The organism is Micromonospora sp. Mcm103 (assembly GCF_024519755.1).
Classification (GTDB): Bacteria; Actinomycetota; Actinomycetes; order Mycobacteriales; family Micromonosporaceae; genus Micromonospora; species Micromonospora aurantiaca.
This window is the reverse complement of the sequence record NZ_JALJRJ010000010.1, coordinates 57,672-115,342: the sequence shown is the minus strand read 5'-3', so window position 1 is coordinate 115,342 and position 57,671 is coordinate 57,672. Positions and strand designations below refer to the sequence as shown.

At 73.4% G+C, this 57,671-nt stretch carries 47 protein-coding genes (1 of these 47 only partly in view); 25 read left to right on the top strand and 22 right to left on the bottom strand.

Features of this window, described 5'->3' with window-relative positions; all coding sequences use genetic code 11:
* Positions 1–40 precede the first annotated feature (40 nt).
* On the top strand, positions 41–214 hold the full coding sequence (locus tag OC439_RS14885) for a hypothetical protein (RefSeq protein WP_262013929.1): 174 nt from the start codon (positions 41–43) through the stop codon (positions 212–214).
* An 89-nt stretch (positions 215–303) separates the two neighbouring features.
* On the opposite strand, the gene OC439_RS14880 is transcribed toward OC439_RS14885, so the two are convergent.
* Entirely contained in the window at positions 304–1,416 is a 1,113-nt protein-coding gene (locus OC439_RS14880) for an acetate/propionate family kinase (protein WP_262013928.1), read from the bottom strand.
* Entirely contained in the window at positions 1,413–3,488 is a 2,076-nt protein-coding gene (gene pta, locus OC439_RS14875; protein WP_262013927.1) for a phosphate acetyltransferase, read from the bottom strand. Before pta ends, OC439_RS14880 begins: the two co-directional genes overlap by 4 nt.
* Positions 3,489–3,582: 94 nt before the next feature.
* Between pta and OC439_RS14870 the strand changes: the two genes are divergently transcribed.
* The gene (locus OC439_RS14870; RefSeq protein ID WP_262013926.1) at positions 3,583–4,107 is read left to right on the top strand and encodes a hypothetical protein; all 525 of its coding nucleotides are present in this window, start codon (positions 3,583–3,585) and stop codon (positions 4,105–4,107) included.
* Positions 4,100–6,409, top strand: coding sequence for a bifunctional polysaccharide deacetylase/glycosyltransferase family 2 protein (locus tag OC439_RS14865; protein ID WP_262013925.1), 2,310 nt, complete (start codon positions 4,100–4,102; stop codon positions 6,407–6,409). Before OC439_RS14870 ends, OC439_RS14865 begins: the two co-directional genes overlap by 8 nt.
* Before the next feature lie 4 nt (positions 6,410–6,413).
* Here the strand turns inward: OC439_RS14865 and OC439_RS14860 are convergent, their stop codons facing one another.
* The 5 genes from OC439_RS14860 to OC439_RS14840 all read right to left on the bottom strand — a co-directional run bounded on the left by OC439_RS14860 (position 6,414) and on the right by OC439_RS14840 (position 13,219).
* A complete protein-coding gene (locus OC439_RS14860) occupies positions 6,414–6,593 on the bottom strand; it encodes a DUF6104 family protein (RefSeq protein WP_030503218.1) in 180 nt (59 codons plus the stop codon).
* A 63-nt stretch (positions 6,594–6,656) separates the two neighbouring features.
* Positions 6,657–10,400, bottom strand: coding sequence for a multifunctional oxoglutarate decarboxylase/oxoglutarate dehydrogenase thiamine pyrophosphate-binding subunit/dihydrolipoyllysine-residue succinyltransferase subunit (locus OC439_RS14855; protein ID WP_262013924.1), 3,744 nt, complete (start codon positions 10,398–10,400; stop codon positions 6,657–6,659).
* A 258-nt stretch (positions 10,401–10,658) separates the two neighbouring features.
* Positions 10,659–11,486, bottom strand: a complete 828-nt coding sequence (locus tag OC439_RS14850) for an ABC transporter permease (protein WP_262013923.1) — start codon at positions 11,484–11,486, stop codon at positions 10,659–10,661.
* Positions 11,483–12,424: an ABC transporter ATP-binding protein gene (locus OC439_RS14845; RefSeq protein WP_402807394.1), complete on the bottom strand. Its 942-nt coding sequence runs from the start codon at positions 12,422–12,424 to the stop codon at positions 11,483–11,485. The genes OC439_RS14850 and OC439_RS14845 overlap by 4 nt, the downstream gene beginning before the upstream one ends.
* A gap of 138 nt (positions 12,425–12,562) precedes the next feature.
* On the bottom strand, positions 12,563–13,219 hold the full coding sequence (locus OC439_RS14840) for a hypothetical protein (RefSeq protein WP_262014003.1): 657 nt from the start codon (positions 13,217–13,219) through the stop codon (positions 12,563–12,565).
* 173 nt (positions 13,220–13,392) lie between these two features.
* Between OC439_RS14840 and OC439_RS14835 the strand changes: the two genes are divergently transcribed.
* The 9 genes from OC439_RS14835 (at position 13,393) to OC439_RS14795 (ending at position 22,535) form a co-directional block, all read left to right on the top strand.
* Positions 13,393–14,169 (top strand): GNAT family N-acetyltransferase, encoded by a 777-nt coding sequence (locus tag OC439_RS14835; protein ID WP_262013921.1) that lies wholly within the window; start codon positions 13,393–13,395, stop codon positions 14,167–14,169.
* Positions 14,166–15,053, top strand: coding sequence for a lysophospholipid acyltransferase family protein (locus OC439_RS14830; protein ID WP_262013920.1), 888 nt, complete (start codon positions 14,166–14,168; stop codon positions 15,051–15,053). Before OC439_RS14835 ends, OC439_RS14830 begins: the two co-directional genes overlap by 4 nt.
* 125 nt (positions 15,054–15,178) lie before the next feature.
* Entirely contained in the window at positions 15,179–16,009 is an 831-nt protein-coding gene (locus OC439_RS14825; RefSeq protein WP_135241867.1) for a DUF4097 family beta strand repeat-containing protein, read from the top strand.
* A complete protein-coding gene (locus OC439_RS14820) occupies positions 16,006–16,626 on the top strand; it encodes a PadR family transcriptional regulator (protein ID WP_262013919.1) in 621 nt (206 codons plus the stop codon). Before OC439_RS14825 ends, OC439_RS14820 begins: the two co-directional genes overlap by 4 nt.
* Before the next feature lie 63 nt (positions 16,627–16,689).
* On the top strand, positions 16,690–17,391 hold the full coding sequence (locus OC439_RS14815) for a response regulator transcription factor (protein ID WP_030271847.1): 702 nt from the start codon (positions 16,690–16,692) through the stop codon (positions 17,389–17,391).
* Complete coding sequence (locus OC439_RS14810) at positions 17,388–18,941, top strand: sensor histidine kinase (protein ID WP_262013918.1); 1,554 nt, start codon at positions 17,388–17,390, stop codon at positions 18,939–18,941. The genes OC439_RS14815 and OC439_RS14810 overlap by 4 nt, the downstream gene beginning before the upstream one ends.
* A 74-nt stretch (positions 18,942–19,015) precedes the next feature.
* Entirely contained in the window at positions 19,016–20,533 is a 1,518-nt protein-coding gene (locus OC439_RS14805; RefSeq protein WP_262013917.1) for a S1C family serine protease, read from the top strand.
* A gap of 135 nt (positions 20,534–20,668) precedes the next feature.
* A complete protein-coding gene (locus OC439_RS14800; protein WP_262013916.1) occupies positions 20,669–21,340 on the top strand; it encodes a BON domain-containing protein in 672 nt (223 codons plus the stop codon).
* Positions 21,341–21,422: 82 nt separating this feature from the next.
* Positions 21,423–22,535: a glycosyltransferase family 4 protein gene (locus OC439_RS14795; RefSeq protein ID WP_410054929.1), complete on the top strand. Its 1,113-nt coding sequence runs from the start codon at positions 21,423–21,425 to the stop codon at positions 22,533–22,535.
* A 4-nt stretch (positions 22,536–22,539) separates the two neighbouring features.
* On the opposite strand, the gene OC439_RS14790 is transcribed toward OC439_RS14795, so the two are convergent.
* A complete protein-coding gene (locus tag OC439_RS14790; protein WP_262013915.1) occupies positions 22,540–24,033 on the bottom strand; it encodes a serine/threonine protein kinase in 1,494 nt (497 codons plus the stop codon).
* Between the two features lie 179 nt (positions 24,034–24,212).
* Here OC439_RS14790 and OC439_RS14785 point away from each other — a divergent pair, with 179 nt between their 5' ends.
* From OC439_RS14785 to OC439_RS14770, 4 genes are read left to right on the top strand one after another with little or no spacing between them, the layout of a single operon-like run.
* A complete protein-coding gene (locus tag OC439_RS14785; protein ID WP_135241860.1) occupies positions 24,213–25,046 on the top strand; it encodes a patatin-like phospholipase family protein in 834 nt (277 codons plus the stop codon).
* Positions 25,047–26,069 carry a 1-acyl-sn-glycerol-3-phosphate acyltransferase gene (locus tag OC439_RS14780; protein ID WP_262013914.1) on the top strand — a complete coding sequence of 341 codons (1,023 nt, stop codon included), beginning with the start codon at positions 25,047–25,049 and terminating at the stop codon, positions 26,067–26,069.
* Between the two features lie 55 nt (positions 26,070–26,124).
* Positions 26,125–26,445 (top strand): divalent-cation tolerance protein CutA, encoded by a 321-nt coding sequence (gene cutA / locus OC439_RS14775; protein WP_030503202.1) that lies wholly within the window; start codon positions 26,125–26,127, stop codon positions 26,443–26,445.
* 47 nt (positions 26,446–26,492) lie between these two features.
* A complete protein-coding gene (locus OC439_RS14770) occupies positions 26,493–29,879 on the top strand; it encodes an SCO7613 C-terminal domain-containing membrane protein (RefSeq protein ID WP_262013913.1) in 3,387 nt (1,128 codons plus the stop codon).
* 58 nt (positions 29,880–29,937) lie between these two features.
* On the opposite strand, the gene OC439_RS14765 is transcribed toward OC439_RS14770, so the two are convergent.
* Positions 29,938–30,717 carry an SDR family NAD(P)-dependent oxidoreductase gene (locus OC439_RS14765; RefSeq protein WP_262013912.1) on the bottom strand — a complete coding sequence of 260 codons (780 nt, stop codon included), beginning with the start codon at positions 30,715–30,717 and terminating at the stop codon, positions 29,938–29,940.
* 285 nt (positions 30,718–31,002) lie between these two features.
* Here OC439_RS14765 and OC439_RS14760 point away from each other — a divergent pair, with 285 nt between their 5' ends.
* On the top strand, positions 31,003–32,055 hold the full coding sequence (locus tag OC439_RS14760; protein WP_262013911.1) for a fatty acid desaturase family protein: 1,053 nt from the start codon (positions 31,003–31,005) through the stop codon (positions 32,053–32,055).
* Between the two features lie 50 nt (positions 32,056–32,105).
* Here the strand turns inward: OC439_RS14760 and OC439_RS14755 are convergent, their stop codons facing one another.
* On the bottom strand, positions 32,106–32,867 hold the full coding sequence (locus tag OC439_RS14755; protein ID WP_262013910.1) for a hypothetical protein: 762 nt from the start codon (positions 32,865–32,867) through the stop codon (positions 32,106–32,108).
* Between the two features lie 228 nt (positions 32,868–33,095).
* On the opposite strand from OC439_RS14755, the gene OC439_RS14750 reads away from it, so the two are divergent.
* Positions 33,096–34,244, top strand: coding sequence for an FHA domain-containing protein (locus OC439_RS14750; RefSeq protein WP_135241854.1), 1,149 nt, complete (start codon positions 33,096–33,098; stop codon positions 34,242–34,244).
* An 80-nt stretch (positions 34,245–34,324) separates the two neighbouring features.
* Here the strand turns inward: OC439_RS14750 and rocD are convergent, their stop codons facing one another.
* From rocD to OC439_RS14725, 5 genes are all read right to left on the bottom strand, one after another.
* A complete protein-coding gene (gene rocD / locus OC439_RS14745) occupies positions 34,325–35,539 on the bottom strand; it encodes an ornithine--oxo-acid transaminase (protein ID WP_262014001.1) in 1,215 nt (404 codons plus the stop codon).
* The gene (gene ddaH / locus OC439_RS14740; RefSeq protein ID WP_262014000.1) at positions 35,539–36,354 is read right to left on the bottom strand and encodes a dimethylargininase; all 816 of its coding nucleotides are present in this window, start codon (positions 36,352–36,354) and stop codon (positions 35,539–35,541) included. The genes rocD and ddaH overlap by 1 nt, the downstream gene beginning before the upstream one ends.
* A 286-nt stretch (positions 36,355–36,640) precedes the next feature.
* On the bottom strand, positions 36,641–37,546 hold the full coding sequence (locus tag OC439_RS14735) for a DUF4190 domain-containing protein (protein ID WP_262013909.1): 906 nt from the start codon (positions 37,544–37,546) through the stop codon (positions 36,641–36,643).
* 113 nt (positions 37,547–37,659) lie between these two features.
* Positions 37,660–39,117 (bottom strand): RICIN domain-containing protein, encoded by a 1,458-nt coding sequence (locus OC439_RS14730; protein ID WP_262013908.1) that lies wholly within the window; start codon positions 39,115–39,117, stop codon positions 37,660–37,662.
* Between the two features lie 5 nt (positions 39,118–39,122).
* Positions 39,123–39,872, bottom strand: a complete 750-nt coding sequence (locus tag OC439_RS14725) for a cellulose-binding domain-containing protein (RefSeq protein WP_262013907.1) — start codon at positions 39,870–39,872, stop codon at positions 39,123–39,125.
* 277 nt (positions 39,873–40,149) lie between these two features.
* On the opposite strand from OC439_RS14725, the gene OC439_RS14720 reads away from it, so the two are divergent.
* Positions 40,150–40,959 (top strand): Fpg/Nei family DNA glycosylase, encoded by an 810-nt coding sequence (locus OC439_RS14720; RefSeq protein ID WP_262013906.1) that lies wholly within the window; start codon positions 40,150–40,152, stop codon positions 40,957–40,959.
* A gap of 48 nt (positions 40,960–41,007) precedes the next feature.
* Here OC439_RS14720 and OC439_RS14715 read toward each other — a convergent pair whose 3' ends face one another.
* From OC439_RS14715 to OC439_RS14700, 4 genes are all read right to left on the bottom strand, one after another.
* Positions 41,008–41,880, bottom strand: a complete 873-nt coding sequence (locus tag OC439_RS14715) for an aminoglycoside phosphotransferase family protein (RefSeq protein ID WP_262013905.1) — start codon at positions 41,878–41,880, stop codon at positions 41,008–41,010.
* Between the two features lie 93 nt (positions 41,881–41,973).
* Complete coding sequence (locus OC439_RS14710; protein WP_262013904.1) at positions 41,974–43,395, bottom strand: WGR domain-containing protein; 1,422 nt, start codon at positions 43,393–43,395, stop codon at positions 41,974–41,976.
* 78 nt (positions 43,396–43,473) lie between these two features.
* On the bottom strand, positions 43,474–44,856 hold the full coding sequence (locus OC439_RS14705) for an FAD-dependent oxidoreductase (RefSeq protein ID WP_262013903.1): 1,383 nt from the start codon (positions 44,854–44,856) through the stop codon (positions 43,474–43,476).
* A gap of 41 nt (positions 44,857–44,897) precedes the next feature.
* Positions 44,898–46,046 (bottom strand): glutamate--cysteine ligase, encoded by a 1,149-nt coding sequence (locus OC439_RS14700; RefSeq protein ID WP_262013902.1) that lies wholly within the window; start codon positions 46,044–46,046, stop codon positions 44,898–44,900.
* A gap of 205 nt (positions 46,047–46,251) precedes the next feature.
* On the opposite strand from OC439_RS14700, the gene OC439_RS14695 reads away from it, so the two are divergent.
* The 4 genes from OC439_RS14695 (at position 46,252) to OC439_RS14680 (ending at position 50,609) form a co-directional block, all read left to right on the top strand.
* Positions 46,252–46,527 (top strand): DUF6412 domain-containing protein, encoded by a 276-nt coding sequence (locus OC439_RS14695; RefSeq protein WP_030503186.1) that lies wholly within the window; start codon positions 46,252–46,254, stop codon positions 46,525–46,527.
* 126 nt (positions 46,528–46,653) lie between these two features.
* Positions 46,654–47,400 (top strand): YidC/Oxa1 family membrane protein insertase, encoded by a 747-nt coding sequence (locus tag OC439_RS14690; protein ID WP_262013901.1) that lies wholly within the window; start codon positions 46,654–46,656, stop codon positions 47,398–47,400.
* A gap of 78 nt (positions 47,401–47,478) precedes the next feature.
* Positions 47,479–48,903 (top strand): carbohydrate-binding protein, encoded by a 1,425-nt coding sequence (locus tag OC439_RS14685; protein ID WP_262013900.1) that lies wholly within the window; start codon positions 47,479–47,481, stop codon positions 48,901–48,903.
* A 143-nt stretch (positions 48,904–49,046) separates the two neighbouring features.
* Entirely contained in the window at positions 49,047–50,609 is a 1,563-nt protein-coding gene (locus tag OC439_RS14680) for a cellulose binding domain-containing protein (protein ID WP_262013899.1), read from the top strand.
* Between the two features lie 13 nt (positions 50,610–50,622).
* On the opposite strand, the gene OC439_RS14675 is transcribed toward OC439_RS14680, so the two are convergent.
* Together OC439_RS14675 and OC439_RS14670 are read right to left on the bottom strand one after the other, a co-directional pair.
* On the bottom strand, positions 50,623–51,285 hold the full coding sequence (locus tag OC439_RS14675; RefSeq protein WP_262013898.1) for a DedA family protein: 663 nt from the start codon (positions 51,283–51,285) through the stop codon (positions 50,623–50,625).
* Positions 51,286–51,355: 70 nt separating this feature from the next.
* A complete protein-coding gene (locus OC439_RS14670; protein ID WP_262013897.1) occupies positions 51,356–51,949 on the bottom strand; it encodes a DUF1349 domain-containing protein in 594 nt (197 codons plus the stop codon).
* Positions 51,950–52,002: 53 nt separating this feature from the next.
* On the opposite strand from OC439_RS14670, the gene OC439_RS14665 reads away from it, so the two are divergent.
* Positions 52,003–53,655 (top strand): alpha-amylase family protein, encoded by a 1,653-nt coding sequence (locus tag OC439_RS14665; RefSeq protein ID WP_262013896.1) that lies wholly within the window; start codon positions 52,003–52,005, stop codon positions 53,653–53,655.
* A 12-nt stretch (positions 53,656–53,667) separates the two neighbouring features.
* Here the strand turns inward: OC439_RS14665 and OC439_RS14660 are convergent, their stop codons facing one another.
* On the bottom strand, positions 53,668–54,660 hold the full coding sequence (locus tag OC439_RS14660) for a LuxR C-terminal-related transcriptional regulator (protein WP_262013895.1): 993 nt from the start codon (positions 54,658–54,660) through the stop codon (positions 53,668–53,670).
* A gap of 177 nt (positions 54,661–54,837) precedes the next feature.
* On the opposite strand from OC439_RS14660, the gene OC439_RS14655 reads away from it, so the two are divergent.
* On the top strand, positions 54,838–57,671 hold the 5' portion of the coding sequence (locus OC439_RS14655) for a S8 family serine peptidase (RefSeq protein ID WP_315985934.1). It continues 148 nt past the right edge of the window; only the first 2,834 of its 2,982 coding nucleotides appear in the window; the start codon lies at positions 54,838–54,840; its stop codon lies off the right edge, out of view.

The window sequence follows — 57,671 nt, the reverse complement described above, 5'->3', positions numbered from 1 at the left end:
GGGGCGGACCGGTCGGGTGGGCTTCGCTAGGGTCAGCCGCATGGCTGAGAACTACACCGACCCGAGTGGCAACACCGCGCAGTTCCGCGCATTCGTCGATTCTCCCGAGCCGGCCGCGTCGGCGTCGGCGCCGTCCCGCCTGCCGCTGATCGCCGGTGTGGCCGTCGCCGCCGTCGTGGTGGTCGCCCTGATCGCCTGGATCGCCTTGGGCTGACCGGGCTGACCGGGCTGACCGGGTTGACCCCGGCCCGCCCGGCGCGTCCGACCCGCCCGGTCCGCGCGGGGAGGCCGGGGCGCACGCGGTCAGACGCCCAGCACCTCGCGGGTCTCGCGGGCGATCTCCCGCTCCTCGTCGGTGCCGACCACCAGCACCGCCACCTCCGCGCCGTCGGGGGAGACGACCCGGTCGCCGTGGCCTTCGTTGCGCGCCGGGTCGACCGTGACGCCCAGCCGCTCCAACCCGGCTAGCGACGCCGCCCGCACCGGAGCGGCGTGCTCGCCGACCCCGGCGGTGAACGCGATCGCGTCGACCCGGCCGAGCAGCGCGTAGTACGCGCCGACGTAGCCGGTGATCCGCCGGCAGTAGACGTCGAACGCCAGCGTCGCGTCCGGGTCACCGGCGTCGCGGCGGGCCAGCACCTCGCGCATGTCGTTGACGCCGGTCAGCCCGAGCAGGCCGCTGCGGTGGTTGAGCAGGTCGTCGATGTCGTCCACGACCATGCCGCCCTCGCGGCGCAGGTGGAAGATGACTGTCGGGTCGAGGTCGCCGCTGCGGGTGCCCATCACCAGGCCCTCCAGCGGGGACATGCCCATCGAGGTGGCCACGCTGCGCCCACCCTGGACGGCACACGCGCTCGCGCCGTTGCCCAGATGCAGGGTGATGGTGTTGAGCTGGTCGTACGGACGGTCGAGCAGGTCGGCGACGCGCCGCGAGACGTACGCGTGCGAGGTGCCGTGGAAGCCGTACCGGCGGACGCCGTACCGCTCGGCGGTGGCCTTGTCGATCGCGTACGTGGCGGCGGCCTCGGGCAGCGTGTGGTGGAACGCGGTGTCGAAGACGGCCACCTGCGGGACGTCCGGCAGCGCCTCCCGGGCCACCCGGATGCCGGCCAGGTTGGCCGGGTTGTGCAGCGGCGCCAGCGGCACCAGGTCCTCGATCGCGGTGACGACAGCGTCGTCGATGCGTACCGGCGCGCTGAACTTCCGCCCGCCGTGCACCACCCGGTGGCCGACGCCGGACAGCCCCGTCAGGTCGAGCCGGCCGATGATCTCCCGGACGGCGCTCTCGTGGTCGGCCGGCCCGCCGCCGGGTTCGCCGATCCGCTCGACGGTGCCCTTGTCCAGGACTACGTCGCCGTCGTACAGCCGGTACTTGACCGACGAGGACCCGCTGTTGAGGACCAGGATGCGGCTCATTCCGACGCCTCCGCGGCGGCCTGGATGGCGGTGATCGCCACCGTGTTGACGATGTCCGGCACGGTTGCGCCGCGGGACAGGTCGTTTACCGGCCGCCGCATGCCCTGCATGACCGGCCCGACCGCCACCGCTCCGGCGGACCGCTGCACCGCCTTGTACGTGTTGTTGCCGGTGTTGAGGTCCGGGAAGATGAACACCGTGGCCCGCCCGGCGACCGGGCTGTCCGGCAGCTTGGTGGCCGCCACCTGCGGGTCGATCGCCGCGTCGTACTGGATCGGGCCCTCGACGAGCAGGTCGGGCCGCCGTTCCCGGACCAGCTTGGTGGCCGCCGCGACCTTCTCCACGTCGGCGCCGGCGCCGGAGCTGCCGGTGGAGTACGACAGCATCGCCACCCGCGGCTCGATGCCGAACCGGGCCGCCGTGTCGGCCGACGAGATGGCGATGTCGGCGAGCTGGTCGGCGTCCGGGTCGGGGTTGACGGCGCAGTCGCCGTACACCAGCACCCGGTCGGCGAGCAGCATGAAGAAGACGCTGGACGCGACGGAGACGCCCGGCACGGTCCGGATGATCTCGAAGGCCGGGCGGATGGTGGCGGCTGTGGTGTGGGTGGCGCCGGAGACCATGCCGTCGGCGTGGCCGGTCTGCACCATCATCGTGCCGAAGTAGTTGGGCTGCGCCACGATGTCGTGCGCCAGTTCCACGGTGACGCCGCGGTGGGCGCGCAACTGCGCGTACGCCTGCGCGAACTCGTCCCGCCACGGGCTGGTCGCCGGGTCGACCACCTGGGCGTCACCGACGTCCACGCCCAGCTCCCGGGTGCGGCGGGCGATCTCGTCCGGGCGGCCGAGCAGGGTGATCTCGGCGACGCCCCGGCGCAGCAGCACCTCGGTCGCGCGCAGGATCCGCTCGTCGGCACCCTCGGGCAGCACCAGCCGGCGGCGCCGGGCGCGGGCCCTGTCGATCAGGTCGTTCTCGAACATCAGCGGGGTCACCCGCGCGGACCGGCTGACCCGCAGCCGGCGGGCCAGGTCGTCGGTGTCCACGCAGCGTTCGAACGCGCCGAGCGCTGCTTCGACCTTGCGCGGGTTGGCGGTGCTGGGGCGTCCCTCGATCCGGCTGGACGCGGAGACCGTGTCGTAGCTGTCGCTCGGCACCGACAGCACCGGGAGCCCGGTGTTCATCCGCTCGACCAGGCGCATGGCCCGCGGGTCGGGCTGCTCGCCGAGCGTGAGCACCAGCCCGGCCAGCGACACCTGCCCGGCCACGTGCGCGGCGCCGGCGGCGACCAGCAAATCCGCCCGGTCGCCCGGGGTGATCACCAGCGCCCCGTCGGTGAGGTGGTCCAGCAGCGTCGGCACGTGCGCCGCGCCGACCACGTAGTCGAGCACGTCGCGGTCGAGCGCGGTCTCGTCGCCGGTGAGCACGGTGCCGCGCAGCGCCGCGGCCACCTCGGCCACCGTCGGCGCCGACACGGTCGGCACCTCCGGGATCGCGTACGCGGGCACCGGCAGCTCGGGCAGCGTCATCGGCTCCGGTACGCGGTTGGCCAGCGCCGCGATCACCGTCGCGCCGAGGTCGACCAGATCGTGGTACGCGCCACGCAGCGCCGCCGCGATCGTGTCGGACGTCTGCCCGAACCCGTCCACGACGGGCACCACGACGCTGCCGAACTCGGTCGCCAGCCGGGCGTTGAAGGCCAGCTCACGGGGGCCGGTGCCGTCGCCGTAGGCGAAGTCGCTGCCGACCACCACTATCGCCGGGCAGCGCCGTTCCACCTCGCGGTAGCGGGTGACGATCCGGGAGATCAGCTCCTCCCGGCGGCCGTCCGCGACGAGCGCGCTCGCCTCGGCGTACGTGGCGCCGTACAGCTCGTCGACCGGCAGTTCCATCCGGTAGCGCTCGGTGAGCAGGGCGAGGATCGGGTCGGCGCCGTCACCGGCGACGAGCGGCCGGAACGCGCCTATCCGTTCCACCTGGCGGGACAACAGCTCGGCCAGCCCGAGCGCCACTGTCGATTTTCCCCCGCCCGAACCAACGCCGGTCAGGTACACGCTGCGCGCCACGGCACCCAACCTACAAGATCGAGGTCAGTGTTGCCTGTTCTGCCTGGTCACACGAGCTGCCCGGCGGAGAAGGTGGGGATTTTTCGCATCTACACTTGGCCGCGTGGATGGCCCGACCGCACTGATTCCTGTCGTACCGGAATCGCCCCCCGTCTTCGTCGACCCGAGCGGGCGGCGACGTCGGCGGCTGCGCCGTCTCGCCTACTGCGCCGGCGCGGCGGGTGTGGTCTACACGGTCATGGTCGGAGTCAGCTTCGCCGGCGGGCCGATCACTCCGGACAGCGTCATCCCGTTCGTCGAGCCGAGCACCGAGCAGCGGCTGCCGTCGCCGGGCCAGCCGGCGTCGCCCGCGCCCGCGGTGACCCGGCCCACGCCGGACGCGCCCACCGACGTCCGAACCGCTCCGGTGCGGGTGCCGGCCACCTCCGTCGCCCCCGCCGCCACGGCCTCGCCGAGCCCTCGGTACCCCCGGCCGACCCGGACCGCCCCGACCGCGCCCCGGCCCGTCCAGACGCCGGCCACCACCGCGCCGCCCACCGCCCCCACCGCTGAGGTGCCGCCGCCCGTTGTCGACCCGCCGCCCGTCGTCGACCCGCCCGCCGCGCCGGCCGCGCCCGCCGATGAGTGACGAGGCACCCGCCCGCCCGTCGAACCGCGATCAGCCCACCGTCCCGCTGGACCCCCGCCGCGTGCACGCCCTCCGGCGGCACCGGGCCGGGCGGCAGCCGGACGACGCCACCGTCGTCCTGGACGTCCGGCAGATCCCCGGCGCGCCCCGGTCCCGTGGGCGGCGTCTGCTGCCCCGGCCGAGCTGGGCCCTGGTCGCCATGGTCGTGGTCGTCCTGGGCGGCCTGCTGGTCGTCGAGGCGTACACGAACGCCGCGTTCGTACCCGACAACCGGGTGACGCCCGGCAGCCAGCGGGAGGTGCCCAGCTCGGTGATCGGGGGCGGCCCGATCGTCAACGTCGGCGCGGAGGGCCGCACCCAGTCGCACCGCCTGCCGCCGCGCACCGTCGCGCTCACCTTCGACGACGGGCCGGACCCGCGGTGGACGCCGGAGGTGCTGCGCGTCCTGGACAAGCACCAGGTCAAGGCCACCTTCTTCGTCATCGGCTCGCAGGTCGTCCGCAACCCGGAGGTGACCCGCCGGCTGGTGGCCGAGGGGCACGAGCTGGGCGTGCACACGTTCACCCATCCAGACCTCGCCTCGCTGCCGCAGTGGCGGCGCGAACTGGAGTACGCACAGACGCAGCTCGCCATCGCCAGCACCACAGGCGTCCGGCCGTCGCTGCTGCGCTTCCCGTACTCGTCCCGCGCCGACGCCTACAGCGACCGGGACTGGCCGATGCTGCGGCAGGCCGGTGAGCTGGGCTACCTCACAGTGGTGAACGACGTCGACAGCCGGGACTGGGAGCTTCCGTCGGTAGAGGAGATGGTCGCCAGCGCCACGCCGGACGGGACGGCCGGCACGATCGCGCTCTGGCACGACGCGGGCGGCGACCGGTCCGGCACCGTGGCCGCGCTGGACCGGTACATCCCGATGATGCTGGAGCGCGGGTACCGCTTCACCACGGTCAGCGAGGGGCTCAACCAGACGTTCGCCGCCGCAGGCGTGTCCGGCCCGGTGGGCGGGCAGACGGCGGCCCCGCTCGACGAGCGGTGGCGGGGACACGTGCTGGTCGGCGCGGTACGCGTGGCCGACGGCATGTTCGGGGTGCTCGGCGTCTTCTTCGTGCTCGTCGGGGTGCTCACGATCGGCCGGACCCTGCTGCTGTTCGTTCTGGCCCCACGGCACGCGCGCCGCCGCCGTCGCCGCGACTGGTCGTGGGGTCCGCCGGTCACCGAACCGGTCTCGGTGATCGTGCCCGCGTACAACGAGCGGGAGGGCATCGCCGCGGCGGTCCGCTCGCTCGCGCTCGGTGACCACCCCGGCGGCATCGAGGTGGTGGTGGTCGACGACGGCTCGACGGACGGCACCGCCGACATCGTGGCGGCGCTTCGGCTGCCGAACGTCCGGGTCGTCCGCAAGCCCAACGGCGGCAAGCCGAGCGCGCTCAACACGGGCCTCGCGCTGGCCCGGCACGACCTGATCGTCATGGTCGACGGCGACACGATCTTCGAGCCGGACTCGGTCCGCCGGCTGGTCCAGCCGTTCGCCGACCCCCGCGTCGGCGTGGTCGCCGGGAACGTCAAGGTCGGCAACCGCCGCAGCCTGATCGCCAAGTGGCAGCACATCGAGTACGTCATCGGCTTCAACCTCGACCGCCGCCTCTACGAGACGCTGCGCTGCATGCCCACCGTCCCCGGCGCGATCGGCGCGTTCCGGCGCCAGGCGCTGGAGCAGGTGGGCGGCATGACCGACGACACGCTGGCCGAGGACACCGACGTCACCGTCGCCATCGGCCGGGCCGGCTGGCACATCGTGTACGAGGAGAGCGCCCGCGCCTGGACCGAGGCGCCGGCCACCATCGGCCAGTTGTGGAAGCAGCGGTACCGGTGGAGCTACGGCACCCTGCAGGCGATGTGGAAGCACCGGCGCTCGGTGATCGAGAGCGGCCCGTCGGGCCGGTTCGGCCGCCGGTCCCTGTCGTTCCTGACGCTGTTCGGCGTGCTGCTGCCGCTGGCCGCCCCGGTGATCGACCTGCTCGCGATATACGGGCTGATCTTCCTGGACCGCAGCGACACGGTGGTGGCCTGGCTGGCGATGCTCGCGCTCCAGTTCCTCACCGCGGTGCTGGCCTTCCGGCTGGACCGGGAGAAGCTCGGCGTGCTCTGGGTGCTGCCGTTGCAGCAGTTCGTCTACCGGCAGGTGATGTACCTGGTGCTGCTGCAGGCGGTCGGCACCGCGCTGACCGGCGGCCGGCTGGGCTGGCAGAAGCTGCGGCGTACCGGAGACCTCCGGGTCGCCGGGCGGGGCGCGACCGGCTGACCCGTCAGTCGTCGTCCGGGTCGTCGAGGCGGGCCAGCCAGGTGGCGAACCGCTCGATCGGGGTCTCGAACTCCGGGTTCAGGTCGACGAAGTCACGCAGCCGCTCGCCCAGCCACTCCAGGCTGACCTGCTCGTCGCCACGGCGCTCGACCAGCTCCTCGATGCCACGGTCGGTGAAGTACACGGTTTTCCTCTCGTCGTACGGCAGCGGCCCGCCCCGGGTCGGGACGGGCCGCTGCCGGTGGTGTCACGGGCGGGGGAGAGCCGCCTCGATCAGCGCGTTCTGCTCGACCTCGTGCATCTTCGCCGAGCCCACCGCCGGCGCGGCGGCGGCCGGCCGGGAGATGCGGCGCAGCCGGACCTCGGGCAGGTGCTCCAGCAGGTTGAGCGCGACGAACGACCAGGCGCCCTGGTTGGCCGGCTCCTCCTGGACCCAGGCGAAGTCCTCGGCGTTCGGGTACTGCGCGAGCGCGGCCCGGACCTCCTCGACGGGCAGCGGGTAGAGCTGCTCCATCCGGATGATCGCGGTGTCGGTCACGCCCCGCTCCTGCCGGGCCTGGAACAGGTCGTAGTAGACCTTGCCCGAGCAGAGCAGCACCCGCTTCACCTGCTCCGGTGCCGGGGCCGCGGTGTCGGCCAGCACGGGCTGGAACGTCCCGGTGGTGAAGTCCTCCACCGGCGACACGCACAGCTTGTGCCGCAGCAGCGACTTCGGCGTGAACACCACAAGCGGCTTGCGCTTGGGCGACAGGGCCTGGCGGCGCAGCAGGTGGAAGTAGTTCGCCGGCGTGGTCGGGATGGCCACCCGCATGTTGTCCTCGGCGCAGAGCTGCAGGAACCGCTCCGGGCGGCCGGACGTGTGGTCCGGGCCCTGGCCCTCGTGGCCGTGCGGCAGCAGCAGCGTCACCGCGGAGCGCTGGCCCCACTTCACCTCGCCGGACGAGATGAACTCGTCGATCACCGACTGGGCGCCGTTGACGAAGTCACCGAACTGGGCCTCCCAGGCCACCAGCGCGTTGATGTTCTCCACCGAGTAGCCGTACTCGAAGCCCATGGCCGCGTACTCGGAGAGCAGCGAGTCGTGGACGAAGAAGCGCGACCGCTCGCCGTCGGCGGTGAGCGACATCAGCGGCAGGTAGTCCTCGCCGGTCTTGGCGTCGACCACCGAGGCGTGCCGCTGGACGAACGTGCCGCGGCGCGAGTCCTGCCCGGCGAGCCGGACGGTGACGCCGTCGTGCAGCAGCGTGCCGAACGCGATGATCTCGGCGAAGCCCCAGTCGATGCCGCCCTCGACGGACATCTTGCGGCGCCGCTCCAGCAGCTGCTGGATCCGCTTGTGCGGGGTGAAGCCCTCCGGCAGGTTGACGTGCGCCTCGCCGATCGCCTTGACCACTGCGGCGTCGGTGGCGGTGTCGACCTGCGGTTCCGGCTCCTCCTCCCGGGCCGGGCGGCTGAGCTGACGCGGGGTGGTGGCGGCGTCCCGGGTGGCCTTGAAGACCCGCTCCAGCTGCCCCTGGTAGTCGCGCAGCAGCTCCTCCGCGTCCTCCACGGTGATGTCGCCGCGCCCGATCAGCTCCTCGGTGTAGAGCTTCCGGACCGACCGCTTCGAGTCGATGATCTTGTACATCTCCGGGTTGGACATCGACGGGTCGTCACCCTCGTTGTGCCCGCGCCGGCGGTAGCAGACCATGTCGATCACGACGTCCTTGTTGAACGCCTGCCGGTACTCGAACGCGAGCCGGGCCACCCGGACCACTGCCTCCGGGTCGTCACCGTTCACGTGGAAGATCGGCGCCTGGATCATCCGGGCCACGTCGGTGCTGTAGAGGCTGGACCGGCTGTACTCCGGGGCGGTGGTGAAGCCGACCTGGTTGTTGACGACCACGTGCACGGTGCCGCCGGTGCGGTAGCCGCGCAGCTGGGAGAGGTTGAGCGTCTCGGCGACCACACCCTGGCCGGCGAAGGCGGCGTCACCGTGCACCGCCAGCGGCAGCACGGTGTAGCCCTCCAGCTTGAGGTCGATCCGGTCCTGCTTGGCCCGGACTATGCCCTCCAGCACCGGGTCGACGGCCTCCAGGTGCGACGGGTTCGCCACCACCGACACCTTGACCGCGTGCTCGCCGTCCGGGGTGGTGAACTTGCCGTTCTGGCCGAGGTGGTACTTCACGTCGCCCGAGCCCTGCGTGGACCGCGGGTCGAGGTGTCCCTCGAACTCGGAGAAGATCTTCTCGTACGGCTTGCCGACGATGTTCGCCAGCACGTTGAGCCGGCCGCGGTGGGCCATGCCGATGACGACCTCGTCCAGCCCGGCCTCGGCGGAGCACTCCAGCACCTCGCCGAGCAGCGGGATCAGCGACTCGCCGCCCTCCAGCGAGAAGCGCTTCTGGCCGACGTACTTGGTCTGCAGGAACGTCTCGAACGCCTCGGCGGCGTTGAGCCGGTTCAGCACGTGCTTCTGCTCGTCGGAGCTGGGCTTCTCGTACTTGCGCTCGACCCGCTCCTGGATCCAGCGCCGCTCCTCCGGGTCCTGGATGTGCATGTACTCGATGCCGACGCGGCGGCAGTACGAGTCGCGCAGCACGCCGAGGATCGAGCGCAGCTTCATCCGCTGCTGGCCGGCGAAGCCGTTGACCGGGAAGACGCGGTCGAGGTCCCACAGCGTGAGCCCGTGCTGGAGGACGTCCAGGTCCGGGTGCTTCCGGATCTTGAACTCCAGCGGGTCGGTGTCGGCCATCAGGTGGCCGCGGACCCGGTACGCGTGGATCAGCTCGTGCACCCGCGCGGTCTTGTTGATCTGGCCTTCGCTGTCGACTGCGACGTCGCGCATCCAGCGCACCGGCTCGTACGGGATCCGCAGCGAGGTGAAGATGTCGTCGTAGAAGCCGCGCTCGCCGAGCAGCAGCTCGTGCATGACCTTGAGGAACTCGCCGGACTGCGCGCCCTGGATGATCCGGTGGTCGTACGTGCTGGTCAGCGTGATGACCTTGCTGACCGCGTTCTCGGCCAGGGTGGCCTCGCTCATGCCCTGGTAGGGGGCCGGGTATTCCATCGCGCCGACGCCGATGATGGCGCTCTGCCCCTGCATCAGGCGCGGGATCGAGTGCACCGTGCCGATGCCGCCCGGGTTGGTGAGCGAGATCGTGGTGCCGGAGTAGTCCTCCATGGTCAGCTCGTTGCGGCGGGCGCGCCGGACCACGTCCTCGTACGCCTGCCAGAACTGCCGGAAGTCCATCTGCTCGCAGCCCTTGATGGACGGCACCACCAGGTTGCGCGAGCCGTCCGGCTTGACCAGGTCGATCGCGATGCCCAGGTTGACGTGCTCCGGGCGGACCATCGCCGGCTTGCCGTCGACCTCGGCGAAGGAGTTGTTCATCTCCGGGTGCTCGACGACCGCGCGGACGAGCGCGTACCCGATCAGGTGGGTGAAGCTGACCTTGCCACCGCGACCGCGGGTCAGGTGGTTGTTGATCACGATGCGGTTGTCGACGAGCAGCTTGGCCGGGACGGCGCGCACGCTGGTGGCGGTCGGGACCGACAGCGACGCGTCCATGTTCTGCACGATCTTGGCGGCGACGCCGCGCAGCGGCGTGGTGCCCGCGGCGCTCGCGGTCGGCGCCTTGGCGGCCGGCTTGGCCGGGGCGGACTTCTTGGCCGGCTCAGGGGCCTTCGCCGCCGGCTTGGCGGCGGGCTTGGCCGGAGCGGGCGTGGCCTTGGGTGCGGCCTTCGGCTCCGCCTTGGCGGGCTGCTCCTTGACGGTTGCCACTGCTTCCTGCTGCTCGGCCGGCTCCGGCTTCGCGGCCGGCTTGGCCTGCCCGTCCGGGCGCGGCGTGGCGGCGCCCGGGGCCGGCCGGTAGTCGGCGAAGAAGTCGTGCCAGGCCGAATCGACGCTCGAGGGGTCGGCGAGGTAACGCTGGTACATCTCCTCGACGATCCACTCGTTCGGGCCGAAACCCGCCAGTGGGTTCTCCTGCGAAGTCTGCTGGGTCGACACGGCCGCTAATCGCCTCTTTCACGCGGTTGTGAATGTCACGGTGGCCCCCGGTGACCCCCGGTTGCCGACGCTGGGTAAACCGATGCCAAGGCTACGCCGTGCGCTGCGCGCAGGCATTCTCGCCTCCGGCTGGTGGTCCGTTTCACAGAAGATGCCAGAAGTTCGGCAAACGCTGCGTGATCCACCGACTCCTGCTAGACGAAACGAACCCCGGCCGGTGACGTCCGTCACCGGCCGGGGTCCGTTCCGACCGCGAGGTCAGGAGATGTCGCGCTTGCGGATCGTGGCCACGCCGATCGCGCCGGCCACCACCGCGTATCCGATCAGCACGAGGGCGCCGGCCCACTGCGGCGGGTTGCCCGGGATGTCGGTGTCACCGCCCACCATGAGCCCGGAGGCCAGCGACGGCACCAGCAACTGGAGCTTGTTGATCCAGTCGCCGTACCGCGAGGCGAGCAGGCTCAGCACGATGACCGCGCCGATCGCGCCGCCCAGGTAGAACAGGATGCCGGTCACCGTGGCGCCGATCTGGCTGCGGATCAGCACGCCGAGCCCGACGCCGAGCACCGACCAGAGCAGGTAGGCCAGGCCGTTGAGCGCGATCGCCCGCCAGACGGCGCCGCTGCCGAGCTGCGAGCCGACGTCCACCGAGTTGAGGATCAGCGGCGAGATGATCAGGTTCAGCACTGTGGTGACGAGCCAGAACAGCAGCGCCAGCACGCCGGCCGCGACCAGCTTGGCCAGCATCACCGCGGTGCGGTGCGGTGCGGTGAGGAACGTGGTGGTCACCGTCTGGTGGAAGAACTCGCTGGTCACCACCACGATGCCCAGCAGCAGCACGATGAGCAGCCCGAAGAACTGCCCGTTGGTGTAGAGGTTGGCCGCCAGGTTGTCGGCGGCCGAGATGGCCTGCAACTGGTCGGACTGGTCGGCCGGCACCTCGCCGAAGTCTCCGCCGGCCAGCGCCTCGGTCTGCAACCAGTTGAAGAACAGCGTGAGCGCCCACAGCGCCAGGCTGATCAGGCCGAAGATCCACCAGGTGCTGGTGGTACGGATCTTGAGCAGTTCGGATCGGACAAGCGTCATCGGATCTCCGCCTTTCCGGCCGTCAGCTCCAGGAAGACCCCTTCGAGGTCGGGGCGCTCGGTGGTCAGCTCGTGCAGCTCCACCTTGGCGGCCAGCGCGACCCGGCCCACGGTCGGCGCGTCCACGCCGGTCACCAGCAGCGCGCCGTGCGGGTCGGTGTCGACCGTGGCGGACTGCTCGCGCAGCGCCGCGACCAGGTCGTCGGCCTGCGGGGTGCGCACCCGCACCCGCACGTCGTGCGTCATCGAGGCCATCACCTGGTCGACCGGGCCCTGCCGGACCAGCTTGCCGGCCGCGATGATCACCACGTCGTCGGCGAGCAGCTGCATCTCGGAGAGCAGGTGGCTGGAGACCAGCACCGTCCGTCCCTCGGCGGCCAGCCCCTTGAGGAAGCCGCGCATCCAGCGGATGCCCTCCGGGTCCAGGCCGTTGGCCGGCTCGTCGAGGATCAGCACCTGCGGGTTGCCGAGCATCGCGGCGGCGATGCCGAGCCGCTGCTTCATGCCGAGCGAGTAGCCCTTGAACTTGCGCTTGGCCGCGGGCGTGAGCCCGACCAGGGCGAGCGCCTCGTCGGCGCGCTCCTTCGGCAGGCCCGCCGCCGCGCAGATCACCCGCAGGTGGTTGATGCCGGTGCGGCCCTTGTGCGCGCTGGACGCCTCCAGCACCGCGCCGACCGTGCGCAGCGGGTCGGGCAGGTCGGCGTACCGGCTGCCGCCGATGGTGGCCGTGCCGGCGCTCGGCGTCACCAGGTTGAGCAGCATGCGCAGCGTGGTCGTCTTACCGGCGCCGTTGGGGCCGAGGAAGCCGGTGACCCGGCCCGGCTCGACAGTGAACGACAGGTTGTCCACCGCGCGGACGGTCTTGTATTGCTTGGTCAGGCCGGACACGATGATCTGGCCGGTCCCGGCACTGGGGCGTGGCTGCCCGTCGGACATCATTCTCCTCTCCTGCCCCGGCGGGCTCGACGCGCGCCGGTGGGGGCGCCGTTGCGGGGGCGCCCCGCAACAGCCTTCCAACCCGGCGCAAGGGGGTCAATCAGGCGGGACGCGTACGCGCCGTCCTCCTCAGGGAGGAGATCACCGGGGCGGCAGCGCCACCCAGGTGGCCCGGGCGCGGCCGAGCATTGCGCCGTCCGAACCGTACAGGCTGGTGTGCACCTCGGCCTTGCGTCCCTCGCCGCCGACTGCGAGGCCGGTCACCACGCACTCGTCGCCGGGCCGTGGCAGCGCCGTGACCTGCGCGGCGATCCGCCCCAGCACGTACGGCCGGCCGGGCGCCAGCACCGCCCAGCCGCCCGGGCAGTCCAGCGCCGCCCACACCGTCGCGGGAACCACAGCGCCCGGCGCGCGGAACGGCGCGGCGGTCCGCCCGTCCGGCAGCCGGCCGGGGAAGATCCGCAGCCCGTCCGGGTTCGCCGGGCCGCAGACGTAGCAGCGGGGGAACGGGTGGTCGACCAGACCGGGGTACGCCCGCGCGGCCTGTTCCGCCGTCGCCGGGTCCACCGGCGGCACCACCGCGTCGACCGGCTCGACCCGGCGTACCTGGGCGATCACGTGACCGTCCGGATCGCGTACCTCGCCGTCGGCGGCGGTCAGCGGGGTGTCCAGCGGCGGCGGCCGGCGCAACGTGACCTCCACCGGGCCCCGGTCGTCGATCAGCCCGGCGAAGATCCCGGCGCTCCAGCCGCCGTTGCCGGAGCCGTCCGGCCCCTGGAAGCGGGCCTCGACCAGCATGTGCACCTCCGGGTTCCCCTCCGCCGGCGCCGTCGCGGCGGTCCGCCCGGCAGCCTCGCACACGCCGGTCCCGTCCCGGCCGTCCCGGTTCGCACGCCGCCGCCGACCGGCGTTCACCGGATCGACACCCCTCATCCCGTCCGGCGGCAACCCGGCGCACCTACACAGGAGTCATGGCCGTTCTGCACGCCGCTGGCGCACCGCTCACGACCAGCGGTTACACCCTGCTGATCGCCGACGACCCGACACTGGTCGCGGCCGCGCAACGCCTGCGCCACGAGGTGTTCGCCGGCGAACTCGGCGCCACCCTGCCGACCGCCCCCACCGGGCTCGACACCGACGGGTTCGACGCGTACTGCGACCACCTGGTGGTGCTGCACGAGGGCACCGGCGAGGTCGTCGGCACGTACCGGCTGCTGCCGCCCGGCCGCACCGACCGCCGGTACGCCGACGCCGAGTTCGACCTGAGCCCGCTGGCCCCGCTCCGCGACCACCTGGTCGAGGCGGGCCGCTCCTGCGTCCACCCTGATCACCGCACCGGCGCGGTGATCAACCTGATGTGGGCCGGGATCTGCCGCTACCTGCACCTGCGCGGCGCCCGCTGGCTCGGCGGCTGCGCCTCGGTGCCGGTCGCCGACGGCGGGACCGCCGCCGCGCAGGTGTGGTCCGAGGTCACCGCCCGGCACCTCGCCCCGCCACTGCTGCGGGTCACCCCGCGCCGGCCCTGGTTCGCCGAGGCGCCCGCCGCCGACCTCGCCGCGCTCACCCCGGCGCAACGCCGGGCGCTCGTGCCGCCGCTGCTGCGCGGCTACCTGCGGCTGGGCGCCTGGGTGGCCGGCGAGCCCGGGTACGACGCGGACTTCGGCTGCGCCGACTTCTACGTGTTGTTCTCGCTGGACCGGATGAACCCGCGCTACCTGCGGCACTTCCTCGGCGAGGCGAGGTCGTGACCACCGCCGCCGCCGAGCCGTGGACAGCCGGTCCGGGTGCCGGGGAGGGCCTGTGGCGGCCCGCCTCCGGCTGCGGGCCGGACTGCCTGCCGCCGCCCGCCGCGCCGGACGTGTCGCGGCTGCGCCGGGCGGGACGCCTGCTCGGCGTACTCGGCATGCTGCTGGCCGGGGCGGGCCTGACCGTGCTGCTACCGCTGCTGTCCGCCGCCCGGGGCCGGGCCGCGTTGCGCGCCTGGGCACGGTGGACGCTGCGTACCCTCGGGGTCCGGCTGCTGGTCCGCGGCCGGGTGCCGCGCGGGCGCGCGCTGCTGGTCGCCAACCACGTCTCCTGGCTGGACGTCCTGGCGGTGCTCGCCGTGTCGCCGGTCCGGATGGTGGCGAAGCGCGAGGTCCGGAGCTGGCCGCTGGTCGGCGGCCTGGCCGCCGCGGCGGGCACCGTCTTCGTGGACCGGTCCCGGCCGCGTGACCTGCCGGCCACCGTCGCGCGGGTGGCCGGCGCGCTGCGGTCCGGGCGGTCGGTGGCGGTGTTCCCGGAGGGTACGACCTGGTGCGGCGCCGCCACGGACTGCCGCCCGAGCCGCGGCTTCCGGCCGGCGATGTTCGAGGCCGCCGTGGCGGCGGGCGCCCCGGTGCTGCCGCTGAGCATCGGTTACCGGTACGCGGGCGACCCGAGCACGCTGCCCGCCTTCCTGGGTGCGGAGACGCTCTGGGCGTCGGTACGCCGCGTGCTCGCCGCCCGGGGCCTGACCGTGTCGGTGACGGTGAGCGCGGCGCTGCACCCGGCCGAGAGGGCTGATCGCCGCGCGCTGGCCCGGATCGCCGAGGCCGCCGTCCACCCGGCCCCGCGTCCCGTGCTCGCGGCGCAGCTCGACCTGGCGGCCTGACCCGCTCAGCCGTCGGGGACGCGACACAGTCGCGATAGTATCTTGTTCAGTCGCGATGTATCGCGTTATGCTCCTCGCAACACCTGGCACGCCGTGGGTCGGCGCGCCGACGAGGGGAGCGTGTCATGGCCAGTTGGACGGTCGAGAACCCGCAGCGCATCACGCTGGACGAGCCGATCACCCGGCTCGACGCCGAGCTGATCAGCGGCCGGCTCAACGTGGTCGGCGCCGACGGTCCGGCCCGGGTCGACGTGACCCGGGTCAGCAGCCGGCCGCTCCTCGTCGAGGTCCGCGACGGGCGGCTGACGATCCGGCACAAGCGCAAGCCCGGCCTGTTCGGCATCTTCTCGTGGTTCGGCAACCGGATCCGGGCCGAGGTGTCGGTAGCGGTTCCGCCGGACGTGCTCGCCACCCTGTCGGTGGTCAGCGGCGCGCTCGTCGCCTCCGGGCTGCGCCGGGAGACCCGGGTCGACGTCACCTCCGGGCAGGTCACGCTGCGCGGGCTGCGGGGACGCACCAGCGCGAAGGTCATCTCCGGGCCGGTCGAGGCGCTCGGCATCGGCGGCGACCTGGACCTGGAGACGGTCTCCGGTGAGCTGATCCTCGCCGACAGCGCGCCCGACCGGGTCCGCGCCCACGCCGTCTCCGGCTCGATCACCTGCGACCTGGACAACCCGCGCGGCAGCGAGATCCGGCTCAGCGCCATCTCCGGCAGCATCACCGTCCGGGTCCGCGAGGACAGCGACCTCACCGTGCACCTGCACACCACGTCCGGCAAGATCACCAGCGGCTTTCCCCAGGTGGACAGCGGTGGACGCGGGCTCGGCTCGATCAAGGACAGCCACGGTGTGCTCGGCGGCGGTGCGGGTAGGCTCTGGGCCTCCGCGACCTCCGGCAGCATCGCGCTGCTCGCCCGCCCGGTCGCGCCCGCCGACCATGTGGAGGACGTGCCGTGACCGCGGTGTTCAGCCACGGCCGGCTCCGGCTCTACCTGCTGAAGCTGCTCGACGACGGCCCGAAGCACGGCTACGAGCTGATCCGCCTGCTGGAGGAGCGCTTCCTCGGCCTGTACGCACCAAGCGCCGGCACCATCTACCCGCGCCTGCAACGGCTGGAGGCGGAGGGGCTGGTCACGCACACCGCCGCGGGCGGGCGCAAGGTCTACGAGATCACCGAGGCGGGCCGCGCCGAACTGCGCCAGCGCGCCGACGAGCTGTCGGCGCTGGAGAGCGACATCGGCGCCGCCGTCGAGGATCTCTCCGCGCTGGCCGGGGAGATCCGCACCGAGGTACGCGGATCGGTGCGCGACCTGAAGCGGGAGCTGCGCGAGGTGGCCCGGCAGACCCGGCAGGGCGGCTGGGCGACGTCCGCCACCGCGCGTCCGGCGACCGGCGAGGGCGCGGCCCGTCCGGACGACTCACCGCTGCTCGCCGACTTCGACAAGCGGCTGGCCGCGTTCACGGTCGAGGTCGGGGCGTTGGTCCGGGCCCGGCGGCTGAGCGACAACCAGCTCCGTACCGCGATCCGGCTGCTCGACGGCGCGCTGGAAGGGCTCCGGCGGCTGCTCCGCTGATCTCACAGGTTGTTTCCAGGGAGCACCCAGCGCGACCGCAGCCGGAGCGCGGATGATTGGGCCATGGCGGCTACCCAGACCGAGGCACGGCTTCTCGTCGTCGAGGACGACCCCAACATCCTCGAACTGCTCTCCGCGAGCCTGCGGTTCGCGGGCTTCGACGTGGCCACCGCGACCAGCGGCAGTGCCGCCCTGAACGCCGCCAAGGACCACCGGCCCGACCTGGTGGTGCTCGACGTGATGCTGCCCGACCTGGACGGCTTCGAGGTCATCCGGATGCTGCGCGAGGGTGGTACGCGTACCCCTGTGGTGTTCCTGACCGCGCGCGACGCCACCGACGACAAGATCCGCGGGCTCACCCTGGGCGGCGACGACTACGTCACCAAGCCGTTCAGCCTGGAGGAGCTGACCGCGCGGATCCGGGCCGTGCTGCGGCGTACCGCGACCGGTGAGCAGGCTCCGTCCCGCCTCACCTTCGCCGACCTGGAGCTGGACGAGGAGACCCACGAGGTGCACCGGGCCGGCCAGCGGGTGCAGCTGTCGCCGACCGAGTTCAAGCTGCTGCGCTACCTGATGCTCAACGCCAACCGGGTGCTCAGCAAGGCGCAGATCCTCGACCACGTCTGGAACTACGACTTCCGCGGTGACGACAACATCGTCGAGTCCTACATCTCGTACCTGCGGCGCAAGGTCGACAACACCCAGCCCCGGCTGATCCACACGCTCAGGGGAGTCGGTTACGTGCTCCGCAAGCCGGCGGCGTGAACGTCGTCCACGACGCGAAGGGCAGGCTGCGCAGCGTCCCGCTCCGGCTGAAGCTCGTCGCCGCGGTCCTCGCGCTCGTGGCCGTGGCGCTGGTGGTGATCAGCGGCCTGACGGCGTTCCTGCTGCGGAACTATCTGATCGGGCAGGCGGACGACCAGCTCCGCGGCGGCGCGTACACGGTGGCCAACACGCTCGACAAGGCCGGCGGCGGCCCGATCAAGATCACCATCCCGTCGGACTACGTGGCGTCCGTCATGGCTCCCGGTGAGCTGCCGGAGGAGCCGACGCGCTACGAGGGCCTGCGCGAAGAGGAGCTGCCCCGGTTTCCCGCCGACTACGCGGGCTACCAGGAGCGGGTGGGTGACCCGTTCACCGTGCGCTCCGAGGACGGCCGCAGCCGGTGGCGGATGCTCTACACCGCCCTGCCCGACGGGCGGATCATCGCGCTCGGGCAGCACCTCACCGGCGTCGACTCCGCGGTCGGGCGGCTGGTGTGGATAGACCTCCTGGTCGGTGGCGCGGTGCTGATCTCGCTGGCGTCGGTGGGCGCCGGGATCGTCCGTACCAGCCTGAAGCCGCTGGTGGAGATAGAGCGTACGGCGGCCGCCATCGCCGGCGGCGACCTGACCCGGCGGGTGCCCGACCCGGAGGAGGGGCGGCCGTGCCCCACCTCGGAGCTGGGCCGCCTGTCCCGGGCACTGAACGCCATGCTCGCGCAGATCGAGGCCGCGTTCACCGCGCGGGCCGCCTCCGAGGCGGCGGCGCGCAGCGCCGAGATGGGCGCGCGGGACGCCGCCGCGTACGCACAGGCGTCGGAGGCGCGGGCCCGCCGGTCCGAGGAGCGGATGCGGCAGTTCATCGCCGACGCCTCGCACGAGCTGCGTACGCCGCTGACCACCATCCGGGGCTTCGCCGAGCTGTACCGCCAGGGCGCGGCGCGGGCGCCGGAGCAGACCGCCGACCTGCTGCGCCGCATCGAGGACGAGGCGTCCCGGATGGGTCTGCTGGTGGAGGATCTGCTGCTGCTGGCGCGGATGGACCGGGAACGGCCGATCGCACTGGCCCCGGTCGAGCTGCCGGTGCTGGCGTCCGACGCGGTCGAGGCGGCCCGGGTGATCGCCCCGGACCGGCGGATCGAGCTGGAGCGGGAACCGGGCGCCGGGCCGCTGGTGGTGCTCGGCGACGACGCGCGCCTGCGCCAGGTGATCGGCAACCTGATGACGAACGCGCTCACCCACACGCCGCCGGACGCCTCGGTGACGCTGCGGCTGCGGGCCGAGGCGGGCAACCTCGCCGTGGTGGAGGTGGCGGACACCGGTCCCGGCCTCACCCCGGAGCAGGCCGAACGGGTCTTCGAGCGGTTCTACCGGGTGGACGCCGCGCGTACCCGCCGGGCCGGCGGACCGATCAGCACCGGCCTCGGCCTGGCCATCGTGGCCGCGCTCGTCGCCGCGCACCACGGCACCGTCGAGGTGGCGGAGACGCCGGGCGGCGGGGCGACGTTCCGGGTGAAGCTGCCGCTGCTGCCCGAGGAGCCCGAGGAGCCCTAGGCCGGGGAGTGACATTCAGAAAACTTCCAGGCGGATTCCAGGCTGGTGACAGTGCTACGGGGAAAGCTGGTGACATGACCGACCACGAGACCGATCCGCAGCGGTCGCCGGCCCCCGCCGACGCCGAGCCGTCGCACCACACCGCCGAGCTGCCCCGCGTCGAGAGCGGGACGTCGGACTCCTCCAGCAACCCGGCCGCGGCGTCGGTTCCGGCCGACTCCCCGGCCGCCGGAACCGGCACACCCGCCGGAGACACGAACCCGGCCGGCAGCGCCGGAGACGCCGCGCCCGCCGGGCCGTACCCGCCGCAGCCGGCGACGCCGTCCGCGCCGCCGTACCCGGCCTCGGGGCAGCCGCACCCCTGGTACGGGCAGCAGCAGCACCAGCAGGGCGGCTGGAACCAGCAGACCGCGGGCGGCTACCCGTCCACTCAGCACGGCGGGCCGGTGCCGTCGTACCAGGCGCAGCCGTACCAGACGCAGCAGGGCTACCAGGCGTACCAGCCCGGGCAGCAGATGCCGCAGTGGGGCTCGCAGCAGCCGCCGCGCCCCAGCCGGGCCGGGAAGTTCGTCGGCGCGGGCGCGCTGGCGCTGGCCCTGATGTTCGGCTCCGGCGTGGCCGGTGGCGCGCTGGCCCTCGCGCTCGACGGGGACGGCCCCACCCGCACCTACTCCGCCGCCCCGGTGATCAACAGCGCCGACCTACCCAAGATCGCGGCGTCCGTCCAGGACAGCATCGTCACGATCATGACGAACAGCGGTGAGGGCTCCGGGGTGATCCTCAGCGCCGACGGGTTCGTGCTCACCAACAACCACGTCGTCGCGGGCGCCGGTGGCGACACCGTGCGGGTGGTCTTCGCCGACGGCAAGAGCGCCTCCGCGAAGATCGTCGGCACCGACCCGAAGACCGACCTCGCGGTGGTCCAGGCCAGTGGCGTGAGCAACCTGAAGGCGGCCAAGTTCGGCGACAGCGACGCCATGCAGGTCGGTGACCAGGTGCTCGCCCTGGGCAGCCCGCTCGGCCTCCAGGGCTCGGTGACCGCCGGCATCCTCAGCGCCCGCGACCGCACCATCCAGGCGGGCGAGGGCGGCCAGCAGAACCCGCAGCAGGGCGCCAGCTCGATCTCCGGCCTGCTCCAGACCGACGCCCCGATCAACCCGGGCAACTCCGGCGGCGCGCTCGTCAACACCCGCGGCGAGGTGATCGGCATCAACACCGCCATCGCCACCGCCGGGCAGGGCAGCACCGGAAACATCGGCGTGGGCTTCGCCATCCCGAGCAACAAGGCCAAGAACGTGGCCGAGAAGCTCCAGCGCGGCGAGAAGATCAGCCACCCCTCGCTCGGGGTGAGCGTGAACGGCGCCGAGGACGGCGGGGCGCTCGTCGCCGCCGTCACGCCCGGCAGCCCCGCCGAGAAGGCCGGGCTCCAGCGCGGCGACGTGATCACCAAGTTCGGTGACAAGGTGATCAACGACTCGAACGACCTGGTCGGCGCCGTGCAGGCCGGCAAGGTCGGCGACCGGGTCGAGGTGCAGTACAAGCGAAACGGATCCAACGAGAGCGCAACCGTGACGCTCGCCGAGACGTCATAGTCCCGAGGACCTGCCTCCCTCCCGGGCGGCGGGTGACGGAGCCAAGGGGGTTGGCTCCGTCACCCGCCGCCCCTCCTCGTTTCTCACCCGGTCCGGGTGAACGCGCCTCACCCGTACCGGCGGGAGGCTCGGGGCATGACCACCACGTCCGCCGTGCGTACCGACCAGCAGATCCAGCGCGACGTCCTCGCCGAACTGGACTGGGACGCGCAGACCCGGGCCACCGAGATCGGCGTGACGGTCTCGCGGGGCGTCGTGACGCTGACCGGCCAGGTGGACAGCTACGCCCGGCGGTGGGCCGCCGAGCGCTGCGCCCACCGGGTACGCGGCGTCCGGGCCGTCGCCAGCGACCTGGCGGTCGACCTGCCCGCCACGGACCGGCGTACCGACGCCGACATCGCGATCGCGGCGAGCCGGGCGCTGGAGTGGGACAGCTTCGTGCCCGCCGAGCGGCTGGACGTGACCGTCGCCGACGGCTGGATCATGCTGCGCGGCGAGGTCGAGTTCGGCTTCCAGCGCCGTACCGCCGAGCGGGAGCTGCGCCGGCTGCGCGGCGTACGTGGGCTGACGAACCTGGTCGAGGTGCGGCCCCCGACGCCGCCGAGTGACGAACAGAAGCGACTCGACCTGCGCGCCCTGCTGCTGCGGCGCACCGGAACCGAACGGATCGACGCCCGGGTCGACGGCGACACCGTGGTGCTCGACGGCGTGGTGAGCGCCTGGTGGCAGCGGGAGGACGCGGAACGGGCCGCCTGGGCGCTGCCCGGCGTACGGGAGGTGCACGTCGGGATCGTGGTGGCCGGCTGACCGCCGGTCGTTTACCGCGGGCCGGGCCGGGAACCCGCGCGCAGCGGGGTACGCCGGGGACCGACGGGGAGGACTCGTGGCCGTGAACCAGCAGTCCTCGGAGCGCGCCTGGGCCGGGCCGTTGCGGATCGCCATGGTGGTGCCGCCGTGGCTGTCGGTGCCGCCGCCCGGCTACGGCGGACTGGAGACGGTGGTGGCGGGCCTCGTCGACGCGCTTGTCGACAGGGGGCACCGCGTCACGCTGTTCGGCGCGGGCACCGAGCACGGCACCGCCGCCGACTTCGTCTCCACCTGCGACGACCTCCAGTACGAGCGGATGGGCGAGTCGCTGCCCGAACTGGCGCACCTGGCCCACGTGGACCGCCTGGTCGACCCGGCCGGCTTCGACCTGATCCACGACCACACCACGATCGGCCCGATGGTGGCCGGCCGCCGGCGCGTGCCCACTGTGGCCACCGTGCACGGCAACCCGGTCGGCGAGTACGGCACCGTGCTCGGCAACACCGACCGGGGGGTGGGCCTGGTCGCGATCTCGCACGCCCAGCGCCGCGCGAACCCGGGACTGCCCTGGGCGGGCACCGTGCACAACGCGATGCCGCTGCGGGACATCCCGCGCAAGCGCGCCCCGGGCGCGGGCCCGGTGCTCTGGCTGGCCCGGTTCAGCCCGGACAAGGGCCCGGACGTGGCGATCGCGGCCTGCCGGGCCGCCGGGCTGCCGCTCACGCTCGCCGGCAAGAGCAACGAGCCGGCCGAGCGCCGCTACCTGGAGCAGGTGGTCCGGCCGCTGCTCGGCGACGACGTGACGCTCGTGGTGAACGCGGACCGTGCCACCGCGCTGCGGCTGCTGCTGGACGCCCGCTGCCTGATCATGCCGATCCAGTGGGCGGAGCCGTTCGGCATGGTGATGGTGGAGGCGATGGCGACGGGTACGCCGGTGGTGGCGCTGGGCCGGGGCGCCGTGCCGGAGCTGGTCCGCGACGGGATCACCGGTTTCGTCTGCGAGCACCCCGGCGAGCTGCCGGCGGCGCTGCGGGCGGCGGCGGACCTGGATCCGCAGGACTGCGTCGCGCACGTCGCGGAGAACTTCTCGGTGGAGCGGATGGCCGCCGACTACGAGGCGGTCTACCGGGGCTTCCTGGCCGCGCGGGCACCCGCCCTGGCATCCCGGACGGTCGCGCCCGCCGTGGCCGGCTGACCGGTCAGGTCTGCCCGGCCACGAGTTCCGCCGCCGCGGCGTCGAGTCGCCGCGCGTACCCGGGGCTGATGCTGCCCTCCCGGCGACGCTCGTCGATCTTGCCGCGGAGCCGGTCCACCGCGGCGGTCACCTCGCCCTCGCCGTTCGCGGCGACCGCGTTGCGCAGCAGGTTGCGCAGGTCCACCCCGACGTCCTCGCGGATCTGGCCCTCGGTCAGCCCGGCCTCGATCAGCCCGTCCACCCGTTCGGCGGCGTCGGCCTGACCGGTGGCCGGCGGGCGGGCGCCCCCGCTCGGCGGCACTGACGTCGGCGCGGCCGGCGGCGTGGTGGCCGGTTCCTCGACCACCGGTGGGTCGGCGGGCGACGGCTGCACCGGCCCGGCGGTCGGCAGCACCCGCGGGTCGGTGGTCCGGTCCGGCGTCAGCGCGGGCGCCAGCAGCGCCGCGGCGGCGACCACAGTCACTCCGACGGCGGCCAGCGTGAGGGTGCGGCGCCGGCTCGGCGCCGGCTGCGCGGCGGGATCCTGCCCCGGCTCCGGGCTCGGCTGCGCGGCGGGGGCCGGGCCCGAGGTCGGCGGCCCGGCCGGTTCCGGGCCGGCCGGCGGCGGCGAGGTCAGCGCGGGCAGCGTCATGGTCGGCGCCAGCATGGTGGCGGCCTGCGGGTCGGCGGGCAGCAACTGGTCGCGCAGCACGGCGGCGACCCGGTGCGCGGTGGGCCGCCGGCGCGGGTCGCGGGCCAGGCAGCGCAGGCAGATGTCCGCGACCGGACCGGGCAGTCCCGGTACGTCGTCCAGTGTGGGCTCCGGACAGTTCGCGAGGGCCGCGCTCAGTTGCTCCCAGGTCTCCGCCGGGTACGGCGGGTGCCCGGTCAGCGTCTCGAACAGCAGCACGCCCAGCGAGTAGACGTCGGTGGCGGGCTGGGCGGGCGCGCCGTCGAGCCGTTCCGGCGCCACGTACGCCGGGGTGCCGAACGTGCCGCCGTCCTCGTCGTCGTCCGGCGCGCCGATCCGGGTGGCGATGCCGAAGTCGAGCACCTTCGCGCCGGTGCCGGTCATCATCACGTTGGCCGGGGTCACGTCGCGGTGCACGATGCCGAGCCGGTGTGCCGCGGCCAGCGCCTCGGCCACCTGCGCGCCCGTCTCCACCGCCGCCGGCCAGGGCAGCGGACCCTCGGTGAGCCGGTGTTCCAGCTCCTCGCCGCTGAGCAGCTCCATCACCACGAACGAGGTGATCGAGCCGTCCGGGGCCACCGTCTCGCCGTAGTCGTGCACGGCGGTGACGTGCGGGTGGTCGAGCTGGGCGGCGGAGCGGGCCTCCTCGCGCACCATGTCGCGGAACCGGGCGTCGGCGGCGAGCGAGGGAGCGAGCACCTTGACCGCCACGATCCGGTCGAGCACCTCGTCGCGGGCACGCCAGATCACCGACATGCCACCGGCACCGATCCGGTCGATGAGCCGGTACCGCCGGGCCAGCAGACGGCCGGCCTGGAGTGTCGCCATCAGCTCGCACCTGCCTGGGCTCGGGAGCGCTATCAGGTTGCGGGAATGTGTCTGACCTGTCAACAGTCCTCCGGTTGACGATCGCGCTGCGTCACAACTCGGCCGGTGTCGCGTGACGGTCCGGTCACGGGCGGGGCGGCCGGCCGGCCGGGTGTGGGCCGCGTGCCAGGATGAACGGCATGGCAGCAGGTCCGGTGGCGTTCGTGCTCGGCGGCGGGGGAGTGCTCGGCGCGGTCGAGGTGGGCATGCTGCGCGCCCTGTTCCGCGCCCGGATCAAACCCGACATGGTGCTGGGTACGTCGATCGGCGCGGTCAACGGCGCCCTGGTCGCCGCCGACCCGACCGAGGCGGTCACCGACCGGCTGGTCCGGCTCTGGGCGTCGCCCGAGGCCAGCGAGGTGTACGGCGACTCGGTCGCCCGGCAGCTGCGCCGGTTCGCGGCACGTACCCACCTGCACTCGCCCCGCCCGCTGTACCGCCTGCTGGAGAGCGCGCTGGGCGAGGACACCACGTTCGCCGACCTGGCCGTGCCGTTCCGCTGCTGCGCCGCGAACATCGAGCGCGCGGCCGAGCACTGGTTCCACACCGGACCGCTGGTGCCGGCGGTGCTCGCCTCCGCCTCGGTGCCCGGGCTGCTGCCTCCCACCCAGATCGACGGCCAGCACTACATCGACGGCGGGGTGGTCAATTCGATCCCGGTCGGCGAGGCGGTGCTGCTCGGCGCGAAGCAGATCTTCGTACTCCAGGTGGGCCGGATCGAACGCGAGCTGACCCCGCCGCGCCGCCCCTGGGAGATCGCCCAGGTGGCGTTCGAGATCGCCCGCCGGCACCGGTTCGCGCGGGAGATGGCGGCGCTGCCCGAGGACGTCGAGGTGCACGTGCTGCCCACCGGCGGGCTGGAGCCGCGCGACGACAGCCCGTGGGCGTACCGGGACACGGCGGCGGTGGGACGGCGGATCAGTCGCGCGTACACTGCCTCCCGCCGATACCTGGACACCGCGCTGGAGCGCTGAATGCCGCTGCCACCCCGCTGGCTACGCCGGTTGGTGCTCGCCCCTGGTGTGGTGCTGCTGGCCTTCCTCGTGGTGACCACGCTGCCCGGCTGGGCGCTGCTGGCGCTGGCCGCGTCCCCGCTGGTGCCGGGGCGGCTGCGCCCGCTGCGGCTGCTCTGGATCGGCACCGTCTACCTGGTCTGGGACGCCGCCGCGCTGCTCGCCCTGTTCCTGCTCTGGCTCGCCTCCGGCTTCGGCGTGTACAAGCGCGCGCCGGCCTTCCAGCGGGCCCACTACGTGCTGGCGGGCTGGTTCCTGCGGATCATGTTCTGGCAGGCCCGCTGGACGCTGCGGCTGAGCATCGACGTGGTCGGCACCGACCCGGACACCGCCTTGCCCGGCCGCCCCGAGCTGGTGGTCTGCCGGCACGCCGGGCCCGGCGACTCGTTCATCCTGATCCACGCGCTGGTGAACTGGTTCAACCGGGAACCCCGGATCGTGCTCAAGGAGACCCTCCAGTGGGACCCGGCGATCGACGTGCTGCTCAACCGGCTGCCCAACCGGTTCATCGCGGCCGGGCCGGACGGGCGCGAGTCGGTGGCCCGGCAGGTCGGGCACCTGGCCACCGGCCTGGATGACGACGACGCCTTCGTGATCTTCCCGGAGGGCGGCAACTTCACCCCGGCGCGCCGGCAGCGCGCGATCGACCGGCTGCGGTCGCTCGGTCTGGAACGGATGGCGCGCCGCGCCGAGCGGATGCGGCACGTGCTCGCCCCGCAGCCGGGCGGTCTGCTCGCCGCGCTCGACGCCGCGCCGGACGCGGGCGTGATCTTCGTGGCGCACACCGGGCTGGACCAGATGCTCACCGTCGCGGACGTGTGGCGCGAGCTGCCGATGGACAAGCGGATCGTGATGCGGTTCTGGTCGGTGCCGCCGGAGGAGATCCCGGCCGGCAAGCAGGAACGCATCGACTGGCTGTTCGACTGGTGGGCCCGCATCGACAGGTGGATCGCGGACAACCGCAACGGCACCGTGGACGCCTGAGCTGTTTCCCCGCGCCTGCTCGGCGTGGTGGCAGCGGGCCGCGTAGGGTGCGCTCGTGGAGCAGATCTGCGTGGTGACGACTGTGGTGGACGCCCGCGGGGTCGCGGACGTGCTGGCGGCCGCGGCCGTCGCCGGCCGGCTGGCGGCCTGCGCCCAGGTCGGCGGTCCGGTGGACAGCACCTACTGGTGGCAGTCGGCGATCCAGACCACCGCCGAGTGGCAGGTGCGGTTCAAGACCGCGCCGGACCGGGTGGACGCCCTGGTCGACCAGCTCCGCGCCAACCACCCCTACGAGGTGCCGGAGATCCTGGTCAGCCGGGAGGACAGCGGCAATCCCGGCTACACCGCCTGGGTGCGCGAGCAGACCCGGCCCTAGGTACTCCTACTCTGTCCGTCCGCCCCGCCGCCCGCGAAGCTGGCCGGGTGGAGAACACCGGCTACCCCTGCCCCGGTTGCGGCGCCCCGGCCGACCTCGTCGCCGGATGCCGCGGCTGCGGCCGTCCGCCCTACCCGCCCGCCGCCGAGGTGGTCCGGCTGGACCGGGAGATCATCGAGCTGGTGCCGCGCGTCGAGGCGGCCCGGCTCGCGTACCAGGATCTGTCCGGCCGGCTGGTCACGGCCCGGCAGCGGCGGGCGGTGCTGGCCGCCCGGGTCCGTCAGGAGATCCCCGCGCCGCGCGCCGCCGGTCCCGCGCCGCTCCCGGCGCCGCCGCCGCGTCAACTTCCGCAGGCCCCCGCCGCGGTACGCCCCGGCGGCGCGGAGACCTCCACCCGCGCGGTCCAGGGCCTGCTGTTCGTCCTCGGCGGGCTGCTGCTCGGCACCGCCGCCGTGGTGTTCACCGCCGTCGCCTGGAGCACGTTCGGGGTGGCCGGCCGGGCGCTGATCCTGCTCGCCGTCACCGCGCTGGCCCTGGTCGCGCCGCTCGTCGCCCGGGCCCGCGGGCTGCGCGGCACCGCCGAGACGCTCGCCTCGGTGGCGCTGCTCCTGGTGGTCCTGGACGGATCCGCCGCCTGGTCGGTGGACCTGTTCGGGGTGACCGGCCTGCCCGGCAGCCGGTACGCGGCGCTGGTGGCGGCGGTCAGCGCCGCGGTGGCCGCCGGTTACGCACTGGTCAGCCGCCTCACCGCACCCTGGTTCGCGGCGTGGCTGCTCGCGCAGCCGGTGCTGCCGCTGGCCGCGTCCGCGTTCCGGCCCACCGCCGCCGGTTGGGCGCTGGTGCTGACCGCCGTAGCGCTCGGTGACCTCGCGGTCGTGGTCGTGCTGCGCCGCCGTACCTCCGGCAATCGCACGGCGCTCGTGGCCGGGCGGGTGCTGGGCTGGACCGGGCACGGCACGGCGCTGGTCCTGGCGGCCGGCTGCGCGCTGGTGCCGCTGGCGGTCGGCCACGCGGCGGGCACGCCGCTGCTGGCCGGCGGCCCGCTGCTGGTGGTGGCGCTGGCGCTGGTCGCCGGCGCGCTCGCCGCGGGTGGCCGCCTCTGGCGTGCGACGACCACCGGGCTGCTGGTGCCGGTGCTCGCTCTCGCGCTGATCCGGCCGGTCGGCGAGCTGCGGCCCGGGCTGCTGCTGATCGCCGCCGGCCTGGTGGTGGCGGCGCTCGCCGGTGCGGTCCGGGCGCTGCCGGCGCCGGTCCGGACCGGTCCGCTCGTGGGCGCGCTCGCCGTGGCCGCCGTGCTGGGCCAGGTGGCGGTCGTGCTCACCGGCCTGGTCGCCGCGTCCACCGCGAGCGTCGGCTTCCCGGCCTGGCAGGGCGGGCGGGACGTGCCGGTCCCGTCCTGGGGCTGGCAGCTTCCGGTAGTCCTGCTGCTGACCGCCGGGGCGGTCGCGCTGCTGACGCCCCGGGCCGTCCGGCCGCTCGCCGGTGTGGCCGCCGCCGGGCTGGTCGCCCTCGCCGCGCCGGCCTTGACGGCGACGCCGTGGCCGCTGGTGCTGGTCGTGGACCTGGCGACCGCCGCCGCGCTGCTGCTGGCGGCGGTGGCCCGGCCGCGTGAGGGACGGGTCGTCGTGCCGGTCACCGCGTCGGCCGGGGCGGTACTGCTCGGGCACGCGCTGCTCGTCGGCTGCGCCACCCCCGGCGGGGTCGTCGCAGTGCTCGCCGTGACCGCGGTGCTCGGCGTGGCGCTCGCCGCGCTGGGCCGGCGCGGGCGGGGCGCGCAGCCGGTGGTGGGCGGTGTCGCGCTGGCGGTGGCGCTGCTCGCCGTACCGGCGGCCGTGGCGGTCGCGCTGCTCGGCCTGGGCGCGCCGCTCTGGTGGCAGCTGCGGGGTGCCCTCGCCGCCGTCGTGGTGCCGGTCGTCGTCGTCCTCGCCGTCCGTCGCCTGTGGACCGACCTGAGCGGGTACGCCTCGACGGGGCTCGCCGTGGCGCTCGCCGGGACCGGCCTCGTGCCGCTCGTCGCGCCGGGCGGGGAACCGGTGGCGCCGTACGCCACGGCGGGGGTGCTGCTGGCGCTCGCCGCCGGGGCCGGCTCCCGGCCGGCGGTCGCGCTGCGCGCGGTCGGCGGCGCGCTGGCCGTCGTGGCGTTGCTGGCGGTGTCCCCGGTGGTGCTGACAGTGCTCGTGGACCTGCCGGTGCAACCCTGGTCCGGGGTGCCCGCCGCCGCGGCGGCGTCCGCCGGGACCGCCCGCGCCGGGCTGGTGCTGCTGCTCCTGGGCGTCGCCGCCGGGGCGTACGCCGCGACGGATCGCCGCGTCGCCTGGTGGCTCGCCGCGCTGCCGTTCGGCGCTGTCGCGCTGCCGGTGCTGGCGGAGGCGGCCGGTGCGCCCTGGCCGGTGGTGCCGGCGGTCGCGTTCGGCATCGGGCTGGGCGCGCTGCTGGTCGCCGCGCTCACCGGTGCCCGCCCGGCGGTGCTCGTGCCGCTCGGGGCGGTGCTCGCCGTACCCGGGTTCGGTGGCCTGCTCGCCACCCGGGCGCTGACGCTCGCCGCACTCGGGGTGCTGGTGGTGGCCGGTGCCGTGACCGGGGCGGCCGGGCGGCCGGCGGTGGTCCGGATCGCGGGGTGGCTGGGCGCGGTCGCGACTGCCACCGGGTTCGCGGTCACCGCGTCGCTGGCGGCGGGGCTGCCGCTGCGTACCGCGGCGTTCGCCGCCCTGGCCGTCGCGGCGGTGACGCTGCACGCGGCGCCGCTGCTGCGCGCGGGCCGATCAGGGCGGCCGGGTGTGTGGGCGCTGGAGGCGGCGGCGCAGGCCGTGGCGCTGCTCGCGCTGCTGCTCACCGGCGGCTCGCTGCGGTACGCGGCGGCGGTCTGCGTGCTGTGGGGGGTGGCCGTCGCGGTCCGGGTGCCGCGCCGGGGTGAGTCGCCGGCCGGGCGTCGCGTGCTGGCGGCGGTGGCCGCCGGCAGCGAGCTGGTCGGCGGGTGGCTGCTGCTCGCCGCGGGCGGCGTGGTCGTGCTGGAGGCGTACACGCTGCCGGCGGCGGCGCTCGCCCTGGGCGCCGGGCTGCTGGCGCTGCGGCGCCGGCCCGGGCTGACCAGTTGGCTGGCGCTCGGCCCGGGGCTCGGTGCGGCGTTCCTGCCGAGCCTGGTGTCGGTGCTGGTCTCCGGCGAGCCGCAGCCGTGGCGGCGGCTGGCACTCGGCGCGGCGGCGCTCGCCGTCGTGCTCGGCGGGGCGACCCGGCGCTGGCAGGCGCCCGTGGTGCTGGGCGCGGCCACGCTGGTGCCGCTGGCGCTGCACGAGCTGGCCCGGGGCTGGGACCTGCTGCCCCGCTGGATCTTCCTGGGAGTGGGCGGGCTGCTGCTGATCGGGCTGGCCGCCACCTACGAGCGGCGCCGGCGGGACCTGGTCCGGCTGCGCGACGCCGTCGCCCGGCTCGGCTGACCCGAGCGGCGAGCCCTCTCACCGACTGTGGTGAGAGGGCTCGCCGCGCCGGTGCGTCTCACCTGATCGGCGAACCGCCGTCGACCGGGATGGTGTGGCCGTGGATGAAGGACGCGTCGTCGCTGGCGAGGAAGCAGACCGCGCGGGCGATCTCGTGCGGCTCGCCGTACCGGCCCGCGGGCGCCTGCATGGTCAGGTCGTAGAACGGGAAGTCGCTGGTGATCTCCGCACCCTCGAAGGCGGCGGTCTTGATCACGCCGGGGCCGATGCCCACAGCGCGGATGCCCTGGTGGCCGTAGTCGTAGGCGATCTGCTTGGTCAGCCCGATGACGCCGTGCTTGGCGGTGGTGTACTCCGCGCCGACCTCGCTGGCGACCACGCCGGAGGCCGAGGACACGTTGATCACGACGCCCTTGCCGCGCTCCAGCATGTGCGGCAGCGTCGCCTTCGTCACCAGGAAGACGCCCTTCAGGTCGACCTCCATGACCAGGTCCCACTGCTTGTTCTCGATCTCCAGCAGTGGCACGTACGCGCCGAACACACCCGCGTTGTTCACCAGCACGTCGATGCGCCCGTACGCGTCGAGGGCGGCGGTCACCATGGCGCGTACCGAGTCCTCGTCGGTGACGTCGGCCGCCACCGCCACCGCGTCGCCGCCGGCTTCCTTGACGCGCGTGACAGTCGCCTCGGCACGTTCCAGGGAGAGGTCGGAGACGACCACCTTCGCGCCCTCGGCGGCCAGCTCGACGCACATGGACATGCCGAGTCCGGAGCCCACCTGGTCCGGGCTGAAGCCGCCGCCCGTCACCAGCACCACCTTGTCCGTCAATCCACGCACCGCGCTGTCTCCCGTCTCTCGATGACCGTGCAGCCTGCCTATCGGCCGTTCGGCTGAGTGGTACTCATCTTTACGTACAGATTAGCTGGTCAGAGGGGGTGCGCCCACCGGCGATAGGGTCCACTGCGGTGTGACGAAGATCGTTTGCGCTGCGCCGGCCCGGAGGGGTAGGGACAGCACCACCTCCGAGCCGGGGGCCTACGGGATTACCCACGGCGACGATCATCGGCAAAATCGGTGACGGAGAGTCGCGTACGGAGCGTGGCTCGCGGCATCGGGGGCGACATGACTACTTCCACGGCGACGGAACCCGCGGCACGGCGAGGCAGCGACTACGCGCGGCTGTCCCGCCGGATCGCCGAAGCGGGACTGCTCGAGCGGCGGCCCGGCCGGTACGCGCTGCGGATCGCGCTCACGCTCGGCGCGTTCGTGGCCGGCTGGGTCGTGGTGGCGCTCGTCGGCGACTCGTGGTGGCAGGTGCCGCTGGCGGTGGTGATGGCGGTGGCCACCACGCAGGTGGCGTTCCTCGGCCACGACGCCGGGCACCGGCAGATGTTCCGCCGGCGCGGGCCGAGCGAGGCGGCCGGACTGGTCGCCGGCAACCTCGCGGTCGGGCTCAGCTACGGCTGGTGGGTGGACAAGCACAACCGGCACCACGCCAACCCGAACCACACCGACGAGGACCCGGACGTCGGCGCGGGCGCGCTGGTCTGGACGTACGAGCAGGCGATGGCCACGCGCGGCCTGAGCCGGTGGATGGCCCGCCGCCAGGCGTGGCTGTTCTTCCCGCTGCTCCTGCTGGAAGGGCTGGCGTTGCACGTGGCGAGCGTGCAGGCGCTCGTCGGCCGGGAACCGGACGGGCGGTGGCGGGTGCCGATGCGGCACCGGGCCGTGGAGGCGCTGCTGCTCGCCGTGCACGCCGCCGGCTACCTCGGGCTGCTGTTCGCGGTCATGTCACCGGCGAAGGCACTGCTGTTCGTCGCCGTGCACCAGGGGCTGTGGGGCCTCTACATGGGCTGCTCGTTCGCCCCGAACCACAAGGGCATGCCGATGCCCACCGCCGACGACGAGCTGGACTACCTGCGCAAGCAGGTGCTGACGTCGCGCAACGTCCGTGGCGGACGGTTCGTCGACCTGGCGCTGGGCGGGCTCAACTACCAGATCGAGCACCACCTGTTCCCGAACATGCCGCGCGCCAACCTGCGCCGGGCCCGGCCGCTGGTGATGGCGTACTGCGCCGAGCAGGGCGTCCCGTACGCGGAGACCGGGCTGTTCGAGTCGTACCGGCAGGCCCTGGCGCACCTGCACGACGTGGGCCGGCCGCTGCGCGTGGCCTGAGCGCGGCGGGCCGGGCGGGGGCGAGTGGGGCGCCCCCGCCCGGCGCCGGGTCAGATCGGGGTGCCGGAGAAGGCCGCGGCGATCGCCGCGGGCGCCTCCTCCACCGCGCCGGGTGCGGGCGGGCTGAGCCGCACCGGCGTGCCGAACTCGGAGTAGGTGACAGACATCCGGCCGAGTGACGCGTCGATCGGCGTCATGTCCAGCGTGAACGTGCTGAGGCGCCCCTGCTCGTCCAGCGTCGCGGTGAACGGCAGCGCCTTCGCCTTGTCACCCGCCGCGGCGAGGGCCTTCCCGGTGGCGCCGCTGCGCGTGTAGTCGAGCGTCCCGGCGTACGAGCGGTCAGCCGAGCCGCGGACGTCGACAACCGCGGCGAGCAGCTTCTTCACCCCGCCCGGATCGTCCACCGGCATCACGCCGTCGCCGGTGTCCATGCGCAGCCACTTCCGGGAACCGCCGAGCTGCTCGCCCAGCTCGCCATCGAACTTGACCCAGGTGTCGGGGCCGATGACCAGCATGCGCACCTCACCGAACGCGGCCATCGTCAGGGTGGTCTGCATGGTGCGGGCCCGCGGATCGGTCACCCCGTGCGCGCTGAGCATGGCCGAGTCCAGCTTGACCCGCAGCGTCTGCTCGTTGAGCTTCTCGATGGCGGCGGTCAGTTCGTCACGCGGCGTCGTCGGGCTCGCGGAGCCCGCAGCGGCGGCCCGTTCGGCCGGCGCGTCCGCTCCGGTCCGGTCGCCGCATCCGGTCAGACCGAGGCCGAGCACCGCGACGATCGCGACCCCCGTGGTCGCCAGCCGTCGTTTCGTCATCAGTGATGGTCCTCCGCGAAAGGGGCCCCTCACCGGGGCCGGACGATCAATGTAACGGCGCCCGCCGGGTGGCGTGCGCCCCTTTTCCGCAGTGCGCGGCGAGGCCGCCGACGGGGGTGGCCGGTAGGGTCGTCGCATGGTGGAGGGCGCGCCGCGGTGGTGGCGCGCGGCGCGGCGGGCCGACCGGCCCCGGCCGCGTCACGGGACGACATCGTGCGGAGCTGCGGCATGAGATTCGAGATCAGCAAGGTGCTCGACGCCATCGAGGGTCGGGTCTGCACCGATCCGTCGCTGGCCAGGGCCGTGGTCGACCTGGCCGAGGTGATCCGCTGGCAGAACCTGGACGGCGGCCGACCGGCCAGCCTGCTGCGGCTCGGCATGGTGATCGACGCGCTGTCCCGGCAGATCGGCGAGGACAGCGTCCCGGTCTACGCGATCGTGCACCGGGCGCTGCTGTCCGACGCCGACCTGACCTCCAACGAGCGGATGGTGGTGCGCCGGTGGGCCGACGACGGCCTGGTGGAGGTGCTCGACCAGCCCGGTGACCGGATGCTGGAGGTGGCCGACCTGCTCGGCCTGCCGGTGCTCACCCGGGCGCGGCTGGACGGGCTCGTCGGGCGGTACCCGTGGGTCGCGCAGGCGGGCCGGGTGCTCGCCCCGGTGCCGGGCGCCGGCGGGCCGGTCTTCATCGCGCACGTCGGCGGCGGCCAGGACCCGGCCACCGGGAGCCGCTCACCCGCCGGCGTCAAGGTGCTCTCCCGGAAGTGGCGCTGTCCCGAGCCGGGCTGCGCGCTGTTCGGCGGCGGTGGGGGCGGCGGAGCCTTCGCCGACCTGGCCGCCGTGGACCGGGTGCCGGCCGAGCAGCCGCCGCCCACGCTGCGGACCGGCGCGCCGACCTGCCCCCGGCACGGCGCGCGGCTCTCCGACGCCGGCCCGCGCCCGCGTACCGCGGTGCTCGCGGCGCGCATCGGCGGGCTGGTCCGCAAGCGGTTCGTGCTCACCGAGACCGAGCCGGTGGCGATCGGCCGGGCACCGGACGGCCCGGGCGGGGTGACGCTCGGCCAGTGGCTCAACGACGAGGCCCGTCGCTGGATCAGCCGCAGCCACATCCGGCTGGAACTGCGGGTGGGCGAGGTGGTGGTCACCGACACCAGCACCAACGGCTCCGGCGTACGCCCCGGCGGCTCGATGGCCGAGCACGAGCGGATCGCGCTGGCACCGCAGCAGTCCCGGGTGCTCGCCGAGGGCGACCTGATCGAGCTGTACCCGGGCGTGCAGGTCGGCCGCGCCGACGACATGACCAGCGACGCGAAGTACACCCCGAACTCGGTGATGGCCGAGGCGCCGACCATGGCGATGCGGCTGCCGCGTCAGTGACGGGCACGTGCGAAGGCGCCGGGACCGTCGTGGTCCCGGCGCCTTCCTCGCGTACGGAGTGAGCCTTCTCGCGTACGGCCTCAGCCGGCGAGCACGGCGGCGAGCTGCGCCACCGCGTGGTCGATCTCCTCTTCGGTGATCACCAGCGGCGGGGCGAGCCGGATGGTCGAGCCGTGCGTGTCCTTGGCGAGCACACCCCGCTCCATCAGCCGCTCGCACGCCTGCCGGCCGGTCATCAGCGCCGGGTCGATGTCCAGCCCGGCCCACAGCCCGCGACCGCGTACCGCCACCAGGCCCTTGCCGATCAGGCCGCGCAGGCCGGCGTGCAGCCGCTCACCCAGCTCGGCCGAGCGGCGCTGGAACTCGCCGGTCGCCAGCAGCCGGACCACCTCGGTCGCGACCGCGCAGGCCAGCGGGTTGCCGCCGAACGTCGAGCCGTGCTGGCCCGGCTGGAGCACACCCAGCACGTCGCGGTTCGCGGCCACCGCCGACACCGGCACGATGCCGCCGCCGAGCGCCTTGCCCAGCAGGTACATGTCCGGCTCGACGCCCTCGTGCTCGCAGGCGAACGTCGCGCCGGTACGCCCCAGACCCGACTGGATCTCGTCGGCGATGAACAGCACGTTGCGTTCGGTGCAGACCCGGCGCACACCCGGCAGGTAGCCCTCCGGCGGCACCACGACGCCCTGCTCACCCTGGATCGGCTCCAGCAGCACGGCCACCGTGTTCTCGTCGATCGCCGCGGTCAGCGCGTCCAGGTCGCCGTAGGGGACCACAGTGAAACCCGGGGTGTACGGCCCGAAGTCGGCGCGTGCGTCCTCGTCGGTGGAGAAGCTGACGATGGTGGTCGTACGGCCGTGGAAGTTGCCCTCCGCCACCACGATGTTGGCCTGGCCCGGCGCGACGCCCTTGACCTGGTAGCCCCACTTGCGGGCCACCTTGATGCCGGTCTCCACCGCCTCGGCGCCGGTGTTCATCGGCAGCACCAGGTCCTTGCCGCAGAGCGCGGCCAGCTCGCGGCAGAAGTCGGCGAACTGGTCGTGGATGAACGCACGGCTGGTCAGCGTGAGCCGGTCGAGCTGCGTGTGCGCGGCCTCGATCAGCTTCGGGTGCCGGTGGCCGAAGTTCAGCGCCGAGTATCCCGCCAGGCAGTCCAGGTAGCGGCGGCCGTCCACGTCGGTCAGCCAGGCGCCCTCGGCCGACGAGATCACCACGGGCAGCGGGTGGTAGTTGTGCGCCGTGTGACGCTCCGCGTCCCGGACCGCGGACGGAGTCCGCAGCATGTCGTCGATGATCACTTGCTCGCCTTTCCCTGACGGAGTCGCAACGTGCAGCACTTCGGTCCGCCGCCGGCCTTGCGCAGCTCGGACAGGTCGATCCCGATGGTCTCGTAGCCCCGGTCGCGCAGCTTCGCGGCCAGGTCGGTGGCCTGCGCGGGCAGCACCACGTGCCGGCCGTCGCTCACCGCGTTCAGGCCCAGCACCTCGGCGTCGGCCATGGTGGCGTGGATCGCGTCCGGGAACAGCCGGCGCAGCACCGCCCGGCTGCCGGGGGAGAACGCCTCCGGCAGGTACGCCACGGTGCGCTCGTCGAGCACCGTCAGCGCGGTGTCCAGGTGGTAGAAGCGGGGGTCCACGAGCTGCATGGTGATCACCGGGTAGCCGAAGACCTCCTGGAGCTGCGCGTGCGAGGCGTGCGCGGTGCGGAACCCGGTGCCGGCGAGCAGGTGGTCACCGGCCAGCAGGACGTCGCCCTCGCCCTCGTTGACGTGCTTCGGGTCGTGCATCTCGAAGCCGGCGCCCTCGAACCAGGCCCGGTACGCGGGCGCCTCGTCGGCGCGCTGCGGGTCGCGGAACTGCACCGCCATGGCCTTGCCGTCGATCACGGTTCCGCCGTTCGCGGCGAAGACCATGTCCGGCAGGCCGGCGACCGGCTCGATCAGGTCGACCTCGTGGCCCAGGTCCAGGTACGTGCGCCGAAGCTGCTCCCACTGCCGGATCGCCAGGTCGGCGTCGACCGGGGCGGTGGGGTCCATCCACGGGTTGATCGCGTAGTCGACGGCGAAGTACGTCGGCCGGCACATCAGAAAGCGCTGGCGGATGGCGTCCATCGTCATGTCGTGCTCCCAGGGTCGGGCGCGCCCGGCCACCGTCGGCCCACGGGCTGGCGCCGTGGTCCAACGTTATGCGGCCCGGGTAGACGACATCCACCGTGGGAAGTTGCGTCCGGCAGCGGATCGTTGCGTTGAATCGGTCACCGACGAGCGATCGTTGCGCCGACTCCGGACACACTTCGGGGGCGGCGAACCGCCGCCCCCGAAAGAGGTGTTGCCCGGCCGGTGAACCACCGGAACTGATCAGGCTGGCCGGCCCTGCCGGCGATCGGGACAGTGCCCGTCAGAACCAGGCACCAAACTGTGAGTCAAGCCACTCGCGGAAGCGGCCCACCCAGTCGCCGTCGGTGGTCGGCCAGTCGAACTGGCCGGTCATCGCCACGATGCCGAGCACCACGGCGGCCAGGCCGACAGCGATGCCGATCAGCGCGTCGGTCTTGCCGGCCACGTGCCGCCGACGGGTGGCGATCAGGCCCAGCACCGCCAGCACGGCACCGACCGCGCCGACGCCGATGCCGTACCCGGCGAGCGTGCCGGAGAGCACGAACATCGCCCCGACCACGGAGACGATCAGGCCGAGCGTGGCGAGCAGGCTGGCCCGGGGACGCTTGGTCGTGTACGGCTCCGGGCGGTCCACCCGGCCGTCGCCGTCGGTGTCCGTACCGTCGGGCCGGCCGTCCCGGTCGAGGTCGGTGCGGTCCGGCCGGCCGTCGCGGTCCAGGTCGACGGTGCGCTCGGCGACGGGCGCCGCGCCGGCGGTCCGGGCGTCGGTCACCGGAGCGGTCCGCGTGTCGGCGTCGACCCGGCGGCCGGTGACCGCACGCGCCGCCGCGCCCCGGTCCGCCGCCCGTCGCCGGGCCTCCGCGTCCCGCTCGTCGTCGGCCGCCGCGATCCGGCCGTCGGTGGCCGACGTCGCCGTCCGGCCGTCGGTGGCCGACGTCGCCGTCCGGCCGTCGGTGGCCGTGGCCGCACCGAGGTCGCGTGCGTCCCGGTCGGTCGCCGCGTCCCGGGCGCGCTCGTCGTCGGTAGCGGTGGCGGCGCTGCGGTACGTGGTCCGCTCCTCGTCGCGGTCGGTGACCACGGTCCGGTCGGCCGGCTGCTCGGCGGTCCGGTCGCGCTCGTCGACCACGCCGTCGCCGTTGGTATCGGTACTGGTCGCCGGAGCGTTCCGGCGGGACAGGATCTTCACGATGGCACCTCCTGATCCAGGCGCGGAGGCCGCGCATGACATGCAGGAAGTACCCAGGTGTGCCGAAATCGACACCCCTGGGTCCACTCCGCACGCCGAGGTGCGCCACCCGGTCAGGACACCGTGCGTGACCACTGCTGGTTGGTGCCCGCACCGCAGGTGTACTGCTGGACGTCCGCGCCGTCCCCGGTGCCGGCGTTCACCACGTCCAGGCACTTGCCGCTGTGCCGGGCCCGCAGCTGGAACCAGCCGCCGAGCGCGGCCCACTGCCACTGCTGGTTGGCGCCGCCGCCGCAGGTGTACTGGATGATGTTGGCGCCGTCGGCGGTGGACGCGTTCGCGACGTCGAGACACTTGCCGCTCGCCGCGTTGACGAGGCGGAACCAGCCGCCACCGGCGTCCTGGAACTCCCATTTCTGGTTGCCGCCGCCGTTCCAGCCCCACTGCTTGACCTCGGCGTTGTTGGCCGTGGAGCCGTTGATCACGTCGAGCACCCGGCCGCTGTGCCGGGCGGTGACGCGGTGGTACGTCGGCGAGTTGCCGGTGACGGTGCCCGCCGCCGTGTCGACGGTGACGGACGGATACCAGGTCAGGCTCATGCTGGTGGCGGTCGGGAAGGCGATCGGCAGCCACACGTACTGGGAGTCGTTCGCCGGCCCGCCCCAGGCGCCCGCCCACCTGTCGCCCAGATAGAGGTAGCTGGTGCCGGAGGTGCCCTGGATCGGCAGCACGAACGCCGGCTGGGAGTTGAACGTGGTGCCGTTGCCCACGTCGGTCCAGCCGCTCCACGGTCCTGAGATGCTCGGCGCGGTGGCGTACCGGGCCTGGTTCGGGCTCCAGCCCGTCGCCCCCGAGGTCAGCAGGAAATACGTGGAGCCCCGCTTGAACATCGCCGGTGCCTCCCGGTGCGCGCCGTCCCAGAAGTTGCCCACCAGGGCGGCCACGTTGAGGTAGTCCGAGGTGAGCCGGTAGATGTTCAGGTCGTAGTTGTCGTCGGCCGCCGAGATCATGTACGCGGTGCCGTTGTCGTTGTAGAGCGTGATGTCGCGGGACATGTGCTGCCCGAGCGGCCGGAAGCTGCCGTGGTACGTGTAGTTCCCGTCCACGGTGGCCGACGAGGCGACGGCGGCCCGCGCCTCGTTGTAGTCGGACCCGTTCTCCTTGTGCATCCACATCACGAACCGGCCGGTGGCGGCGTTGTAGACGACCTTCGGCCGTTCGATGTTGGCGACCCGCAGCTCCGCGGCCGACGACTGGGTGAGCACGTTGTTGCGGAACTCCCAGGTGCGCAGGTCCGTCGAGCGGTAGACGGACACCGCCCGGAACGTGTTGTCCGGGTTGCGGTTCTCGCCGAACCAGTAGTAGTAGTCGCCGACCTTGAGCACGCCGCCGCCGTGGGCGTGCACCACCGCGCCGCTGGTGTCGGTGAACTGGGTGCCGTTCGTGACTGTCACCGGAGCCGCCAGCGCACCCGCCGCCGGACCCACCACCGTCGCCGCGAGGGCCACTGCGAGCGCCAGCCCGGCCGCCAGGAGGCGACCGGTGCCGCCGTGCCGTGCCGCCCGTCGCACGCCGGTCACCGCGCGCAGACCGGCGTGATCGTGGCGGGTGTCGCGCTGCTCGCCACGAGCAGGCCGAACGTCGTCGACGCGCCGGGTGCCAGCGTCCCGTTCCAGGAGGCGTTACGGACCGCGGCGTCCTGGCCGCTGCCCTCGGCCACCCCGCCCCAGACCGACTGGATCCGCTCGTCGCCGGACCACCGCCACGAGACGAGCCAGCCCGGGACCGGCTCGGTGCCGCCGTTGCGCACAGTCACCGTGGCGACGAAGCCGCCGCCCCACCTGCTGTCGATCGTGGCCGTCGCGGAGCAGAGCGACAGCGTGCGCGCCGGTCCGCCGATCACGTACGGATCCCGCGTGCCCTTGGTGTCGCCGAACCGGAACCAGTACTCGGTACCAGGGGCCAGGCCGCCGATGGTCACCGTCCCGGATCGTTCCGGCCCGGTGACGGCCTCGGCCACCGGATCGCGCCACGCGGTGGCGTCATCGCGGCTGGTGAAGAGGCTGACGAGGAGCGGCGGGTCGTAGCCGCAGGGCGGGCTGAGCACCATCCAGTAGGTGATGGTGAGGCTGGTGGTGGTGGCGCCCGTCACCTGGCCGGTGACCGGCAGCGCCGGCGGGCACGCGAACGTGGGCGTCGGGGTGGGCGTCGCCGCGGTGGCGGGCGTCATCGCCGTGGTGGCGGGCGACCTGTCGGCGCCGGCCGAGGCGGCCAGGCCGGTCAGGGCGAGGGCGGCGGCCAGTGCCGCGCCGAGCGTACGGAGCATCTGTCTCTCCCGAGCTGGGGGCGCCGGGGGCGGTCGGCGCCGGAGTGGTGGTGGACCGCGATGTCGCCGCCGCGGCGGCACGGCGGAGCGCCGGAGAGGACTGCCCGGCACCGGGGTGGCGCATCACCCCGCGCTTGTCCCTCCGGCGAGATCGAGCTGCTCGCACTGGCTCCCGAGCGCTGCCGCCGCCAGTCTTTCAGTCGACGACCGTCGATTCAATGGCGTCCCAGGACCCGACGTCGCCGGCGGCCCGATCCGCTGGCTACGCTTGGTCGTTGTGCCAGAGGGACACACCATCCACCGCCTCGCCGCCCGGCACGCCGAGCTGTTCGCGGGCGACAAGGTGCACGCCGACAGCCCGCAGGGCCGCTTCGCCGAGGGTGCGGCCCGCCTGAGCGGCACCGTCCTGGACGGCACCGAGGCGTGCGGCAAGCATCTGCTGCACCACTACGCGGGCGAGCTGACGCTGCACGTACACCTGGGTCTGTACGGGAAGTTCGCCGACGGGCCGGGGGAGCCGCCGGCCCCGGTCGGGCAGGTGCGGTTGCGTCTGCACAGCGACCGGCACTGGCTGGAGCTGCGCGGCCCGACCGCATGCGAGCTGCTGACCCCGCCCGAGGTGGCGGCGCTGCGCGACCGCCTCGGGCCGGACCCGCTGCGCGCCGACGCCGACCCGGATCGGGCATACGCGCGGATCCGCCGCAGCCCCACCCCGCTGGCCGCGCTGCTGCTCGACCAGTCGGTGGTGGCCGGCACCGGCCTGATCTTCGTGACCGAGGCGCTGTTCCGGGCCGGGCTGCCGCCGCTGCTGCCCGGCCGGGAGCTGACGCCGGGCGGCTGGGCCGAGCTCTGGGCGGACCTGGTGATGCTGATGGCCCGCGCGGTCGAGCGTGGCCGGATCGACACGGTGCGCGACGCCGACCTGCCGGAGGTGACCGGCCGTGCGCCGCGCGTCGACAGGCACGGCGGCGAGGTGTACGTCTACCGCCGCCCCGGCGCGCCCTGCCACGTCTGCGGCACCCCGGTCAGCCGGGGCGCGCTGGCCGGACGCAACCTCTACTGGTGCCCCACCTGCCAGGCGGGCTGACCCCTCGGCGTGCCTGCCGCTGCGCCCGCCCCGGGTGCGGCGGCGCTGTCACATCTCGTCGAGCAGCCAGCGGGCCGCCTCGACGTTGCCGGGGAAGACCTGGTCGCCGCCGATGCTCCAGGCCACCGTCTGGCCGATCGCCCAGCCGCGTACCCGCTCCCGGTCCAGGCCCAGCTCGGCGCTGAGCCGGTCGAGCCGGTGCCGCACCGCCGCGGGGGAGTGACCCAGCTCCGCGCCGCGCACGAGCGGCACCGCAGCGAACTCCCGCTCACCGACCAGCGGCTTCGGGTCGATCACCAGCCACGGTTCGCGCCCGGCGGCCAGGATGTTTCCCGCGTGCAGGTCCTGGTTGACCAGCACCTGCTCACCCTGACTCGGCGCCAGGTCGGCGAGCAGCCCGAGCGCGGTGTCGAGCAGCCGTCGCTCGTACGGGCGGCCGGCCCGCCGCCAGTTGCCGGGCATCCGGTCCGCCCAGCCGGCCGCCTCCTCGGCCAGCGGCGTGAACGGCGCGCCGGCCGGCACCGCGAGCCCCGGCAGCAGCCCGATCGCGACGTCGAGCGCCGCGTCGGGCGCCAGCGCGTGCAGCGGCGTACCCGGGTCGCACCGCTCGACGAGCAGTGCGCGCCGGCCGGGATCGTGGGCGAGCAGCCGGATCGCGCCCCGCCCGTCCCAGTGCGCCAGCGCGGTGGCCTCGTGGACGCTGTCGTCGTCCGGGTACTGGAGCTTCAGCACCGCCCGGGTCCCGTCCGGAAGCGTCGCGGGCAGCGCCAGCGAGGCGAACGCGTACGCGAACGGCGGGCCGACCGTCAGCTCCCACCGCGCGACGCAGTGGGCCAGCCGGCCGGGCAGCTCCGCGAGCCAGGCCCGGCCGGCCTCCGTCCGCTCGACCCAGCGCAGCCCTTCGGGAATGTCGCACCGCATCCGGACATCCTGACCGGTAGGGCGACGATCCGCTGTCCCCGGGCCGGTCTCGCGCTCGCCGGTGCGGCCGGCCCTGCGCCTCGCCGGTGCGCGTCAGCGCAGCCGGCGGATGTCCCCGTACGCCCGGTAGAAGCCGCCGCGGCCGGACTCGCGGACCTCGGTGACCAGGTAGCGCGCGCCCGGCTCGCGGATGCCCTTGGGGAACTGCACCGACCAGTCCCGCCGGTAGCCGTCGGCGAGCACGTGCACGCGCAGCCGGCCGCCCTGCTCGACGCACTGCACCAGCACGCCGTCGCGCGCGTCGGTGGTCACCTCGACCGAGGTCCAGGCGGCCGTCTCGGGCATCCGGGCCGGCGCTTTCACGTCGACCACGTCGGGCACGCTGCCCGCCTCGGCCGCCCGGATCGCCGCCTCGCTCGCGTCGATGCAGGCCAGGTAGCCGCTCGTGGTGACCACGTAGAGCCGGTTGTCGTGGTACTGCATCGAGTACGCCGAGCCGCAGCCGGTGCCGAGCTTCCACAGCCGGTTGCCGGCCTGGTCGAAGCAGTAGATCGAGGAGGCGCTGTCGCCGGCGAACACGTACCGGCCGCCCTCGGCGGTGGCGCAGGAGAAGACCGCCGAGTCGCAGCGGTAGACCTGCTCGGCCCGGCCGTTCTTACGCAGGCGCACCACCTCGCGGGTGCCCGTACCGGCGAACACGGCGTCCCGCTCCTGCCAGCCGAACAGCACCGCGCCGGTGCCGGTGTGCCACAGCTCGCGCCCGGTACGCCAGTCGTAGCCGGTGACCCCCTGCGAGTGGCCGTGGTAGAGCGCGTCGGCGTCGCAGCGCACCATCCACGCCGACCGGCCGCGTCCCGGCCGGCGCCAGAGGAACTCGTCCTCGTGGTCGATCGCCGAGATGCCGCCGTCGCGGTCGGACACGCCCAGCACGCCGTCGTGGATGTCCAGCCAGTAGATGTCGATCTCGGGCGCGATCGCGTACGCCGCGCGGGGCACCTTGCCGGACAGGTCGTAGACGTTGCCGTCGTCGCAGCCCGCGTAGACCCAGGCGTCGTCGGCGACGATGCACTTCACCCCGTCGGGCAGCCGGACCTGGTTGAGCAGCCGGGCGTCGTGGTCGAGCGTGGTGATCACGCCGTGCTCGTTGCCGACCATGCAGTGCCTGTCGTCGACGAAGATGCCGAAGGCCGGCGCGCCCGAGGCGTACCGCCAGAGGACCGGGGCGGTGCGGGCGGTGGAACGGGTGCTGACGATCTGCCGGCGCGACACCGTGCGCTTCTGGCGTACGCCCGGCACCGCCGGGGCGTACCCCTTGCGGATCTTCTCGCCGATCTTCTTCGCGGCGGCGGCGCGGGCGCGGGTGTTGTCCGGGTAGGTGCTGGTCTTCACCTGGCCCTGGTCGCCGATCCGTCCGTAGCGCACTGTCATCGCGGTGTCGTCGACCACCACCTCGTAGAACTTGTGCGCTCCACCGTCCACTTCGGACAGTTCGAGGTAGGTCGTCTCCTGCGACATGGGGGGTTACCTCCGAGGGGAAGTGCCGGACCGGCAATGCGACAGCGCGCACACGCTAACGCCGGCCACCGACACTTCTCATCTGCCGTCGGCGGCCAGCGCGTCGACGGCCTTGCGGGCGGCGATCAGCACCGGGTCCCACACCGGGGCGTACGGCGGCGCGTACCCCAGGTCGAGCGCCGTCATCTCGTCCACTGTCATGCAGTTCCACAGTGCCACCGCGAGCGCGTCGATCCGTTTGGCCGCCTCGGACCAGCCGACGATCTGCGCCCCGAGCAGCCGCCCGCTGGGCCGCTCGGCGATCAGCTTGACGGTCATCTCCCGTGCGCCCGGGTAGTAGCCGGCCCGGTTCGTCGACTGGGCCAGCACCGTCACGAACTCGAAGCCGGCCTCCCGTGCGTCCCGCTCGCGCAGCCCGGTGCGGCCCACCTCCAGCTCGCACACCTTGGTGACGGCGGTGCCGATGACGCCGGGGAAGGTGGCGTACCCGCCGCCGATGTTGATGCCCGCGACCCGGCCCTGCTTGTTGGCGTGCGTGCCGAGCGGGATGTGCACCGGCATGCCGCTGACCCGGTGCAGCGACTCCACGCAGTCGCCCGCCGCCCAGACACCGGGTACGCCGGGCACCCGCATCCGGCGGTCGGTCCGCACCGCGCCGGAGGGACCGATCGGCAGGCCGGCGGCCTCCGCGAGGGCGGTGTTGGGGCGTACGCCGAGACCCAGCACCACGACGTCGGCCGGGATCGGCCCCTCGTCGGTGACCACTGCGGAGATCCGGCCGTCCCGCTCCTGGAGGCCGGTGACCGTGAGGCCGGTACGGACACCGATGCCGGTGCCGCGCATCGCGTCGGCCACCAGCTCGCCCATGTCGGGGTCCACAGTCGACATCGGCTGGTCGGCCTGCTCCACGAGCTGGACGGAGAGCCCGCGCTGCACGAGCGCCTCGGCCATCTCGACGCCGACGTAGCCGCCGCCGACCACCACCGCGCGCCGGGGCCGGGGTTCGCGTTCCAGCCATCCGATCAGCGCCGCGCCGTCGTCGAGCGTCTGCACGCCGAACACGCCCGACACGTCGTCGCGTGCCCAGTCCGGCTGCACGGGGGACGCGCCGGTGGCGTACACCAGGGTGTCGAAACCGGCGCGGACCTCGCCGCCGCCGTCGAGGTCCCGCGCGAGGACCTCGCGGCGGTCGAGGTCGATGGCGGTGACCTCGTGCCGGGTACGGACCTCGATGCCGAACTCGTCGCGGAAGGTCTGCGGGTCACGGGAGATCAGCTCGTCCCGTTCCTCCACCAGGCCGCTCACCCAGTAGGGGATGCCGCAGGCCGAGTAGGAGGTGAAGTGTCCTCGCTCGAATGCGACGATCTCCAGATCGGAGCGGTCGCGGCGGCGGCGCCGCGCCTGCGACGCCGCCGACATGCCGGCGGCGTCGCCACCGATGACGATCATGCGCTCGGCCACGTCGCCCATCCTGTCACGCCGGGCCGCGGCCGCACGGCCGCTCAGCCACGGGTCTGCCGTGCCACGTCCGCGACCACGTCGACGAGGCTGCCGGTACGCGCGAACACCGCCCGCTGCCGCGCCGCGCCGCTGCCGTGCCGGCGCAGCCCGCCCAGCAGGTCGGTCACCCGGTCCAGGTCGCCGTGCCGCTCCAGTTCCGGGCGCAGCCGGTCGACGAGCCGGTCCAGCAGCTCCCAGGCCGGGCGCAGCTCACCGTCGGTGAGGTCGACGCCCTCGCCCTCCAGCCCGTCGTGGGCGGCCCGCCAGTGCGCCGCCACCAGCAGGTGGTGGTCGGTGTTGACGGCCGGACGGCCGGCGGCGATGTCGGTGAGCGCGGTGGCGACGAGCGCGCGGACCAGCGCCGCCACCAGCACCGCGTCGTCCACGGACGGGCAGACGTCGCCGATGCGGATCTCCACCGTGGGGTACTTGGCGGACAGGCGGGCGTACCAGTAGAGCATCCCCTCGTCCAGCATCACGCCGCTGGCGATGAGCTGCCGGATCAGCCGCTCGTAGTGCTCGTGCGACTCCAGGAACGGGGTGGGCGCGACCGACGGCCAGCGTTCCCACTCCACCGAGCGCCAGCTCGCGTACCCGGTGTCCTCGCCCCGGGAGAACGGGGAGTTCGCGGTGACCGCCTGCAGGATCGGCAGCCAGGGCCGGACGTGGTTGAGCACCTGCACACCGGTGTCCGGATCGGGGATGCCGACGTGGATGTGCATGCCGTTGTTGCCGGGACCGGGCACCAGCAGCCGGAACCGCTCGATCATCCGGTCGAAGCGCGGCTTGTCCACCACCGGCGGCACCGGCCCGTCGACCGGCCCGGTGCCGATCGCGAGCAGCCGTACGCCGGCCCGCTCGGCCGCGTCGGCCAGCTCGGCGCGCAGCATCGACAGCGAGTGCCGGATCGAGGACAGGTCCAGCCCGGGCGGGCTGCCGATCTCGATCTGGCTGGTCTGGAACTCGCGCTCCACCTGACCGCGCAGCTCGGCCGGCACCTGCTCCATGACCAGGTCGACGGCGGGTACGGCGGTCCCGGTGTGCGGGTCGGCGAGCAGGAACTCCTCCTCGACGCCGACTGTCAGCAGGTCGGTTCCGCCCGATGCGGCGCTCCGCTCCCGCTCCGCCACTGAGCCACTCATCGTCACCACCGTCTCCTCCGGACCGCTCGCGGCACCGTGCCGCGTGGTCGAGGATCTGTTACCCACCGTGTCCGTTTCGGGAAACGTGCCGGTGGGCGTGTCGGCCGGTTCGCCCGTTCGGGGTACGCCGGCCGGGTCGGCCGGGCACGGACCGGTGTGCGCGCAGGGGCCCGCGGGGCGTGACACGGCGGGCTAGGGTGGCCGTGTGGCGGGGATGCTGGCGGTGCTGACGGGAGCGTGGGCGTACGCCCTCGCACTGTTCGCCGACCGCCCGGCCGGGCTGCTCGCCGGTGCGGCGGTCGTCGCCGCGCTGCTGCTCGCCACCCTGCTCGCGCTGCGGGTCCGCGCGCTGCCCACGCCGCCCGGCACCCGGTTCGCCGCCGCGCTGCGTGCCCGCGCCCGCCGTCGCGGGGTGCCCCGGCAGGTCGACCCGGACGCGCCGGGCCGTCCGCGGCCCCGCGCACCCGGCCTGCGCCCCTCGGCCGCGTAGCCACCTCCCGGCCCGCGTTGGCGGGCCGCCCTCCCCGGCTTCCGCGGCCGATTCCGTCGTCATCCGTCCCGCCGTGCGGCACGTCGCCGCCCGGGACACCCGGAATCGCCATCGAGGGGTCCACCCATGCTCGCCTTCGCACCGTTGCACTCCGCGGCCTCGGCCGCGGCCACCGTCGTCACCTGGCTCGCCGACGTGCTCGCCCCGCTCACCGGCGGCGCCGCCACGGCGGCCGCCATCGTCCTGTTCACCGTCGCCGTCCGGCTGCTGATCTCACCGTTGACGGTGGCCCAGGTCCGCGGGGAGCGGCGCCGCACCGCGCTCGCCCCCGAGGTACGGGAACTCCAGCGCCGGTACGCCGACGATCCGGCCCGCCTCCAGAGCGAGCTGTTCGCGCTCTACCGCAACGCCGGGGCCAGCCCGGTCGCGGGTTGTCTGCCGGCGCTGTTGCAGGCGCCGTTCTTCCTTGTCATGTACCGCCTGTTCGCCACCGGTGACGGCGCGCCGCAGCTGCTGGGGGAGCGGCTGGCCGGCGTACCGCTGGGGTGGCACCTCGGCGACGGGCTGGCCGGCCCGGTGCCGCTGGTGTTCGGGGTGCTGCTGGCCGCGCTGCTCGCGCTGGCCTGGTGGTCGTCGCGGCGGATGCGCCGGGCGGCTGCCGCCACCGGCACGGTGGCCGGGACGCCGGCCGAGGGTCCGGGCGCGGCGGTGCTCGGGCGGGTGCTGCCGTTGCTGCCGTACGGCACGGTGCTGGTGGCGCTCGTGGTGCCGCTGGCGGCGGTGCTCTATCTGGTCACCACCACCGCGTGGACGGCGCTGGAGCAGGTGGTGCTGCGTCGGCCGCAGCCGGCGGCAGCCATCGACAAGCGTTGACAAATGCGGGGGCGGGCGCGTAGAAATCGCTCTCAGAGAGCGCTCTCCCGGACCCGTCCCCGCAGAGAGGCACCCCGAATGAACCCGATCCCGGCGGCTGCGACCGCCTCCGCCACCGTGCCCCGATCACGCCGCCGGCTCGCCCTGGCCGCCGGCGTCCTCGCGCTCACCACAGCGCTCGCGGGCGTCTCGATGACCGCCCAGGCCGCCGTGCCCCCGACGCCGTCCGGATGGAACCTGGTGTGGAGCGACGACTTCACCGGCTCCGCCGGCACGCTGCCCTCGTCCGCCAACTGGATCATCGACACCGGCACCGGCTACCCGGGCGGCCCGGCCAACTGGGGTACCGGCGAGATCCAGACCTACACGTCCAGCACCGCCAACCTGGCCCACGACGGCTCGGGCAACCTGCGCATCACGCCGTTGCGGGACTCGGCCGGCCGCTGGACCTCGGCCCGGATCGAGACGGTACGGGCGAACTTCAAGCCGCCGTCGGGCGGCGTGCTGGCACTGGAGGGCCGGATCCAGATGCCGAACGTGACAGGCGCGGCGGCGTCCGGGTACTGGCCGGCGTTCTGGGCGCTCGGCTCGCCGTACCGGGGCAATTACCAGAACTGGCCGGGCATCGGCGAGTTCGACGTGATGGAGAACGTCAACGGGATCAACTCGGTCTGGGGCGTCCTGCACTGCGGCGTCGCGCCGGGCGGCCCGTGCGGGGAGTTCAACGGCATCGGCGCGTCCCGGGCCTGCCCGGGCAGCACCTGCCAGTCGGCGTTCCACACCTACCGGTTCGAGTGGGACGCCTCGATCAGCCCGCAGCAACTGCGCTGGTACGTCGACGGCCAGCTCTTCCACACCGTCGGGCAGAACCAGATCGGTGAGCCGTACTGGAGTCAGATGACCAACCACGCCGGCTACTTCCTGCTGCTCAACGTGGCGATGGGCGGCGGCTTCCCGGACGGCGTGGCCGGCTCGGCGACGCCCACCGCCTCGACCGTGTCCGGCCGGTCGATGCTCGTCGACTACGTGGCCGTCTACACCCGCGGCGGCGGGAGCAACCCGTCGCCGACGCCGACCACGCCGCCGCCGGGCGGGGTGCGGGACGCCTACGCGACGATCCAGGCCGAGTCGTTCAACGCGCAGAACGGCGTGCAGGTGGAGACGTGCGCCGAGGGCGGCCAGGACATCGGCTGGCTCGCCAACGGCGACTGGGCCCGCTACGACAACGTCGACTTCGGCTCCACGCCGCCGCGCGACTTCGTGGCCCGGGTCGCCTCCGGCACGGCGTCCGGGGTGAGCGGGCTGGTGGAGGTCCGGGTGGACAGCCCGACCGCGCCGCCGATCGGCAGTTTCGCGGTGGGCAACACCGGCGGCTGGCAGACCTGGCGCTCGGTGCCGGGCAACGTCGGTGCGGTGACCGGCCGGCACACCGTCTACCTGACGTTCAGCAGCGGCCAGCCGTCCGACTTCGTCAACGTCAACTGGTTCACCTTCCGCCGCTGAACGCGGCCGGGGCGCGGCCCGGACCCACCGGTCCGGGTCGCGTCGAACCGGTGCTGGACAGAAACAGTTAACACTCCTAATAATAGGCGCACGTCGACGGTTGTGAATTCCTCTCCACCCCCGCCCGTCCCCTGGAGGACGCCGTGAGACTCCGCCCCCGCCTGGCGACGCTCGCCGCCGCGCTGACCACCGCCGTGGTCGCCGGTGCCCTGCTCGCCGCGCCGTCCGCCTCCGCCGCCACCGCGGCCTTCGTCCGCACCTCCAGCTGGAGCAGCGGGTACGAGGCCCGGTTCACCGTCACAAACGACAGTTCCGCCGCGATCTCCTCGTGGAACGTCCAGTTCGACCTGCCGGCCGGCAGCACGCTCGGCTCTTTCTGGGACGCCCGGCTGACCACCTCCGGCCAGCACGTCACCGCCGTCAACCAGTCCTGGAACGGCGCGCTCGCCCCGGGCGCCAGCACCAGCTTCGGCTTCGTCGTCAGCGGCACCGGCGACCCGGTGAACTGCACAGTCAACGGCGCCTCCTGCGCCGGCGGCAACCCCGGCAACCCGGGCGCGCCCGCCACCCCCGGCGGGCTGCGGGTCACCGGCACCACCGCGTCCTCGGTCTCGCTCGCCTGGAACGCCGTCTCCGGGACGGTCACCGGCTACCGCGTGTACGAGGGCAGCACCGTCAGGGCCACCGTCACCGGCACCTCGGCCACCGTCTCCGGGCTGGCCGCGTGCAGCGGGCACAGCTACACAGTGACCGCGTACAACGGCAGCGGCGAGTCGGCGAAGTCGGCGGCGGTCGCGGCCACCACGAGCGGCTGCACCGGTGGCGGCGGCGGTGCCATGGCCGCCGCGCCCTACCTCTACCCGGGCTGGGGCGACCCGCCCGCGCCCGCCACCGTGATGGGCGCGACCGGGATCAAGTGGTTCACCATCGCGTTCGTGCTCTCCGGCGGCGGCTGCACCCCGGCCTGGGACGGCACCGGGCCGCTGACCGGCGGCACGCACGCCGCCACCATCGCCGCGATCAAGGCGGCCGGCGGCGACGTCATCCCGTCCTTCGGCGGCTGGAGCGGCAACAAGCTCGGCCCGAACTGCTCGACCGCCGCCGCGCTGGCCGGCGCGTACCAGCAGGTCATCAACGCGTACGGGCTGAAGGCGATCGACATCGACATCGAGAACAGCGACGAGTTCGAGAACGAGGTGGTGCAGGACCGCATCCTGGACGCCCTGAAGATCGTCAAGCAGAACAACCCGGGGATCAAGACCATCATCACGTTCGGCACCTCGACCACCGGGCCGTCGTACTACGGCACCCGGCTGATCAACCAGGCAGCGGCAAAAGGCGCCGGGATCGACGTGTTCACGATCATGCCGTTCGACTTCGGCGGCGGCGCGAACATGTACCAGAACACCGTGAACGCGGCCGAGGGCCTGAAGACCGCGCTGCGCAACGCGTTCGGCTGGTCCGACGCCACCGCGTACGCGCACATGGGCCTGTCCGGCATGAACGGCCTATCCGACCAGCAGGAACTGACCTCGCCGGCCACGTGGACGCAGATCCGCGACTGGGCCAAGGCCCGCGGCCTGGCCCGGTTCACGTTCTGGTCGGTCAACCGGGACCGGCCCTGCCCGGGCGGCGGCGTGGTCGCCAACTGCTCCGGCATCGCGCAGAACACCTGGGAGTTCACCGGCATCACCGCGGGCTTCTGAGCCCGCGCGGCGGTCAGCGCCCGGTGGTCACCGACTGCCGGGCGCGCCGTCGGCGCACCTTCTTCACCGCCCAGCTCACGATCATGAAGCCGAAGACGGCGAAGATCGCGTAGTTGAACCACTGGCTGTACCTGTCGACGTCCTCCCACCGCGACCCGAGGGCGAACCCCGCGCCGACGATCAGCGTGTTCCACACGCCGCTGCCGAGCGTGGTGAGCAGGATGAACTCGCCCAGCGGCATCCGGTTGGCGCCGGCCGGGATCGAGACCAGGCTGCGCACCACAGGCACCACCCGGCCGATCAGCACCGCCCACCGGCCGTGCCGCTCGAACCAGCGGTCGGCCTTCTCCAGATCCTCCAGGTCGACCAGCGGGATGTGGTCCAGCCAGCGCTTGAGCCGGTCCTCTCCGAGCGCCGCGCCGAGCCAGTAGAGCACCAGCGCGCCGAGCAGCGAGCCGGCCGTCGCGGCGACCACGATCAGCACCACGTTGAACCGGCCCTCGGCGGACAGGTATCCGGCCATCGCCAGCACGATCTCGCTCGGGATCGGCGGGATGATGCTCTCCAGCGCCACCAGCAGCGCCACACCGACCGCGCCGAGCGAGTCGATCACGCTCGCCACCCAGCCGGTCAGCCCGGTGAACTGGTTCGGGTCGACGTCCTGGGCCAGGGCCATGGCGGTCCTTCCACGCGAGAGCCGGAGATCCGAAGGTGTTACCCGGACCGGCCGGTGTCACACCTGTGACTCAGGCCTCCGGGTGCAGCGCGGCGTCCGCCGGACCCCGCCGCCAGCCGGTGAAGCGGACCAGCAGCCCGCCCCGGCTGGGCGAGCAGCAGTACGGCCCGGCCGACGCCTGCGCCGCCGGGTCGAGCGGCGCGACCCGGACCAGCCGCCACGGCTCGTCCGCGCACCGGGCCCGTACGGTGAGCGCGTCCCCGGCCCGGCTCACCCGGACCGTCACCTCCCGGCCCGACCACTGCGGCACCGACGCCACCGACCAGTCGGAGAACTCGTCGGTGACCACGGCGCCGACCTGCGGCGCGCCGTCGCTCACCTCCACCCCGGCCTTGGTCCACCGCCGGTCGTCCACCCGCACCAGCACGCCGGCCTGGTCGAACTGGGCCGTGTAGTCGAGCACGAACGACACCTCCACGGCGCTGTCCACGCCGAACGGCGCGAGCAGCGCCGAGCCGTCGTCGTGCACGAAGCCGTAGCTGGTGCGCCGCCAGAAGTCGCTGCCGCCGCGCGGCTCGACCAGCAGGCCGCCGTCGACCGGCTCGGCCCGCTCCGGCGGGTTCAGCCAGGTGCCGGCGGACCAGTCGTACGCCTCCTCGCTCATCGGAGCACCGTACCGGGTTTGCCGTCGCGCGCGTTCGGAGAAGTAGTCCTCGCATGGGTGACAGGTGGTATCAGGAGGCGGTCGTCTACTGCCTCGACGTCGACACGTACGCGGACTCCGACGGCGACGGGGTGGGTGACTTCCAGGGGCTGATCGGCCGGCTGGACTACCTGGCCCGGCTCGGCGTGACCTGCCTGTGGCTGAACCCGATCCACCCCTCGCCCAACGAGGACGACGGGTACGACGCGACCGACTTCTACAACGTCGACCCGCGCCTGGGCACGCTCGGCGACTTCGCCGAACTGCTGCACCAGGCGAGCAACAGGGGCATCCGCGTCATCATCGACCTGGTGGTCAACCACACCTCCGACCAGCACCCGTGGTTCCAGTCCGCCCGGTCCTCGCCGGACTCGCCGTACCGGGACTGGTACGTCTGGGCCGACCACGAGCCGGCCGACCGCCACCAGGGCATGGTGTTCCCGGGCGAGCAGCACGAGACGTGGACCTACGACCGGACCGCCAAGGCGTGGTACTACCACCGCTTCTACAAGTTCCAGCCGGACCTGAACATCGAGAACCCGAAGGTCCGCGCGGAGATCAAGAAGATCACCTCGTTCTGGCTCCAGCTCGGCGTCTCCGGCTTCCGGATGGACGCCGTGCCGTTCATCATCGAGCGCACCGAACCGGGTAACCCGAACTCGCCGAAGGACTTCGACTTCCTCACCGATCTGCGTCAGCACGTGCAGTGGCGGCGCGGCGACGCGGTCCTGCTGGCCGAGGCGAACGTCGAGCCGGACGAGCTGCCCGTCTACTTCGGTGACGGCAGCGGTTCGGGCAACCGGATCCACATGCTGTTCGACTTCATGCTCAACGGCCGGCTGATGCTCGCCCTGGCCCGTGAGGACCCGGAGGTGATCATCGAGGCGTTGCGCGACACCCCGAAGCTGCCCACCGGCGGCCAGTGGGCCACGTTCCTGCGCAACCACGACGAGATCGACCTGTCCCGGCTCACCGCCGACCAGCGCAACGACGTGCTGGCGAAGTTCGGCCCGGACGAGAACATGCAGCTCTACGGCCGGGGCATCCGCCGCCGGCTGGCGCCCATGCTGGGCAACGACCGCCGGCACATGGAGCTGGCGTACTCGTTGCAGTTCTCGTTGCGCGGCACTCCGGTGCTGCGCTACGGCGAGGAGATCGGCATGGGGGAGGACCTGTCGCTGGACGGGCGCGACGCGATCCGTACCCCGATGCAGTGGTCCTACGCCGACAACGCCGGCTTCTCCGCCGCCGAGCCGGAGAAGCTGGTCCGCCCGGTGATCGACAAGGGCGAGTACGGCTACCAGAACGTCAACGTGACCGCCCAGCGCAAGGACCCGCGGTCGCTGCTCGGCTGGTTCGAGCGGATGATCCGGACGCTGCGGGAGGCGCCGGAGACCGGCTCGGGCAGCACCACCCACATCGACGTGCCGATGCCGCCGGGCGTGCTCGCGCACCGCGCCGACGGGCGTACCGGGACGATGGTCTTCCTGCACAACCTGGGGACCGAGGACGTGGAGGTGGACCTGAGCACGCTGGCGCCGGAGGCGGACCTGCCGATCGACGTGCTCAGCGACCGCAACTACGAGGACGTGGGCAAGCTCGACCGGCTCAAGCTCGCCGGGTACGGCTACCGGTGGATCCGGCTCTGCCGGGGCCACGATCGGTAGGCGTGGACCCGGTCAGAGCCAGCCCCGCGCCGCCGCCTCGGCACCCGCCTGGAACCGGCTGGTCGCCCCCAGCCGGTCGATCAGGGCGGCGATCCGCCGGGTGGCGGTGCGGGCACTGACGCCGATCTGGCGGGCGATCGCCTCGTCCTTCAGCCCGGCCCGGAGCAGCCGCAACAGCAGCAGCTCCTCGTCGCTGGGCCCGTCCTCGACCGGCGGCCGGTCGCTTGTGAGCGGCGTGCCCTGGTTCCAGTACACGAGGAACAGTTCGATGAGCGCGTCGAGCAGCCCGGACGGGTGGATCAGCGCCAGGTTGTCGTAGCCGTCGCCGGTGAGCGAGACCACAGCCACCCGAAGGTCCACGATCCGGAGCTTGAACGGCAGGCTGGGCAGCATCCGTGCCTGTTCGCCCGCCTCGCTGAGCCGCACCAGCAGCTCGAACCGGCCGGGCCGGTACATCGAGTCCGGGCAGTAGACGGAGCGGAGATCCACCCCCTGGGCGACCAGGCTCGCGGTCATCGCGGCCTCCGCCTCGTTGGTGCGGGGGACACCGGCGATCTCCGTCCGGTACGGCGGCCGGTCCAGCACCCAGAAATGGGTCCGGATCGACGTGGTGACCTCGTCCATCCGGGCGGCGACCGCCGCGCCCGTCACCACCTCCACCCAACGTGCCGGGTCGCTCAGCCGTGCGGTGCGAAACAGGTGGTCGAAGTCGCCGATCGCGGCCTGTACGCCGTTGAGCGCCGTCTCGTGCGCCAGCCGCCGCCGGGCGACGAGCGTCGTCAGGGCCGCCTCCGGGCTCACCGCCTCGTAGTGGCCGGGTGAGATCCGCCGCACCAGGCCGAGTCGCGCCAGCCGGGTGACGGCGGTGCGTACCCGGGTCGGTGTGGCTGCCAGCGCGTCCGCGCTCGCGGCCAGCGGACGCCGGGGTTCCGCCAGCAGCAGCCGGTAGACCCGCTCGTCGAAAGCACCGACGCCGAGCGCGCCCAGGACCGGATCGGATCGCATCGCACCTGCCTGTTGCCGTTGTTCCTCCACCGTGGCGGGTTCCGCCACGTGGCCGAAGAGGACACGAAGATATCTCGACTTGGATCCCTGCCAGGACGTTCACTACTTCCCATCCCAACCGGTGACCCTGCCGGGCGGGACCGGATCTGATCACCCCTGGTTCCCGGAAGAGGAGCAATGGCCCGTAGGTATCGACCATCCTTCCGCTACGGCGTCGCGCTGGCAGCCACCGCGCTGGCGGTCACGTTCAATCCCGTCCCCGCATCCGGTCAGACGACCCCTCCGGCACCGGCGGACGTGCTGACCGCCCGTTCCGGCGGCACCGTCGGCACCTATGTCGTCACGCTCACCGAGAAGCCGCTCGCCACCTACGAGGGCGGGGTCGCCGGGATCGCCGCGACCAGGGCCGCCAAGGGCGGGAAGGTCGACGTGGGCAGCCCGGCCGCCCGGCGCTACCGCGACCACCTGACGAGCCGGCACCGCGAGGTGGCGCGCAACGTGGGCGCGCAGGCGCGGCGCAGCAACTACGTCGTCTCGAACAGCTTCGTCGCCGACCTGACCCCGGCCCAGGCGGCGCGGTTGCAGCTCAGTGGCGACGTGCTGTCGGTCTCGCCGAACAAGGTCTACACGACCACTGACGACCGCAACTCCGTGGACTTCCTCAAGCTGTCCGGCCGCGACGGCGTGTGGTCGAAGGTCGGCGGCACGGCCGAGGCCGGCAAGGGCGTCGTCGTCGGCGTGCTCGACACCGGGATCTGGCCGGAGAACCCGTCGTTCGCCGCCCCGGCGCTGGGCACCACCGCGCCGACCACCGCGGATCCCTACCGGCCGTACCGGGAGGGCTCGGCCACCGTCATGCGCAAGGCCGACGGCGGCACGTTCCGGGGCACCTGCCAGACCGGCGAGGAGTTCACCGCGAGCGCCTGCAACGAGAAGATCATCAGTGCCCGCTACTTCGGCGAGGGCTGGAAGCAGGCCGTTCCGCCGGAGGAGCGCGCCGACTACGAGTCGCCCCGCGACGCGCACGGGCACGGCACCCACACCGCCGGCACTGCAGCAGGCAACACCGCGGTCCCGGTCCGTGAGCGCGGCATCGACTTCGGGGCGATCTCCGGAGTGGCGCCCGGGGCCGCGATCGCCGTCTACAAGGTCCTCTGGAACGACACCGACGGCGGCGGCAGGGGCACCACAGTCGACATCGTCGCCGCTGTCGACCAGGCCGTCGCGGACGGCGTCGATGTGATCAACTATTCGATCGGCAGTTCGTCCGAGTCGAGCCCGGGGGACGCGGCCAAGCTCGCCTTCCTCAACGCCGCGTCGGCCGGCATCTTCATCTCCTCGGCCGCCGGCAACAGCGGACCGTCGAGCAGCTCGCTGGACAACACCACGCCGTGGGAGATGACGGTCGGCGCCAGCACCATCGCGTCGTACTCGGCCAGCGTGAAACTGGGCGACGGCACCCTCGTGAACGGCACCAGCACCACAGTCGCCACGACGTTCGGCCCGAAGCCGCTCATCGCGTCCCGGGCCGCGAAGGCCGGTGGAGCCACCGACGCGGACGCGGACTACTGCGCCCCCGGCACCCTCGACCCGGCGAAGGTCACCGGCAAGGTGGTGGTCTGCCTCCGGGGCATCATCGGTCGTACCGCGAAGTCCGCCGAGGTCGCCCGGGCCGGCGGCGTCGGCATGGTGCTGGGCAACCCGTCCGTCCAGGACCTCAGCGGTGACCTGCACGGCCTGCCGACTGTGCACGTCAACGCGCCCGACACGCAGACGGTGCTCGACTACGCCGCCACCCCCGGCGCGCAGGTCACGCTGCTGCCGACCGGCAACGACCAGCCGTACCCCCAGGTGGCGGCGTTCTCCTCGCGCGGCCCGTCGCTGAAGAACCAGGACCTGCTGAAGCCGGACCTCACCGCCCCCGGTGTCGGGATCCTCGCGGCCGTCTCCCCGCGCGGCGAGGGGAAGAACTTCGACTTCTACAGCGGCACCTCGATGGCCACGCCGCACGTCGCCGGCCTCGCCGCGATCTACCTCGCCGAGCGTCCGACCGCGACGCCTGCCGAGATCAAGTCCGCGCTGATGACCACCACCTACGCCACCAGGACCACCACCGGCGCACCGAACACCGACGTCTGGGCGCAGGGCACGGGTCACGTCGACCCGACCCGGATGCTCAACCCCGGCGTGGTCTACGACGCGTCGGCGGCCGACTGGCTGGGCTACCTGGAGGGCAAGGGGTACCGGACCGGCAGCGGGGTCGCCCCGATCGCCGGCAGTGACCTGAACTATCCGTCCATCCGCGTCGAGAACCTCTTCGGCACCCGGACGGTCACCCGCCGGGTCACCGCGGTCACCCCGGGCGTCTACACCGCGAAGGTCGACCTGCCCGGCGTCAAGGTCAAGGTGACCCCCTCGACGCTGCGCTTCCGCTCGGCCGGGGAGACCCGGGAGTTCACCGTCACGATGCAGCTCACCTCGGCCACCGGACCGGACACGATCCGCGGTGGGCTGACCTGGACGGGCGCCGGCACCACCGCGCGCAGCCCGATCGTCGTGACCCCGCACACCGCTACCGCGCCGGAGCAGGTGCAGGGCAGCGGCGCGAAGGGCTCGCTGAGCTTCGAGGTGACCCCCGGGCTGGCCAAGTTCCCGATCAAGGCATACGGGATGGTCGCGGGGCGGCCGGCATCCGACACCGTCACCCCCGAGGACATCTGGGGCAAGGAGTACGAGGTCTCGCTGGGCACCGGCACGAAGGCGGCCGAGGTCACCGTCCGCACCGACGATCCGCGGGCACAGCTCGGAGTCGTCATCTACCGCGTGGTGGAGGGCGTCGCGGAACTGGCCGACCTCTCCGACTACCCCGCGGCCGAGCAGCGGTTCGTCCTCAAGCCCGCGGCCGAGCCGTACCGCGTGGCGGTGGTCGTCTGGGGCGACATGGCGCCGGGCACCACCGCCACGCCGTACACGGTGCAGGCCAACGTGGTCACCGACAAGGGAGGAGTGGG

Excerpts from the sequence above, each read along its gene's own strand:
- OC439_RS14780 (WP_262013914.1), top strand. The coding sequence starts at position 25,047 with ATGCCGCTGCCACCCCGCTGGCTACGCCGGTTGGTGCTCGCCCCTGGT.
- OC439_RS14750 (WP_135241854.1), top strand. The coding sequence starts at position 33,096 with ATGAGATTCGAGATCAGCAAGGTGCTCGACGCCATCGAGGGTCGGGTC.
- OC439_RS14785 (WP_135241860.1), top strand. The coding sequence starts at position 24,213 with ATGGCAGCAGGTCCGGTGGCGTTCGTGCTCGGCGGCGGGGGAGTGCTC.
- OC439_RS14710 (WP_262013904.1), bottom strand. The coding sequence starts at position 43,395 with ATGTCGCAGGAGACGACCTACCTCGAACTGTCCGAAGTGGACGGTGGA.
- OC439_RS14815 (WP_030271847.1), top strand. The coding sequence starts at position 16,690 with ATGGCGGCTACCCAGACCGAGGCACGGCTTCTCGTCGTCGAGGACGAC.
- OC439_RS14805 (WP_262013917.1), top strand. The coding sequence starts at position 19,016 with ATGACCGACCACGAGACCGATCCGCAGCGGTCGCCGGCCCCCGCCGAC.
- OC439_RS14825 (WP_135241867.1), top strand. The coding sequence starts at position 15,179 with ATGGCCAGTTGGACGGTCGAGAACCCGCAGCGCATCACGCTGGACGAG.
- OC439_RS14760 (WP_262013911.1), top strand. The coding sequence starts at position 31,003 with ATGACTACTTCCACGGCGACGGAACCCGCGGCACGGCGAGGCAGCGAC.
- OC439_RS14685 (WP_262013900.1), top strand. The coding sequence starts at position 47,479 with ATGAACCCGATCCCGGCGGCTGCGACCGCCTCCGCCACCGTGCCCCGA.
- OC439_RS14755 (WP_262013910.1), bottom strand. The coding sequence starts at position 32,867 with ATGACGAAACGACGGCTGGCGACCACGGGGGTCGCGATCGTCGCGGTG.
- OC439_RS14725 (WP_262013907.1), bottom strand. The coding sequence starts at position 39,872 with ATGCTCCGTACGCTCGGCGCGGCACTGGCCGCCGCCCTCGCCCTGACC.
- OC439_RS14675 (WP_262013898.1), bottom strand. The coding sequence starts at position 51,285 with ATGGCCCTGGCCCAGGACGTCGACCCGAACCAGTTCACCGGGCTGACC.
- OC439_RS14665 (WP_262013896.1), top strand. The coding sequence starts at position 52,003 with ATGGGTGACAGGTGGTATCAGGAGGCGGTCGTCTACTGCCTCGACGTC.
- OC439_RS14850 (WP_262013923.1), bottom strand. The coding sequence starts at position 11,486 with ATGACGCTTGTCCGATCCGAACTGCTCAAGATCCGTACCACCAGCACC.
- OC439_RS14695 (WP_030503186.1), top strand. The coding sequence starts at position 46,252 with ATGCTGGCGGTGCTGACGGGAGCGTGGGCGTACGCCCTCGCACTGTTC.
- OC439_RS14840 (WP_262014003.1), bottom strand. The coding sequence starts at position 13,219 with ATGCTGGTCGAGGCCCGCTTCCAGGGGCCGGACGGCTCCGGCAACGGC.
- OC439_RS14885 (WP_262013929.1), top strand. The coding sequence starts at position 41 with ATGGCTGAGAACTACACCGACCCGAGTGGCAACACCGCGCAGTTCCGC.
- OC439_RS14845 (WP_402807394.1), bottom strand. The coding sequence starts at position 12,424 with ATGATGTCCGACGGGCAGCCACGCCCCAGTGCCGGGACCGGCCAGATC.
- OC439_RS14835 (WP_262013921.1), top strand. The coding sequence starts at position 13,393 with ATGGCCGTTCTGCACGCCGCTGGCGCACCGCTCACGACCAGCGGTTAC.
- OC439_RS14660 (WP_262013895.1), bottom strand. The coding sequence starts at position 54,660 with ATGCGATCCGATCCGGTCCTGGGCGCGCTCGGCGTCGGTGCTTTCGAC.
- OC439_RS14790 (WP_262013915.1), bottom strand. The coding sequence starts at position 24,033 with ATGGCGACACTCCAGGCCGGCCGTCTGCTGGCCCGGCGGTACCGGCTC.
- OC439_RS14715 (WP_262013905.1), bottom strand. The coding sequence starts at position 41,880 with ATGCGGTGCGACATTCCCGAAGGGCTGCGCTGGGTCGAGCGGACGGAG.
- OC439_RS14865 (WP_262013925.1), top strand. The coding sequence starts at position 4,100 with ATGAGTGACGAGGCACCCGCCCGCCCGTCGAACCGCGATCAGCCCACC.
- OC439_RS14800 (WP_262013916.1), top strand. The coding sequence starts at position 20,669 with ATGACCACCACGTCCGCCGTGCGTACCGACCAGCAGATCCAGCGCGAC.
- OC439_RS14690 (WP_262013901.1), top strand. The coding sequence starts at position 46,654 with ATGCTCGCCTTCGCACCGTTGCACTCCGCGGCCTCGGCCGCGGCCACC.
- ddaH (WP_262014000.1), bottom strand. The coding sequence starts at position 36,354 with ATGGACGCCATCCGCCAGCGCTTTCTGATGTGCCGGCCGACGTACTTC.
- OC439_RS14880 (WP_262013928.1), bottom strand. The coding sequence starts at position 1,416 with ATGAGCCGCATCCTGGTCCTCAACAGCGGGTCCTCGTCGGTCAAGTAC.
- OC439_RS14670 (WP_262013897.1), bottom strand. The coding sequence starts at position 51,949 with ATGAGCGAGGAGGCGTACGACTGGTCCGCCGGCACCTGGCTGAACCCG.